Origin of the sequence: Thalassospira sp., assembly GCF_040218635.1 — a bacterium.
GTDB lineage: Bacteria > Pseudomonadota > Alphaproteobacteria > Rhodospirillales > Thalassospiraceae > Thalassospira.
Window position 1 is genome coordinate 459583 of record NZ_JAVJRB010000009.1, and the last position, 57671, is coordinate 517253.

56 protein-coding genes and 2 pseudogenes (2 of these 58 only partly in view) are annotated in these 57671 nt (G+C 51.6%); 21 read left to right on the plus strand and 37 right to left on the minus strand.

What is annotated here, in order from left to right:
* The 4 genes from RIC05_RS09875 to RIC05_RS09890 all read right to left on the minus strand — a co-directional run.
* On the minus strand, positions 1-1779 hold the 5' portion of the coding sequence (locus RIC05_RS09875; RefSeq protein ID WP_350046932.1) for an ATP-dependent nuclease. Its footprint begins 273 nt before the window's first position; only the first 1779 of its 2052 coding nucleotides appear in the window; it begins with the start codon at positions 1777-1779; the stop codon falls past the left edge of the window.
* A gap of 440 nt (positions 1780-2219) precedes the next feature.
* Positions 2220-3413, minus strand: coding sequence for an NnrS family protein (locus RIC05_RS09880; RefSeq protein WP_350046933.1), 1194 nt, complete (start codon positions 3411-3413; stop codon positions 2220-2222).
* 123 nt (positions 3414-3536) lie between these two features.
* Positions 3537-3842, minus strand: a complete 306-nt coding sequence (locus RIC05_RS09885; RefSeq protein ID WP_350043990.1) for a carboxymuconolactone decarboxylase family protein — start codon at positions 3840-3842, stop codon at positions 3537-3539.
* Between the two features lie 11 nt (positions 3843-3853).
* Positions 3854-4552: a helix-turn-helix domain-containing protein gene (locus RIC05_RS09890; RefSeq protein ID WP_350043991.1), complete on the minus strand. Its 699-nt coding sequence runs from the start codon at positions 4550-4552 to the stop codon at positions 3854-3856.
* A gap of 258 nt (positions 4553-4810) precedes the next feature.
* On the opposite strand from RIC05_RS09890, the gene RIC05_RS09895 reads away from it, so the two are divergent.
* The 9 genes from RIC05_RS09895 (at position 4811) to RIC05_RS09935 (ending at position 16480) form a co-directional block, all read left to right on the plus strand.
* Entirely contained in the window at positions 4811-6172 is a 1362-nt protein-coding gene (locus RIC05_RS09895) for an MFS transporter (protein ID WP_350043992.1), read from the plus strand.
* 61 nt (positions 6173-6233) lie between these two features.
* Positions 6234-7628, plus strand: coding sequence for a NarK family nitrate/nitrite MFS transporter (locus RIC05_RS09900; protein ID WP_350043993.1), 1395 nt, complete (start codon positions 6234-6236; stop codon positions 7626-7628).
* Between the two features lie 70 nt (positions 7629-7698).
* The gene (locus tag RIC05_RS09905) at positions 7699-11439 is read left to right on the plus strand and encodes a nitrate reductase subunit alpha (protein ID WP_350046934.1); all 3741 of its coding nucleotides are present in this window, start codon (positions 7699-7701) and stop codon (positions 11437-11439) included.
* Positions 11436-12959 (plus strand): nitrate reductase subunit beta, encoded by a 1524-nt coding sequence (gene narH / locus RIC05_RS09910; protein WP_350043995.1) that lies wholly within the window; start codon positions 11436-11438, stop codon positions 12957-12959. The genes RIC05_RS09905 and narH overlap by 4 nt, the downstream gene beginning before the upstream one ends.
* Positions 12959-13663: a nitrate reductase molybdenum cofactor assembly chaperone gene (gene narJ / locus RIC05_RS09915; protein WP_350043996.1), complete on the plus strand. Its 705-nt coding sequence runs from the start codon at positions 12959-12961 to the stop codon at positions 13661-13663. Before narH ends, narJ begins: the two co-directional genes overlap by 1 nt.
* Before the next feature lie 11 nt (positions 13664-13674).
* Positions 13675-14370 (plus strand): respiratory nitrate reductase subunit gamma, encoded by a 696-nt coding sequence (gene narI, locus RIC05_RS09920; RefSeq protein ID WP_350043997.1) that lies wholly within the window; start codon positions 13675-13677, stop codon positions 14368-14370.
* A 57-nt stretch (positions 14371-14427) separates the two neighbouring features.
* Positions 14428-15246, plus strand: coding sequence for a peptidylprolyl isomerase (locus RIC05_RS09925; protein WP_350043998.1), 819 nt, complete (start codon positions 14428-14430; stop codon positions 15244-15246).
* A gap of 45 nt (positions 15247-15291) precedes the next feature.
* The gene (locus RIC05_RS09930; protein ID WP_350046935.1) at positions 15292-15915 is read left to right on the plus strand and encodes a carbonic anhydrase; all 624 of its coding nucleotides are present in this window, start codon (positions 15292-15294) and stop codon (positions 15913-15915) included.
* A 46-nt stretch (positions 15916-15961) separates the two neighbouring features.
* Positions 15962-16480 (plus strand): DUF2478 domain-containing protein, encoded by a 519-nt coding sequence (locus RIC05_RS09935; protein ID WP_350043999.1) that lies wholly within the window; start codon positions 15962-15964, stop codon positions 16478-16480.
* A 68-nt stretch (positions 16481-16548) separates the two neighbouring features.
* Here RIC05_RS09935 and ubiV read toward each other — a convergent pair whose 3' ends face one another.
* Genes ubiV through ubiT form a run of 3 tightly spaced genes read right to left on the minus strand, consistent with a single transcriptional unit; the run spans position 16549 to position 19175 of the window.
* On the minus strand, positions 16549-17466 hold the full coding sequence (gene ubiV, locus RIC05_RS09940; RefSeq protein ID WP_350044000.1) for a ubiquinone anaerobic biosynthesis protein UbiV: 918 nt from the start codon (positions 17464-17466) through the stop codon (positions 16549-16551).
* Positions 17463-18440, minus strand: coding sequence for a ubiquinone anaerobic biosynthesis protein UbiU (gene ubiU / locus RIC05_RS09945; protein WP_350046936.1), 978 nt, complete (start codon positions 18438-18440; stop codon positions 17463-17465). Before ubiU ends, ubiV begins: the two co-directional genes overlap by 4 nt.
* Before the next feature lie 24 nt (positions 18441-18464).
* Positions 18465-19175, minus strand: coding sequence for a ubiquinone anaerobic biosynthesis accessory factor UbiT (gene ubiT, locus RIC05_RS09950; RefSeq protein WP_350044002.1), 711 nt, complete (start codon positions 19173-19175; stop codon positions 18465-18467).
* A gap of 261 nt (positions 19176-19436) precedes the next feature.
* On the opposite strand from ubiT, the gene RIC05_RS09955 reads away from it, so the two are divergent.
* The 3 genes from RIC05_RS09955 (at position 19437) to RIC05_RS09965 (ending at position 21850) form a co-directional block, all read left to right on the plus strand.
* Positions 19437-20144, plus strand: coding sequence for a DUF542 domain-containing protein (locus RIC05_RS09955; protein ID WP_350044003.1), 708 nt, complete (start codon positions 19437-19439; stop codon positions 20142-20144).
* 295 nt (positions 20145-20439) lie between these two features.
* Entirely contained in the window at positions 20440-21177 is a 738-nt protein-coding gene (locus tag RIC05_RS09960) for a Crp/Fnr family transcriptional regulator (RefSeq protein WP_350046937.1), read from the plus strand.
* Positions 21155-21850 carry a Crp/Fnr family transcriptional regulator gene (locus RIC05_RS09965; protein ID WP_350044005.1) on the plus strand — a complete coding sequence of 232 codons (696 nt, stop codon included), beginning with the start codon at positions 21155-21157 and terminating at the stop codon, positions 21848-21850. Before RIC05_RS09960 ends, RIC05_RS09965 begins: the two co-directional genes overlap by 23 nt.
* Positions 21851-21905: 55 nt before the next feature.
* Here RIC05_RS09965 and RIC05_RS09970 read toward each other — a convergent pair.
* The 9 genes and pseudogenes from RIC05_RS09970 to RIC05_RS10010 form a co-directional block, all read right to left on the minus strand.
* Positions 21906-23054, minus strand: a pseudogene (locus tag RIC05_RS09970) (NnrS family protein).
* A gap of 79 nt (positions 23055-23133) precedes the next feature.
* The gene (locus RIC05_RS09975; RefSeq protein WP_350046938.1) at positions 23134-24060 is read right to left on the minus strand and encodes an FAD:protein FMN transferase; all 927 of its coding nucleotides are present in this window, start codon (positions 24058-24060) and stop codon (positions 23134-23136) included.
* 8 nt (positions 24061-24068) lie between these two features.
* Positions 24069-24671, minus strand: coding sequence for a nitrous oxide reductase accessory protein NosL (locus RIC05_RS09980; protein WP_350046939.1), 603 nt, complete (start codon positions 24669-24671; stop codon positions 24069-24071).
* Positions 24668-25489: an ABC transporter permease gene (locus tag RIC05_RS09985; protein ID WP_350044009.1), complete on the minus strand. Its 822-nt coding sequence runs from the start codon at positions 25487-25489 to the stop codon at positions 24668-24670. Before RIC05_RS09985 ends, RIC05_RS09980 begins: the two co-directional genes overlap by 4 nt.
* Positions 25486-26376: an ABC transporter ATP-binding protein gene (locus RIC05_RS09990; RefSeq protein ID WP_350046940.1), complete on the minus strand. Its 891-nt coding sequence runs from the start codon at positions 26374-26376 to the stop codon at positions 25486-25488. Before RIC05_RS09990 ends, RIC05_RS09985 begins: the two co-directional genes overlap by 4 nt.
* Positions 26348-27685 (minus strand): nitrous oxide reductase family maturation protein NosD, encoded by a 1338-nt coding sequence (locus RIC05_RS09995; protein ID WP_350046941.1) that lies wholly within the window; start codon positions 27683-27685, stop codon positions 26348-26350. Before RIC05_RS09995 ends, RIC05_RS09990 begins: the two co-directional genes overlap by 29 nt.
* A 6-nt stretch (positions 27686-27691) precedes the next feature.
* Positions 27692-29638, minus strand: a complete 1947-nt coding sequence (gene nosZ / locus RIC05_RS10000) for a TAT-dependent nitrous-oxide reductase (protein ID WP_350059755.1) — start codon at positions 29636-29638, stop codon at positions 27692-27694.
* On the minus strand, positions 29638-31905 hold the full coding sequence (locus RIC05_RS10005) for a 4Fe-4S binding protein (RefSeq protein ID WP_350046943.1): 2268 nt from the start codon (positions 31903-31905) through the stop codon (positions 29638-29640). Before RIC05_RS10005 ends, nosZ begins: the two co-directional genes overlap by 1 nt.
* Before the next feature lie 3 nt (positions 31906-31908).
* The gene (locus tag RIC05_RS10010) at positions 31909-32289 is read right to left on the minus strand and encodes a hypothetical protein (RefSeq protein ID WP_350044014.1); all 381 of its coding nucleotides are present in this window, start codon (positions 32287-32289) and stop codon (positions 31909-31911) included.
* A gap of 182 nt (positions 32290-32471) precedes the next feature.
* Between RIC05_RS10010 and RIC05_RS10015 the strand changes: the two genes are divergently transcribed.
* Positions 32472-32936 carry a hypothetical protein gene (locus RIC05_RS10015; protein ID WP_350046944.1) on the plus strand — a complete coding sequence of 155 codons (465 nt, stop codon included), beginning with the start codon at positions 32472-32474 and terminating at the stop codon, positions 32934-32936.
* 497 nt (positions 32937-33433) lie between these two features.
* Here the strand turns inward: RIC05_RS10015 and RIC05_RS10020 are convergent, their stop codons facing one another.
* From RIC05_RS10020 to RIC05_RS10040, 5 genes are all read right to left on the minus strand, one after another.
* The gene (locus RIC05_RS10020; protein WP_350046945.1) at positions 33434-33805 is read right to left on the minus strand and encodes a hypothetical protein; all 372 of its coding nucleotides are present in this window, start codon (positions 33803-33805) and stop codon (positions 33434-33436) included.
* A 10-nt stretch (positions 33806-33815) separates the two neighbouring features.
* Positions 33816-34400: a hypothetical protein gene (locus RIC05_RS10025; RefSeq protein WP_350046946.1), complete on the minus strand. Its 585-nt coding sequence runs from the start codon at positions 34398-34400 to the stop codon at positions 33816-33818.
* Between the two features lie 76 nt (positions 34401-34476).
* A complete protein-coding gene (locus RIC05_RS10030; protein ID WP_350046947.1) occupies positions 34477-35073 on the minus strand; it encodes a tyrosine phosphatase family protein in 597 nt (198 codons plus the stop codon).
* A 29-nt stretch (positions 35074-35102) separates the two neighbouring features.
* Positions 35103-36059 (minus strand): carbohydrate kinase family protein, encoded by a 957-nt coding sequence (locus RIC05_RS10035; protein ID WP_350046948.1) that lies wholly within the window; start codon positions 36057-36059, stop codon positions 35103-35105.
* The gene (locus RIC05_RS10040) at positions 36056-36949 is read right to left on the minus strand and encodes an ROK family protein (protein WP_350046949.1); all 894 of its coding nucleotides are present in this window, start codon (positions 36947-36949) and stop codon (positions 36056-36058) included. The genes RIC05_RS10035 and RIC05_RS10040 overlap by 4 nt, the downstream gene beginning before the upstream one ends.
* A gap of 29 nt (positions 36950-36978) precedes the next feature.
* Between RIC05_RS10040 and RIC05_RS10045 the strand changes: the two genes are divergently transcribed.
* On the plus strand, positions 36979-37983 hold the full coding sequence (locus RIC05_RS10045) for a LysR substrate-binding domain-containing protein (protein ID WP_350046950.1): 1005 nt from the start codon (positions 36979-36981) through the stop codon (positions 37981-37983).
* Positions 37984-38331: 348 nt separating this feature from the next.
* On the opposite strand, the pseudogene RIC05_RS10050 reads toward RIC05_RS10045, so the two are convergent.
* The 4 genes and pseudogenes from RIC05_RS10050 to RIC05_RS10065 form a co-directional block, all read right to left on the minus strand.
* Positions 38332-38748, minus strand: a pseudogene (locus RIC05_RS10050) (EamA family transporter); the annotation flags it as partial.
* Between the two features lie 14 nt (positions 38749-38762).
* Positions 38763-39515, minus strand: coding sequence for an SDR family NAD(P)-dependent oxidoreductase (locus RIC05_RS10055; protein ID WP_350046951.1), 753 nt, complete (start codon positions 39513-39515; stop codon positions 38763-38765).
* Positions 39516-39530: 15 nt separating this feature from the next.
* Positions 39531-39932 carry a GlcG/HbpS family heme-binding protein gene (locus tag RIC05_RS10060; protein ID WP_350046952.1) on the minus strand — a complete coding sequence of 134 codons (402 nt, stop codon included), beginning with the start codon at positions 39930-39932 and terminating at the stop codon, positions 39531-39533.
* Positions 39925-41115 carry a sedoheptulose 7-phosphate cyclase gene (locus RIC05_RS10065; RefSeq protein ID WP_350046953.1) on the minus strand — a complete coding sequence of 397 codons (1191 nt, stop codon included), beginning with the start codon at positions 41113-41115 and terminating at the stop codon, positions 39925-39927. Before RIC05_RS10065 ends, RIC05_RS10060 begins: the two co-directional genes overlap by 8 nt.
* Before the next feature lie 319 nt (positions 41116-41434).
* On the opposite strand from RIC05_RS10065, the gene RIC05_RS10070 reads away from it, so the two are divergent.
* The gene (locus RIC05_RS10070) at positions 41435-41578 is read left to right on the plus strand and encodes a hypothetical protein (protein ID WP_350046954.1); all 144 of its coding nucleotides are present in this window, start codon (positions 41435-41437) and stop codon (positions 41576-41578) included.
* 157 nt (positions 41579-41735) lie between these two features.
* Here RIC05_RS10070 and RIC05_RS10075 read toward each other — a convergent pair whose 3' ends face one another.
* Both RIC05_RS10075 and RIC05_RS10080 read right to left on the minus strand, forming a co-directional pair.
* Positions 41736-42431: an SOS response-associated peptidase gene (locus RIC05_RS10075; protein WP_350046955.1), complete on the minus strand. Its 696-nt coding sequence runs from the start codon at positions 42429-42431 to the stop codon at positions 41736-41738.
* 2 nt (positions 42432-42433) lie between these two features.
* Positions 42434-42802 (minus strand): helix-turn-helix domain-containing protein, encoded by a 369-nt coding sequence (locus RIC05_RS10080; protein WP_350046956.1) that lies wholly within the window; start codon positions 42800-42802, stop codon positions 42434-42436.
* A gap of 417 nt (positions 42803-43219) precedes the next feature.
* On the opposite strand from RIC05_RS10080, the gene RIC05_RS10085 reads away from it, so the two are divergent.
* Positions 43220-43687: an Lrp/AsnC family transcriptional regulator gene (locus RIC05_RS10085; RefSeq protein WP_350046957.1), complete on the plus strand. Its 468-nt coding sequence runs from the start codon at positions 43220-43222 to the stop codon at positions 43685-43687.
* A gap of 31 nt (positions 43688-43718) precedes the next feature.
* Here the strand turns inward: RIC05_RS10085 and RIC05_RS10090 are convergent, their stop codons facing one another.
* Genes RIC05_RS10090 through uraD form a run of 4 tightly spaced genes read right to left on the minus strand, consistent with a single transcriptional unit; the run spans position 43719 to position 47043 of the window.
* Positions 43719-44999, minus strand: a complete 1281-nt coding sequence (locus RIC05_RS10090; RefSeq protein ID WP_350046958.1) for a TRAP transporter large permease — start codon at positions 44997-44999, stop codon at positions 43719-43721.
* Positions 44996-45475, minus strand: a complete 480-nt coding sequence (locus RIC05_RS10095; protein ID WP_350046959.1) for a TRAP transporter small permease — start codon at positions 45473-45475, stop codon at positions 44996-44998. Before RIC05_RS10095 ends, RIC05_RS10090 begins: the two co-directional genes overlap by 4 nt.
* 22 nt (positions 45476-45497) lie before the next feature.
* Positions 45498-46481, minus strand: a complete 984-nt coding sequence (locus RIC05_RS10100) for a TRAP transporter substrate-binding protein (RefSeq protein WP_350046960.1) — start codon at positions 46479-46481, stop codon at positions 45498-45500.
* A 4-nt stretch (positions 46482-46485) separates the two neighbouring features.
* Positions 46486-47043 (minus strand): 2-oxo-4-hydroxy-4-carboxy-5-ureidoimidazoline decarboxylase, encoded by a 558-nt coding sequence (gene uraD / locus RIC05_RS10105; protein ID WP_350046961.1) that lies wholly within the window; start codon positions 47041-47043, stop codon positions 46486-46488.
* Positions 47044-47152: 109 nt separating this feature from the next.
* Here uraD and RIC05_RS10110 point away from each other — a divergent pair, with 109 nt between their 5' ends.
* The 3 genes from RIC05_RS10110 to phbB all read left to right on the plus strand — a co-directional run bounded on the left by RIC05_RS10110 (position 47153) and on the right by phbB (position 50570).
* A complete protein-coding gene (locus RIC05_RS10110; RefSeq protein WP_350046962.1) occupies positions 47153-48082 on the plus strand; it encodes a LysR family transcriptional regulator in 930 nt (309 codons plus the stop codon).
* A 343-nt stretch (positions 48083-48425) separates the two neighbouring features.
* Positions 48426-49598, plus strand: a complete 1173-nt coding sequence (locus RIC05_RS10115) for an acetyl-CoA C-acetyltransferase (RefSeq protein ID WP_350046963.1) — start codon at positions 48426-48428, stop codon at positions 49596-49598.
* 249 nt (positions 49599-49847) lie between these two features.
* A complete protein-coding gene (gene phbB / locus RIC05_RS10120) occupies positions 49848-50570 on the plus strand; it encodes an acetoacetyl-CoA reductase (protein ID WP_350042260.1) in 723 nt (240 codons plus the stop codon).
* A 76-nt stretch (positions 50571-50646) separates the two neighbouring features.
* Here the strand turns inward: phbB and RIC05_RS10125 are convergent, their stop codons facing one another.
* On the minus strand, positions 50647-51243 hold the full coding sequence (locus RIC05_RS10125; RefSeq protein ID WP_350046964.1) for a cysteine hydrolase family protein: 597 nt from the start codon (positions 51241-51243) through the stop codon (positions 50647-50649).
* A 117-nt stretch (positions 51244-51360) separates the two neighbouring features.
* Between RIC05_RS10125 and RIC05_RS10130 the strand changes: the two genes are divergently transcribed.
* Complete coding sequence (locus RIC05_RS10130; RefSeq protein ID WP_350046965.1) at positions 51361-52245, plus strand: LysR family transcriptional regulator; 885 nt, start codon at positions 51361-51363, stop codon at positions 52243-52245.
* Here RIC05_RS10130 and RIC05_RS10135 read toward each other — a convergent pair.
* The 4 genes from RIC05_RS10135 to RIC05_RS10150 all read right to left on the minus strand — a co-directional run bounded on the left by RIC05_RS10135 (position 52232) and on the right by RIC05_RS10150 (position 55984).
* Complete coding sequence (locus RIC05_RS10135) at positions 52232-52861, minus strand: nucleoside/nucleotide kinase family protein (protein ID WP_350046966.1); 630 nt, start codon at positions 52859-52861, stop codon at positions 52232-52234. The two genes, RIC05_RS10130 and RIC05_RS10135, sit on opposite strands and share 14 nt — an antisense overlap.
* 49 nt (positions 52862-52910) lie before the next feature.
* A complete protein-coding gene (locus RIC05_RS10140; protein ID WP_350042264.1) occupies positions 52911-53699 on the minus strand; it encodes an ATP-binding cassette domain-containing protein in 789 nt (262 codons plus the stop codon).
* Complete coding sequence (locus RIC05_RS10145) at positions 53696-54778, minus strand: ABC transporter permease (RefSeq protein WP_350046967.1); 1083 nt, start codon at positions 54776-54778, stop codon at positions 53696-53698. Before RIC05_RS10145 ends, RIC05_RS10140 begins: the two co-directional genes overlap by 4 nt.
* Before the next feature lie 177 nt (positions 54779-54955).
* A complete protein-coding gene (locus RIC05_RS10150) occupies positions 54956-55984 on the minus strand; it encodes a sugar ABC transporter substrate-binding protein (RefSeq protein ID WP_350042266.1) in 1029 nt (342 codons plus the stop codon).
* Between the two features lie 226 nt (positions 55985-56210).
* Between RIC05_RS10150 and RIC05_RS10155 the strand changes: the two genes are divergently transcribed.
* The gene (locus RIC05_RS10155) at positions 56211-57458 is read left to right on the plus strand and encodes an ROK family transcriptional regulator (RefSeq protein ID WP_350042267.1); all 1248 of its coding nucleotides are present in this window, start codon (positions 56211-56213) and stop codon (positions 57456-57458) included.
* Between the two features lie 21 nt (positions 57459-57479).
* Here the strand turns inward: RIC05_RS10155 and gloB are convergent, their stop codons facing one another.
* On the minus strand, positions 57480-57671 hold the 3' portion of the coding sequence (gene gloB, locus RIC05_RS10160) for a hydroxyacylglutathione hydrolase (protein WP_350046968.1). It continues 579 nt past the right edge of the window; 192 of the gene's 771 nt are visible here — the last part of the coding sequence; its start codon lies beyond the right edge, outside the window — the gene reads right to left on this strand; it ends in the stop codon at positions 57480-57482.

Genomic DNA, 57671 nt, shown 5'->3' on the forward strand with positions numbered 1-57671 from the left:
TTCCTCAGTTTGATAGCTAAGCTTGATTTGCCCTTCATCGGATGCAGCTTCGCCACTCAGCAGCCTCTTATGCCAATCTTTATACGCGTCGACGTCGTCAATTGCTGGGGCCCCAAGGAAGTGCTTGAGGGTTTCATTTGATGTGTGCGACGAGCCTTCTACGGGCCATTTTTTGTAGCTCGTCTTGCCGGTCTTTTCATTGAGCTCGGGCTTGGTCGTATCGATATCTGTAAGGATAAGAGTACGGACGCCGATGAACTCAAGGAATGGCGCGAACGCCCGCGCGTTCGCGCCTACCTCCAACACCGAGATATTCTGAGAGGACAGACCACCTGTTGGATCGGCCTCTTTATTCTCTTTATCGTGTATCTCAATAAACAAAGGGAGGAGGATGCGTTCGGTTGTGCCTTCGATAAAAATTGCCTTATTGGCAAAAAATAGCTCTGCCGAGTTGATGGTGAGATAGTGCTTCAGGAATTTGAATAGCGCTTTGCCGTCTTCGCCAAGCTTATCGTATTCCTTGCTGAGATCGGTGTGGAAATTCTTGATAGAAACCGGCCCTGAGGCGGTTGGTCTGGATAGATAACGAATATCCTCGAAGTCAGATTTCGATACGATATGAGAAGAGTGCGTGGTTACGAGAGCCTGTAGGCTGGGAATGGCTGATACGAGGCCATGAATTTTGTCTGCAAACACATATTGCATCTGTGGGTGAGTATGCGCCTCGGGTTCCTCGATTATTAGAAGGTTTAACGGCGCATTCCGACTTGAAAAATCGTCGCGGCAAAGTTCGATTTGCAGGAGCAGATAAAGGATATTCAGATACCCAAGGCCGCTGTGGTTCTCTGGAAGGAAGTTATCGGTGTCACCGTAGATGACTTGCGACGAGTTCTCGATAAGAGACTGAGACTGGATATTGGAAACCACTTTCAAGTCGCCGAGGTCGAGAAAATCGCGTGAATTTTTTAAGAAATTCCCAAAGACCTCAACATATTGGTCACCCAGTTGCGTGTCGATCTCACCCAAGAGCGTTCTCAGCTTTTCTATATTCCCAGCACCGGGCTCATCTGCGCTGGCGTCCTCTTCGTCCTCAACCTCAGCATCTGCCTCAATATCTCGTTTTCGAAAGAACTTGGTTGATAGGGCAGAGAGCGGCTTTGAGCCGCGCCCGGCATCCTCTGAGCTTGCAACGTTTCTGCGGGCATGGATGACTTGAAAGTTTAAAAGGGCACGAAGGCTGTTGCGTTCCTTCTCCTCAAGCTGATTGCGATGAGCCATATAGTACGGCTGATCGCCGGTGTGGCCGAAATCATCAAAGGCATAAACTCTTACTTCGAGGAATTTTCCTGAAAGGTTGTTTTCGATAAACTTCTTTCGTTCTTTTTCGTTCACGGGGAGAAAACGGAGAAGTTTAATCTTATCAATAGTGCATTCGAGGAGGATATTCGTGTGTCGCCTCGCTGGATCGAGGTCCAGCATAAATTCGGAGAGAATTCCTAAATCATCTGCCTCGGTATAAGCGATGCGAAGAGCAATTCTTATGGCAAGTTCCTCGACGTTCGTTTCCTCGTCTATTGTAAAAATGTCTTCGCGCAAGCTAAGCGGGAAATCAGTGAATGAAAACGTGTCCGGTCGTTCGAGGAATTTTTCCAACAACACTGCGAATGATGTCTTGCCTGTATTGTTCTTCCCTACGAGCAAAGTCGTTTTTTCTCGCATATCAATGCAGCAATCCTGCAATAGCCGAAAATTCTCAACTTTAATCTGCTCAATATGCATTTCTTTATCGCAATGTTTTTAGTTGCTGAGGTGCTTGATTATATGTAATTCAACTAATGTTATCATCCTGGTGTCATCGGAACAAAGAGATTTGCATCTTTGAGTTGTGCGAGTGCGAATAGTTAAGTCCATATCTGAGTGACTTCTCAGATAAGTTCATTTTTTAGTCACAGCGTAGACACCGAATTAAGGGGCATTCTCCAAGTCGTGGTCTTGTTTCCAGTCGCTGCGAAACACCTTTGATTTAAGCTGATATCAGACGGAAAATCACCTCAACTCAATTTGAGGGAGCCCTTGTTGTTATCCATGCCGAATTGTCATAATTCGGGGTATGGACCACACCCCCCCGAATTCTTTGATAAGCCACTCCTCCTGCGCAGCAGGACATTCATGCTTTGCTCGACATGTCATTAACTGGACAAGTCTTTAGCTTCCGTCTGTCATGTTCTTTTTTTGACCAATAGCGGTCCATACAGAAGGGCGAAACCAGCGAAACTCGCTGTCCACAAAACAGCAGAAATTTCATAAAAAGACATCGAAAATGTGGGCAGAAAACCAGCAGCAACCCTCGTTAGCGTCGCTAAAATGATGCATGCATATAAAGCAGTTGTTCCTGCGCCGCCGACCAAATCGTTACCGGTGTGCCCCAAGGTTGCACGTGTCATTACTGCAAGCGTCATAACACCGATCGTTCCCCCCATCCAAAGATGCTGCGCCGAAGCGCTGTCAATCAGTGATGGAATGAGTATTGCCACCCCGAGCGCAATAGCACCCAAGGGGACAAACGCGTATCCAGCGTGCAGAATCCATACAAGTGGCTCTTTCCCGGTTTGATGTCCTTTCCAGCGTGATAGGCGCACAAAATGAAGACTGCCTGCGAGAACAAGAGCAAGGGCAGTAAAGTCCTCGAAAGGGAAAGCGACCCAAAGCAGTACCGCAACAAACAGCATGACCAGACAGGCCATATCAAACTTTCCAACCTGTGCAGGAAGTGTAGTTACTTTTTGTTTGGCGAGCCAGTTTCGGGTGAAAGATGGAACGATGCGTCCACCAATCAATGCTACAAGCATGATGCTCGCAGCCAGACCCAGACGCAAACCTACGCCTTGTGCTGCGTATTCTCCCTGCAAGATTTCCCAATGAAAAACTGCATTGCCGAGGACCACAATCCCGAGCAGCCCGAGGACGATAAAATTGCGTTTGCTTTTTCCTGCGATGACTTCTCGGGCAATCATCAAGGCGAAGACGATCAAAAATGACAAATCGACGGAAATAACAACGCCAGGAGGAAAATGTGCGGCGAGCAAAATTACAATACGCCCTGCCATCCAAAGCAACACAAGCATTCCCAAACGTCGATTGCGAATAGGAAGCCGTCCTGTCCAGTTGGGAACAGCGGTTAGCATGAAGCCTGCAATGACGGCGCCAAGATATCCGAACAGGAACTCATGTGCGTGCCAGGAGACGATATCAAACGTCAGAGGTAATGCGATCACATTCATGAGCAAAAGTACCCAGATGACCATCGCAGCAGCAGCCCAAATCGAACTGAGCAAAAAGAACGGTCGAAAGCCGTGGCTGAGGAAGCCTGTATTCCGTTGCTGCGGTTCCTGTATCCTGATTTTGGTTGCCATTTCTGCACCTTAATGTTTCTAGGCAAATTGGCGATTCCAGACAAAAGCCGCCTGACGCCGAGACGCAACTCAAACAGTTGGTTGTGTGGGCCTGTTCAATTCCTAAGGTGCTCAAAGAACCTGCTAGATGTCTTCGATCCAGGTTTTGGCAGCAACTGCACGCGGCAAGCCCGCCGGGCCAATCGACAGCATTGCGACCTGCAGCAAGTCATCAAGCCCAATGCCTTCTGCCTTCGCACGCCGGGTATGGGAATGCACAGCGCCCTCTGAACCAAGACCAATTGCCAACGCAAGTTTTACAAGACGACGTTCACGGTCTGTCAGTGGGCCTGCTTCTGCTGTCACCTTACCAAGATCAGCATAAGCCTTCCAAATATCTGGATACTGTTCTGCCAATGTTCCTGCAGCACCAGGCATAGATTTAACCATAACTTCGCTCCTTACGTTTGATTGTCGTCAATAAGAGTTGTCGGTTTGGCGAACTTTTCGAGCTCGGTAGGATCACTTAACTCAACGTTCTCCCCGCTCACGGCTACCCCGTATGCTTGCAAGGCTTTGAAAGCGCGGCTCAGGTTTTCAGGTGTCATCCCCAAAACAGAGGCAAGCTGACGCTTTTCAATGTCTAAGGCAAAGCTTCGAGCGTCACTTTGGTCTTTGGAACGACTGAGCAGGTAGTTTGCAAGCCGTTCAAGTGCTGTGCGCAGTTTCAGATTTTTTGTGGTCTTGATTACGGAACGATAGCAAGCAGCCAGTTCAACGACAACTGCACGTGCAAAGCCTGCGTCAAGATCGAAAACTGCGCGGACATCTTGACTTGGTATCATAACGATGCGGCTTTTTTCCATTGTTCTGGCTGACATTAGGTAGCGAGCATCACGGATTGTTGCCGCTAAAATAAAAGTGGAAACAGGTTTTACAATTGAAACACTGGTTTCGCGGTTGTTCCAGCTCGCGAAAAGATCTACCGCACCTAAAATCAATACATGGAGGAAGTCTGCCTCTTCACCTTCTGTGATCAAATCAACATGTGGCGGAAACGTTTGCAAATAGGCTCCACGCATCAGCTTTGCGTAACTCTCGTCGCTCATTTCAGCGAAAAGATCCAGACTACGTACCTCCGGGAAGGTCGAATCGGACATTTGTTCCTCACTTCTAACCCAACGCAGAAACATCTCAGCTGTTCACTTGATATTTATCAAGTGAACAGCTGTTTTTTTTCTCGCCATAGCCTTGATGTTCGGCAAGTGCTCAAACCAAATAGTTGACGTCACGGCTTATTTCACTGAAGCGTTCCACGTTTTCTGATCTAGATCAAGCCTGACGAGCGCCCCTCAAACAATGATCAAGCCATTCACACACGCTCCAATGTAACGGCAGATGCTCGAGGGGGAATGGCCATGCATACGTTAAAAGGGGTTTCTCAAACCGATCAATATCGTGCTTTAGGGCTAAGCACATTCGCCTTCACGGTTTGCTTTGCTGTCTGGACGATATTTTCCATTATCGGGGTGAAGATCAAACAGGAACTCGGACTGAGTGATACGCAATTCGGGCTGCTGGTTGCAACGCCGGTTCTGACCGGGTCGGTCAGCCGCATCTTCCTTGGCGTATGGACGGAGCAATTTGGCGGTCGGGTCATGTTCCCGCTGCAGATGCTGATCACAGCCGTCTGTGTCTGGCTTCTGACGTCCGTCCACAGCTATGAAATCTTTCTTGTTGCCGCCCTTGGCCTAGGCCTTGCCGGTGGTTCCTTTATCATTGGTGTCTCTTATACGTCACGCTGGTTCGAAAAGGAACGTCAGGGCACTGCACTGGGCATTTTTGGTGCTGGTAACGTTGGTGCGGCGGTTACGAACTTTGCCGCCCCATTTCTGGTGGTCGCCCTCGGTTGGGAGGAAACAGCCCGTATTTACGCGGTTGTGCTTGTCATCACAGCGGTACTGTTCTTCCTGCTGGCAAAAACCGACCCGGTCCAGCAAGCGCGCAAGGAAACGGGCGAAGGCCCGGTATCGGCCAGTTCGCAGCTTGAGCCGCTTAAAAACATTCAGGTATGGCGGTTTGCGACCTATTACTTTTTTGTCTTTGGTGCCTTTGTTGCGCTGGCAAGCTTTTTGCCACGCTACTATGTCGGCGCCTATGGGCTGGAACTGACGACGGCAGGTGTGTTTGCGGGACTTTATTCCCTGCCAGGCTCGGTCTTTCGGGCGCTTGGTGGCTGGATGTCGGACAAATGGGGTGCACGTGCGGTCATGTATCTGACCTTCATTGTATCGCTCATCGTTCTGTTCATCATGAGCTATCCACAGACGACCTATCTGGTTTCGGGCATCAATGGGCCGATCGAGTTTGATTTCGGTGTCTCGGTTGGCATGTTTGTCGCCCTGACGGTCATCCTTGGGTTCGTCATGAGCCTCGGCAAAGCAGCAGTCTACAAACACATCCCGGTTTATTACCCGCATCACGTGGGATCGGTGGGTGGTCTGGTTGGCATGATTGGTGGCCTTGGGGGTTTCTTCCTTCCAATCGCCTTCGGAATGCTTCTTGACCTGACCAATGTCTGGACCGCGCCTTTCATGCTGCTGTTTGTTCTGGTCGCTGTTTCCACGATCTGGATGCATGTCGTGATCCGACGCATGGAACGTGCACGTCATCCGGCACTTGCCGACGAAAAATACCTTTCGGATGTGCCCGAGAAACCACTGGAGAAGCCAGCGCCAGAAGTCGGAAAAACGTCCGGCGTTACCAAACCTGCTCAGTAAGACAAATTGACAGAGCGCAGATTGCGCTCTGTCTCTCCAACAGTTTCATCGGGAGGATCCCTTGGAAATCACGCATGCAGACAACGGTCAAAAAGGCCATGTATTGACCGATTGGCGACCAGAAGACACAGAATTCTGGTCCAGAAAAGGCAGCACAATCGCAACCCGCAATCTCTGGATATCCATTCCTTGCCTCTTGTTGGCATTTTCGGTCTGGATGGTTTGGTCGGTTGTTGTCGCAAAGCTGCCAGGCATCGGCTTCACATATTCCACCGGCCAACTTTTCTGGCTTGCCGCACTTCCCGGCTTGTCGGGCGCAACTTTACGCATTTTCTATAGCTTTATGGTGCCAATCTTTGGCGGGCGCGTCTGGACAACGCTCAGCACGGCATCCCTGTTGCTGCCAGCGCTTGGTATCGGTTTTGCAGTACAGGACCCGACTACGTCCTATAGCTGGTTCCTTGTTCTCGCGCTGCTGTGCGGGTTCGGAGGCGGCAACTTTGCGTCCTCAATGGCAAATATCGCCTACTTCTATCCGAAAAGAAAAAAAGGCAATGCGCTGGCCCTTAATGCCGGACTTGGCAACCTTGGCGTTTCGGTCATGCAGTTCGCGGTCCCGCTTGTGATTACGGCCGGTGTATTCGGCGCCTTTGGTGGCGAAGCACAAAGCAACTCAAGTGGTGGCGAGATCTTCTTGCAAAACGCCGGTTTCATCTGGGTGCCGTTCATCGTGGTTTCCACCATTGCGGCCTGGTTTGGTATGAACAGCATCGCAGATGCCAAAGCCAGCTTCAAAAAGCAGTCGATCATCTTTAGCCGCAAACACAACTGGATCATGTGCATTCTCTATACCGGTACCTTTGGCAGCTTTATTGGCTATTCCGCTGGCTTCCCGTTGCTGATGAAAACCCAGTTCCCGGAAGTCGATGCGCTGCAATACGCGTTTCTTGGCCCGCTGGTCGGTGCCCTGAGCCGTGCTGGTACGGGATGGATTTCAGACAGGCTTGGTGGCGGGCGAGTTACGTTCTGGACCTTCATTGGCATGATTGCTGCGGTTATCGGTGTACTGCAATTCCTTCCGCTTGGCGGAACCAGCGGTCACTTCTGGGGCTTTTTCGCTTGCTTCATGGCGCTGTTTTTCCTGACCGGTGTCGGCAACGCGTCGACCTTCCAGATGATCCCGTCGATCATGCGTCAAGAAATCCCGCGCCTGATGCCCGATGCTGATCAAGCGGCCCTGCTAAAACAGTCGGAACTCGAAAGTTCAGCCATCATCGCCTTTACCAGCGCGATTGCTGCCTATGGCGCCTTCTTCATTCCAAAAGCCTATGGCACATCCATTGCGCTGACCGGTGGTCCGGCAGGGGCGCTTTGGTGCTTTGCAATCTTCTACGCCGTCTGTGTTGCCATCACCTGGTTCTACTACAGCCGCAAGAACGCATCGGTCCCTTGCTGATTACCCGAAATTCTCCCTGCCCGAACCCGCCGGGTTGGGCAGGGCCCCCGCAGCCTTCAGGAGAAACGCCATGAGTCACTTGTTAGACAGACTGAACTTTTTTCAGAATAAAGAACTGGAAAAGTTTTCAAACAATCACGGTCACGTCACCCGCGAAAACCGCGACTGGGAAGACACCTATCGTAATCGCTGGCGCCATGACAAAATCGTTCGTTCGACACACGGTGTGAACTGTACTGGTTCATGCAGTTGGAAAATCTATGTCAAATCCGGGATCGTCACCTGGGAAACTCAGCAAACCGATTACCCACGCACCCGTGCCGGATTGCCAAACCATGAACCGCGTGGTTGCGCCCGCGGTGCGAGCTATAGCTGGTATCTTTATTCCGCAAACCGGGTGAAAAACCCATTGATCCGCGGCAAGTTGTTGAAGCTGTGGCGCCGGATGCGTTCAACAATGAACCCGATCCAGGCGTGGACAGCCATTCAAAATGACCCTGTCCTGCGTGCAAGCTATGTTGCAAGCCGCGGCAAAGGCGGGTTTGTGCGTGCCAACTGGGACGAAGCCACCGAACTGGTCGCAGCAGCAAACGCCTTTACAGCAAAAACCTACGGCCCTGATCGGGTGTTTGGTTTCTCGCCAATTCCGGCAATGTCGATGATCAGTTATGCGGCAGGTTCACGGTATCTTAGCCTTCTGGGTGGCGTATGCATGTCATTCTATGACTGGTATTGCGATTTACCACCAGCATCACCAATGACCTGGGGGGAACAAACCGACGTTCCGGAGTCCGCAGACTGGTACAATGCCGGGTATCTGATCTTGTGGGGATCAAACGTTCCGCAAACCCGTACGCCGGATGCGCATTTTTATACCGAAGCTCGCTATCGCGGGACCAAATCGGCGGTTATTTGCCCGGATTATTCCGAAGCGGCAAAATTCGGCGATGTCTGGCTGAATGTCAAACAGGGTACGGATGCGGCATTGGCCATGGCGTTTGGCCACGTGATCCTGCGTGAATTCCATCTCGACCGTCAGACAGACTATTTCGAAGAGTATTGTCGGAAATATTCGGATTTCCCGATGTTGGTGAAACTCGATGAAAAGAACGGTTCTCTTCTTCCGGGACGGTTCCTGCGTGCTGCAGACCTAAGCGACAAACTCGGTGAAGAAAACAATCCGGAATGGAAAACCATCGCGATCGACGAAAAGTCAGGCAGCATGGTCGCACCAAATGGCTCCATTGGGTATCGCTGGGGCGAAGCTGGTGAATGGAACCTTGAAGAACGCGCTGCTGGTGCAGACACCAATCTGAAAATGTCGCTGGTCCTTGAAGAGGATCATGATGAGGTTGCCGGGGTCGATTTTCCTTATTTCGGCGGTGATGCCTCGGAACATTTTGCGACGGACGCGCAACATCCAGATGTTCTAACCCGTAACATTCCGGTTAAACGCATCCAGACTGCCGATGGCGAGATCAGGGTAGCGACTGTATTTGATCTATTTTGCGCCAACTACGGTCTTGATCGTGGACTGGGTGGTGACTGGGTCACCAGTGACTACGCCGACGGTATGCCCGGCACCCCTGCATGGGCTGAAAAGATTACCGGAGTTCCCGCTGACAAGATTATTCATGTCGCCCGTGAATTTGCCGGAAATGCCGAAAAGACCAAAGGCAAATCGATGGTCATCATCGGTGCGGCGATGAACCACTGGTACCACATGGATATGAACTATCGTGGTGTTATCAACATGCTGGTGATGTGCGGCTGTGTCGGACAATCGGGTGGAGGTTGGGCTCACTATGTTGGACAGGAAAAACTCCGTCCGCAAACAGGCTGGCAACCACTGGCGTTTGCCCTTGATTGGGGACGCCCACCCCGACACATGAATTCCACCAGTGCCTGGTACGCTCATACTGATCAGTGGCGCTATGAGACCCTTACGGCCGATGAGATACTGTCTCCGACCGCACCGGATGGGGACTGGGACGTTTCAATGATCGACTACAACATCCGTGCTGAACGGATGGGGTGGCTGCCATCGGCCCCGCAACTAAAGACCAATCCGTTCGAGGTTGCAAAGGCTGCGAAGGCCGCAGGCAAGGAAATTCCGGCCTATGTTGCCGAGAAATTGAAATCCGGCGATCTGGAAATGTCCTGTGAAGATCCGGATAATCCACAAAACTGGCCGCGTAACCTATTTGTCTGGCGCTCCAACCTGCTTGGATCCTCGGGCAAGGGGCACGAATACTTCCTAAAACACCTGCTTGGCACCGATCACGGTGTTATGGGCAAGGATCTTGGCGAAGAAGGTCGGCAACTGCCCAAGGAAGCCAAATGGCACGAAGAAGGTCCGCGCGGAAAGCTTGATCTTTTGGTCTGCATTGATTTCCGTATGAGCACCACGGCGGTCTATTCCGATGTCGTTCTGCCAACCGCGAGTTGGTATGAAAAGAACGACCTCAATACATCGGACATGCATCCGTTCATCCATCCGCTTCAGGCGGCTGTTAACCCGGCCTATGAAAGCAAGTCGGATTGGGAAATTTTCAAGGCGATTGCCAAGAAATTTCAGGAAATCGTACCGGGTTATCTGGGCAAGGAAACAGATATCGTTTCCTTGCCGATCCTGCACGACACGCCAGGTGAAGTTGCTCAGGATCAGGTTAAGGACTGGAAGAAAGGTGAATGTGACCTTATTCCTGGAAAAACCGCGCCAAATTATATCCCGGTAGAACGCGATTACACCGCAATCTATGACCGCTTTACGGCACTTGGTCCGTTGCTCGACAAGTTGGGTAATGGCGGCAAGGGCATCAATTGGAAAACCGAGGTAGAGGTTCAGCATCTTCGAGACCTGAACGGTGTATGGCAGGAAGGTTCTGCCAAGGGGTGTGCGAAGATCGATACTGATATCGATGCCACGGAAGTGGTTCTGATGCTGGCGCCGGAAACCAACGGTGAGGTTGCGGTGAAGGCATGGGATGCGCTTGGCAAGATTACTGGACGAGATCACACCCATCTTGCCTTACCCAAGGAAGATGAGAAAATTCGCTTCCGCGACATTGCTGCACAACCACGCAAGATCATCTCTTCACCGACTTGGTCGGGACTTGAGTCCGAGCATGTCTGCTATAACGCGGGCTATACCAACGTTCACGAGCTGATCCCCTGGCGAACTCTGACAGGTCGCCAGCAGCTTTATCAGGACCACCTGTGGATGCGGGCCTTTGGCGAAGGGTTTGTTTCTTATCGTCCGCCGGTCGATCTCAAAACCGTGACCGAGGAAATCAACGACGAGGCCCGCGAAGGTGTGCCGCATGTGGTGCTGAATTTTATCACCCCCCACCAGAAATGGGGCATCCATTCGACCTATACTGACAACCTGTTGATGCTGACACTCAACCGTGGTGGTCCGGTTATCTGGATCAGCGAAAACGACGCAAAACGCGCCGGGATCGTCGATAATGACTGGGTGGAACTTTACAACATCAACGGTGCCTTGACTGCCCGCGCGGTTGTGTCGCAGCGCATAAAGGATGGTTCGACCTTTATGTACCATGCTCAGGAGAAAATCGTGAATACCCCCGGTTCCGAAAAAACCGGTAACCGTGGTGGTATCCATAATTCTGTCACCCGCACGACACTTAAACCCACGCACATGATTGGTGGATATGCCCAGCAGTCTTACGGTTTCAACTATTACGGAACCGTTGGGGCCAACCGCGATGAGTTCGTCATTGTCCGCAAAATGCAGAAAGTCGACTGGCTCGACGAAGAAGCAAACGACAAGGAGATCGGGAAATGAGAGTCCGCGCACAAATCGGCATGGTGCTGAACCTCGACAAATGCATAGGATGTCATACCTGCTCGGTAACCTGCAAGAACGTTTGGACCAGCCGTGATGGTGTCGAATACGCCTGGTTTAACAACGTCGAAACCAAACCGGGTACTGGCTATCCGACCGACTGGGAAAACCAGAACCGCTGGAATGGTGGTTGGGAACGCACGAAGTCGGGCAAACTTCAGCCCAAACAGGGGTCAAAATGGCGCATCCTGGCAAACATTTTTGCCAACCCGGATTTGCCGGAAATCGATGACTATTACGAGCCATTTGATTTCGATTACGATCACCTGAAATCCGCGCCGGAAATGAAGGCCTTTCCGACCGCCCGCCCGCGTTCACGCATTTCCGGCGAACGGATGGAAAAAATCGAGAAAGGTCCGAACTGGGAAGAAATCCTGGGCGGGGAGTTCTCGAAGCGTTCGGAAGACTACAATTTTGAAGGCATCCAGAAGGAAATCTACGGCGAATACGAAAATACATTTATGATGTATTTGCCGCGCCTGTGTGAACACTGTCTGAACCCAGCATGTGCTGCCAGTTGCCCGTCAGGTGCGATCTACAAGCGTGAAGAAGACGGCATTGTCCTGATTGATCAGGAAAAATGCCGTGGTTGGCGCATGTGCGTTTCGGGCTGCCCTTACAAGAAGGTCTATTACAACTGGTCTACGGGCAAGTCGGAAAAATGCACGATGTGCTATCCGCGTATTGAATCAGGCAACCCGACCGTTTGTTCGGAAACCTGCGTTGGGCGCATCCGCTATATCGGTGTGATGCTGTACGATGCAGACAAGATCGAAGCAGCTGCCAACGCCGAAGAAACCACCGATCTTTATGATGCGCAGCTTGGTGTGTTCCTTGATCCGAAAGATCCGGAAGTCATCGCCGCTGCACGCGCCGATGGTGTTCCTGAAGACTGGATCAAGGCCGCACAGGAAAGTCCGATCTGGAAAATGGCCATGGAGTGGAAAGTTGCCTTCCCGCTGCATCCGGAATACCGCACCCTTCCGATGGTATGGTACATCCCGCCGCTTTCCCCGATTCAGAATGCAGCAGAAGCAGGTGCGATCGGTATGGACGGGGCAATGCCTGACGTCCGCAACCTTCGTATTCCGTTGAAGTATCTCGCCAACATGCTGACGGCTGGTGACGAAGAACCGATTGCCAATGCGCTGGAGCGGATGCTGGCAATGCGTGCCTATATGCGTTCGAAAACTGTAGAAGGGGTCATTGATGAGGCGGTCGCCAAGCGTGTCGGCCTTGATGGCGCAACTATCGAGGACATGTACAAAATCATGGCTCTTGCCGATTACGAAGACCGGTTCGTCATTCCGACCACCCACCGAGAACAGGTTGAGGAAGCCTATGACCTCCGGGGGGGCGAAGGGTTTACGAATTGTAATGGTTGCTCTTCGGGTATCAGTCAGGGGTCCCTGTTTGGTGGCAGCAAGAAACCTCTGAAAATGCCGCAGGAGGTAAGCTGATGGACCGCACACTCAAATCTCTCTCGCTTCTGCTGAGCTATCCGACAGAAGAACTGCAAGATGCCATGCCCGAAATCGGCGGTGTTCTGGCATCCGACACTCGTCTGACGGCGGCAGCGCGTCGCGGTCTGCGACCGCTGGTCGAAGCTTTGTCAAACGATGACATTTACGATCTGCAGGAACGTTTCGTCATGTTGTTTGATCGTTCGCGCAGCCTGTCACTTAATCTGTTCGAGCATGTTCACGGTGAAAGCCGGGACCGTGGTGGTGCAATGGTCAGTCTGCTTGAAACATATCGGGCGGGTGGTTTTGAACCGGCTACAACGGAACTGCCGGACCATCTTCCTGTGTTGCTGGAGTTTCTGGCGACCCAGCCACTTAAAGAGGCACAGGACACACTTGCTGATGCCGCTCACATCTTTGAGGCTATTCGCGCTCGTCTGGAACGTCGCGAAAGCCCCTATCAGGCGGCATTCGAAGCCTTGCAACAACTGGCGAATGTCGCGGCAGATGCGAATGCGGTTGCCGAACTCCTCGAACAGCCGGAAGACGATCCCAATGATCTCGAAGCACTTGATGAGGTATGGGAAGAAAGCGAGGTCACGTTTGGACCGGACCCGAATGCCGGTTGCCCGCAGGTGCGGGACATTCTGTCGCGTATTGATCAACCCGCTGGACCGGTGCCGCCGGAAGCAGCAGAGTAAAGGAGGCTCACATGCATAACTTCCTTTTCGGGATCTATCCCTATATCGCGCTATCGGTCCTGATTATTGGCTCGATCACCCGATATGAACGGGATCCGTTCACCTGGAAAACATCATCAAGCCAGCTTCTGCGTCGCAAGCAACTGATGGTGGGATCGATTCTGTTCCATGTTGGTGTTCTGGTGATCTTCTTTGGTCATCTGGTTGGGCTACTGACACCGATCTGGATTTTTGATGCCTTGGGGATCAGTCACGGGGCCAAGCAGACGCTGGCCGTTGTTGCTGGCGGTATCGCCGGTGTCATGGCGCTTATTGGCGGTCTGATGCTGTTTCATCGCCGGATGACTGATCCGCGTATCCGCAAAACGTCAAGCTTTGCCGATATCGGCATTCTTGCGCTGTTGCTGGCACAGCTTGTTCTTGGGATCGGCACCATCTTTGTGTCGCTCGAGCATCTCGACGGGCATGAAATGACTAAATTCATGTCTTGGGCACAGGGAATTTTCACTTTTCAGTCTGATGCAGCCAGCCACATTGCCGATGTGGCATGGATCTTCAAACTGCATCTTGTTCTGGGATTGACGATATTCCTCCTGTTCCCGTTCACGCGCCTTGTGCACATGCTCTCGGTTCCTCTGCGATACTTCATGCGTCCGGGCTATCAAATTGTCCGGTCACGTCGCACGAGACCTTTGTCAGATCGATAATGGACGGTCGGCGCATTGATGCGCCGACTACCCTCTGTACACAAAGGACAAAGCACTATGAATACACAAATGTTTCCCGATCTCGTCATTAATGGCGAAACGGTTCCGCAAACAGCAGTGGCAGCGGAATTGCAGAACCATACTGCGTCAAAGGACAATTTTGCCGATGCATTGTGTAACGCGGCAAATGCATTGGTGATCCGTACCCTGTTGCTTCAGGAAGCACGCAGAAAAGGCATTGAATCCGTCTCGCAGGAAGTCTCGCCAAACCGGTTCGAAACCGATGATGAGGCAAAGATCCGTGCCCTGCTGGAAGCAGAAATCGAGATCACCCGCCCCAGCGAAGAAGATATTCGCACAGAGTGGCAGAAGGACCCCGAACGGTTTCGCACCATGCCCCTGTGGGAAGTTTCCCATATTCTTTGCAAATGCGATCCGAATGACGCCGTGGAGAGAGAACTGGCCCTTAGACGGGCAAACGATATCCTCAGTGACCTTTGTAAAGACGGCAATACATTCGAAAAGATCGCACGCACGCAAAGCGACTGTGGGTCTCGGTCTGCGGGCGGGTCGCTTGGTCAGTTGCGCCCCGGCGATACGGTGCCAGAATTTGAAACCGCTCTTCGCCAGCTTTCTGAGGGTGAAGTTGCGCCAGAGCCTGTGTTGAGCAGATATGGCTATCACGTCCTCCGGCTAGATGCATTGGCTGAGGGGCAGCCACTGCCGTTCGAGGCCGTGAAACCAAAAATCTCCGAAGCGATGGAAAAAGCCCAGTGGGCGCGTAAAGCAAAGCTGTTTGTCGATGGACTCATTGCATCAGCCTCAATTAGCGGGGCCGATCTTGGGCGCAGGACCAGCAACGCGAAGCGGAACTAAGGGCACTTTTGACTGCGCAGTACCTCCAACCGGTTTGAGGTTCCCATGCTTGAAAACCTACTGGAACGCAACAAGGTCTGGTCGCGTTCTCGCCAAAAAGAAGAACCTGGATACTTCTCCAGATTGGCAAGTCATCAGGCACCTGAGTTTTTCTGGATAGGCTGTTCGGATAGTCGGGTTCCTGCGAACGTAGTCGCCGGACTTGATCCCGGGGAAGTCTTTGTTCACCGCAATGTTGCTAATGTGGTGCATTCATCGGATTTGAATCTGCTGTCCGCTCTTGAGTTTGCGGTCGAGAGCCTGAAGGTCCGTGAGATTATTGTCTGTGGTCACTACGGCTGTGGTGGGGTGAAAGCCGCAACCGAAGACTTTCCCCATGGTCTTGCCGATCACTGGCTTGAACCCATCCGACGCCAAACCCGTTTCCATGCCCGAGAACTAGCGCAGCACGGTGATATCGAGATGCGGCGCGACAGGTTGGCAGAGTTCAATGTTATCGAAGGTGTTGGTCGGGTCGCAGAAACTCCGATTATGCGTCGCGCTTGGCGCGCCGGCGCAGACATCAAGATTCACGGTCTGATCTATAGCCTGAAAGACGGTCTTTTACGTGATCTCGATTGCACGATCCGAGCATCTGACGTTCAGACATCTGATGAAGTCACGTTCTGACGGAGAACGAAGCAGTACTATCAGCGGAATATAAAGGAACACTAAGATGAAAATCGCTTACACAATGGCTCCTGGCAGGGGAGATACCGATTTGCTTCTTTCGCGCGTGACGCAGCGTATTACAGAAATGGGGTGGCGCGTTTGTGGAACCGTGCAAATCAATTCCGAGCGCGAGACTGATGGGCCATGCGATATGGATGTTAAGGTGCTGCCGGATGGTCCGGTCATTCGCATTTCCCAGACATTGGGTGAACATTCCCGCGGTTGCAGACTGGATACCAATGCGCTTGAAGATGCTGTTGGTCACGTGACCCAAGAAATTCATAAAGGTGCGGATGTTCTGGTCATTAACAAATTTGGTAAACACGAGGCTGAAGGACATGGCTTTCGTGATGTCATCGCTTATGCGCTAGTGAATAACATCCCGGTTCTGGTGGGGCTTAACCAGTTAAACCTTGACGCCTTTAAGGAGTTTGCCGGTGGGCTTGAGATTGTTTTGAAACCAGAAGAGAATGTGTTGTTCGAATGGTTGGAAGACAACTGTTCTTGCAGCGCTTTGGTATAGCGATAGTCGATTTATAGATCTCCAAACCAATGTGCCAAATGCGTTCGGGAAGCTGCGGTTTTCTCTGTCTACTCTGCTCGTTGACCAAGTGTCTGACGGAACTCTGCGCCGGGAACACCGTGCAAGAAACCATCGGCGAAGGTCATCGGGAAGTGCATCTCGTTTAGGTGATGTCTGAGTTCTTCCGGACTGGTTTCGTGTGCCAGTACCTGACGATAGAGGTCTGAAACCTTGGTCATATTCAGGCTGTGTGGGGACAGGCGGAATGCAGAAACACCAGTATCCTGCATCTGTGCGATATTGTCGGAGAGTTCTGTATAGTGGCTGGACAGGGTCTGTAACCCGTTCACCGCCAGAAATGGCGTTTCATCCAGGGTTTCAACATCCATACCGTCCTGATGTTCACCGCAAACGTAACGGCATCCGTCCTTGTGTAGGCCGTGTGCCCTTGCTGAATAGCAGCGGGCCGAAATGGCCAACGGGATGCGACCAAACACTTGAACCTCTATCTCGACCGCCTTGCGCAGGGTACATAATTTGGCAATCGAAGACATCGGCAATTCCCAAGGAAGGGCAATCCGTTTTGCACCTTTATCGGCAAAATAGGAAAACGTCCCTTCATTGTAGGTATTGATATAAGGGCCAATCATGTGCGTTTGGCCTGCAAGCAAGCGCACAACGGAAATATCATTGGCCTCGATCAGGATGCCGGGCATGTGTGCGATGTCACGTAGCTGGTTAACTTCGCGCTCATTCATCACCAGTGCCAGGGTTGAAAGAACCACTTCCTTTCCGGCGCGCTGAAGTCGTTCGATAACGTCAGGCAGGTGCTTGTCAAAGAATGGCATCCGCTTTGCACAGACGACCTCGCCGACATGGACGGTATCGACGTCGCTTTCATCTGCGATACGGTTGTAAAAGTCTATTTTACGGCTCTCATCCCAATGAAAAAGAATAGGGCCCATCACCAATCGCGATCTTGTCATTGCCAATTTCTCCGGTATGCGCCTGTCGTATCGTTTTGACCTTCACTTAGAGCGCTGAGGTTTGATCGCGCTTCGAACTGTCCCTTGGCGATCCTGTCAAGTGATGCACGAAATGTGCTGACGACCTTCGATATGTATGCCTTTCCGCGTTGCCGTCCTTCGATTTTCAGGGCCGAGACGCCTGCACCAGCCAATTCCGGTAACATCGCGGTGACATCAAGGCTGGTGGGTTCTTCAAACAGGTAGCCTGATTTGTTCATCGCGCGAAACCGGCCCTTGCACAGGGTCGGGTATCCGACCTTCTCGTCAATGTCATAGATGTTGATTGTGTAATCGCCCAACCGGGAGACAGTTGTGTCCCCGCGTTCTTCATAATGAACGTGTGCCGCCGGCGAGCAAACGCCGTTCATGTTCGGGCTTTCGCCCGTCGCATATGAAGACAATGAGCAACGACCTTCGGCCATGACACACATGCCGCCAAATGCGAAGACCTCTGTTTCAACTTGAACACGTTGGTTAAGCATACGTATTTCATCAAGTGAAAGAACACGAGGCAGGACAACGCGACGCACACCGAATTCCTGATGATAAAACCGAATTGCTTCTTCGTTCGATGCAGATGCCTGCACAGACAAATGCAAACGTGCTTCGGGGTGACGATCACGCGCATATCGCAGCAATCCGATATCTGCAAGAATGATGGCATCAACACCGATTGCCACAGCATCATCAACCGCCTTGTGCCAGATATCCTCCGCGCCGGCTTGTGGATAGGTATTGCAGGCAAGATAGACATGGACACCATATTTGTGCGCATGTCGGACCGCATCACGTAATTCCGAGCGCGAAAAATTCAAGCCCGGGAAGTTTCGCGCATTGGTCGCATCCCGAAAGCCGCAATATACAACATCAGCGCCCGCATCGATGGCGGCATAAAGACTGGCAGGCGTTCCTGCAGGACAAACGAGTTCCATATCGAACCTGTGATTATGTGTGGATCAGGAAACAGCGGGCATTGCGAAGTCATCCTTGGCCGCGCTGGAGGGTGCGCGGGACGTATGGCGGCTTCGTTTTTGTATTGTTTTTGCAATTCCGGACAGTGTCGTAGCCTGTTCAGCCGAGCGTTTTTCGAGGCCGAGCAAACGTTTTGTAACCGGTGACGTCAACGCATCTGCGGAACGGTTCATATCGTGTTGAAGTTGCTGATAAATCTTTTCGGTTATTCCAAGGGCAACTTTGACCACAGGCCCCATCACGCCAAAGCTTTCTGCGAGTGCCAAACGTAGATCTACTGCCTCTCCGTCCAGGGCATTGCGTAAGGCAACAACAAGTTCTGTGCGCCCCTCGATCTGCAATGTGCGTGAAAAGAACAGTGCGTCCCCGTCCGAGGTTCCCTGAAGAAGGGCAAGCAATGCCGGTAGTGGCCCGGATATCCGGGCTTCAACAGGTTCTTCTGCCATGTGGGTTGCGGGACGCAGTTCAGGATGATCTGCATCTACTTTCAGATAGAATTGCAAATCCAGATCGGTTGGAGAAACCAACAGGGCGAATGGTCCGTGCTCAGCAACCCGTTCAAAAATTGGCCTGTAGCGACGATGCATTGTTACCATAGCATGACGGCATATCCGCTCGACAATAAGGGTCGGCGTATTGCGCACCAACGGGCTTGCCAGCAAAAATGGCGTGAATGAAGGGTAGATTCCTGCCACTTGATTCTCCGACGTTTTGATATGTCGAAGTATCTCAGGGGTAGGCGTGCTCGTGTTTGATGTTTGTCAAGTCACCGCAAGATTTGAATTACGCTAAATTGGAGTAACCTGACATGTTGTTGCATTGACGCAATAAGCAACAAAGACAGGGAACACGTTTTTTTACAATAAACCAACTTGACCATCGTCAATCTGCCAAATCATGGGTGGTCTTAAACTCCTTTCGGTTCGCTGGATGCGGATTTTTGGAAGGAAACCTTTATGCAAAATGCGTTGAACGAGGCGAAAAAAGGCGTTGTGCCTACCGCACTTCTTGACCAGCCGCTGGGGAGCTTGATTGCTTGTTTCCCGGGCGCAACTCTGGTTTTCCGCCAGCATCGTGTCGGGTTCTGTTGCCACGCTGACCAAACACTTTCAGATGTTGCAAAAAGAAAGCAGCTAGATCCGCATGTGATTGCTGCGGAGCTCTGCCAACTTCCCAAAGGGCCGTTGAACTTGCCCGATGTGTCCGACGTCGCCGGATTCATCAACTTCATTCTTTCGCGCTATCATGATGTTCACCGCGATGAACTGGTGGAATTGATCGCCCTCGCGCGTGAGATTGAAATTGTACATGGTGATCATCCAGATGCGCCGGTGGGGCTCGCGGATGCATTTATAGAAATGGCCGATCAACTTGATATGCATATGATGAAGGAAGAAAATGTTCTGTTCCCAGCCATGCGTGAAATGAGCATGAACATGCCGATCTCAAATGCGTTGGCCATGCCCATTCATTGTATGCGCGAAGAGCATGACGATCACAGTCAAGCGATTCACCGACTGCAGAAATTGACAAACAATTGTACTGTCCCCGACGGAGCCTGTAGTTCTTGGCATAGGTTGTACAGTAGCACCAGTAAGCTGATCGAAGATCTGGTTGCGCATATGTATTTGGAAAATTCGGTTCTGTTTCCCAGATTTGAATAACCCCGATCAAGATTTGATTGAAGAAGTTATTTTCCCTGCCAATTAGCAGATCCAATTTGTGGATGAACCCCGTCTTTTAAATGGGACGGGGTTTTACTTTTTGGCGTGGACGTTTTTGCAAGTCTTGCTGGAAAGATGCTGGTTTTTCTGTCCCGGGTTGCATCTGGGCCACAAAAACGCGTTGTTTTGTGTGCCTGACGGATCAGATTGATATGGAACAATCCCAGCCACCCGGTTGAATGTTAGATTTGTTCCAATGCTTAACAACAAGTCCATTTGCAATCGAGAGTTTACGATGAGAGATATTGATCGAATCTCGGGTGTTCTCCAGTCTGTGCGCTACTTTAAAAACTGGCAGCAAGATGAAATCCGTGAGCTGGCATCGTTATGTACGTGGGTTCGGTTTGAGCCGGATACTGTAATGATTCGTGCCCAAGATCCGGCTTCGGCCCTGTTTCTGATTGTGAATGGACATGTTGAACTGTCCTATACAGATGAGGACGGCAAGGTTGGCGTTATTGATTTGCTGGGGGACGGGCAGCTTGTGGGGGAGTGTGCGCTGGCGCCGCAGGCCTGTTACGCTGTTTCGGTCAAAACGCTTGACGCGACGACGGCCATTCGAATTGACGGAGCCGCCTTTTCTACTTTTCTCTCGGCGCATTTTGATCGTGCATTGACGATGATGTCGGTCGTCGCAGAAAGGCTGTGTCAGATGTTGCGTCAGACCGAAGAGCTTAAGTGCCGATCTGCGGCTCAACGCTTGGGCATCTACTTGCTTGCCGATGCGGTTCCTGTGGGTGATGCCCATGAAACGCCTCTTACCATCGAAAAGTCCGCGTTGGCCCGCAAGATTGGCATGACCAGCGAGACATTCTCGAGGGCACTGAAAAAACTTTCCGAGCACGGTGTCTCCCAGCATTCCAATGGGTGCATTATTCGAATATCCGATACCGAGATGTTGGCTGAGTGGTGCGGTTTATCGAACAATGAAAACAGGGAGGAACAGTCGGATGGTTTCAAGACCGCTGTCTAATGCCGATCATGAAGTGATATCTCAGGTTCCCCTATTGGCAGCTCTTGGCGAAGAACGGTTAAAAGAGCTGATGAGGACATGCAGGGTCGATCGCCATTCCCGGGGCGATCATCTTTTCCGTGCCGGTGACGTTGCGGAATATTTCTACATTTTGTTGTCTGGTCATTTGCGGCTTGTGAAAACGTCGTCACAAGGTGATCAAACAGTGATGCATTTCCTGACCCAGGCCGGGTCCTTTGCCGAAGCTGTTTCATTTGCTGGTCGCACCTACCCGGTAGAATGTCAGGTCGCTGAGGATTGCGAAATCATTGCAGTTCCGCGTAAGGCCTATTTGGGGATTCTGAAAAGTGCACCTGATGTCGTCGGGGATGTTCTGGCAAGCTTGTTGCGCTGGGAACGGTTCTTTCTGGAGGAAATCTACAAGTTGCGCCACACGCGTCCGATCCAGCGGATTGCCGCCTTTCTTGTTGATTTTGAAGACCGCAATGGCGCACTGATTGATGGTACAAGTGGCAAGAGTTTTCCCGAAAAACGTCAGATTGCCAGCCGGATTGGTATTACTCCGGAAACGTTTTCGCGATCTTTGCGCAAACTCGAAGCAGCAGGCGCTATTTCTGCGGGGCCAAAACTGCAAATCCTAGATCGAGCCGCACTTATGGAACTGGCACGTTAGGTCAGAACTGACCCGAGGAGAGATGCATCTGGATTAGGTGACCACCTTTGCGTAGCTACCATGTTTCAAGGGGATGCTGAAACCGCCAAACAATGAAGATCAGCGCGCCAACGAAACACAAGAAAGCGATTTCCCACAGAACGGCTGAGACCATGAGCATTTCTGACATCGCTCCGTCATGCATTGCGCCCATACGGGTAAAGGAAGATGCCAAAAGACATATTGTGGAGATACGCATTGCAACCGGAAGAGAAAGGTTGAAACGTAGGCGCTGTAATACCGTTCGGCACATTACCGATGTTGAAAGAATGGCAAACCCGCCAATCAGTACTTCATGAAAGCCAATCAGGCCGGAGTATTCCTGGGTAATTAAAAATACTGCGTTGAGAATCAGGCCAATTGCCAACATCGCATACCCAAGGTGAAGCGATGTAAGATTAAGGGCGTCCGCAACGATCCAGATGCGCCACTTCCATAGCCGAAAGAAAATCACAGACCCGGCCAGGATGCTTGAGAGGGCGGATAGAACTGAAGATAATCCGCTCAGATCACAAATCGCTGCTGCCATCAGCAAGGTAAGACCATAGCTTTCTAGCCGACCTTGCGCCATGTAAGGCTGATACATTCCCCGTTTTTGCAGTGCGCCTGATGTCGCTGCGGCAATAATGCGCCCGCCCATCAAAAACAGCAAAACAATCAGAAGCCATATGATTGCGCGCAGTGCTGTTTCCTGAAGCGCGGGCAAATGAACAATCTCGCCAATTTGAAACGCAATTTCTGCAAGCATAAGCAAAAGTATGATTATTCCCGGAATTGCTGATTTCAGACGCTTTGCCGCCTAGAAAAATGCGAGGCCGCCATAAAAGAACAGCATTGCGAACACGGCAATGTTGGTTGCAAAGCCAAGGTAGGTACCGGTTTGACCCGGAATAAAGATCGTGCCGCGTGCGACAATCCATAGCAGAATAAAAAGTCTGATGATTTCATTCCGCGGCCGCGTCAGCAAATATCCCCCCAGAACGACCTGACTGTATCCGACCAGCATCTCATGCCCGTGCCAGAACGGCCGTTGGGGGAGCGGTATTAACGCAAGGATTTGTTGGTCATGAGGAACCGACGAAAGAACTTGAAGTGGCACGGCCAACAGTGATACGCAGCCGGCGAGTAGAAACAAAGCAACAAATTCTGTTCGGATGGGGCGCATGTCACACCTTCGCACTTACAGAGGACGCATAATCCTGTCAGTAATCGCTATAAAAACGTATCGGGTTCGCTTGCCAAAGTCAGACCATTTTTGCGCCTTGGAACTGTTCAAGCAGTTTTTCAGCTTTGGTCTTGTTCATCAGGCATATGGCGGTGCTTAACCCGTCTGCAACTGCAGCCTTTGGTGCGGTAACACTAACGGTCTCACGGCGTGCGGGTGCAGGGCGTCCTGTGCGCGGGTCCAGAATGTGTCCGACAAGGCCCGCCTGATCAAAGAATGTGCCGTTTGGCGATGATGTGGCCAAAGCATCGTCACGCAAAAAGACCTTTTCTTTTCGGATACCTAAACCGGTATCAATCGAAATATGCCAGTCCTGGCCATCGGGATGACCGCCGATTGCTGCGAATTCCCCGGTATTGATCAGGACGTTGTTCAATCCGTTATGTCGAAGCATCATGGCTATGCGGTCAGCAACGTAGCCTTGGGCTATCCCATTAAGGGTCATTGCCATGTTCGGTTTTTTATAGCTTACCCTGCTCTGGTTGATGACAACTTTGTCCCAGCCTGTCCGTGAGAGTGTTTCGCGGATCAATGCATCCTTGGGGGGCCGCCCTTGTGAATAATTTTGCGCATATAGGTCCCAAAGCGATTGAACCGTTGGATCAAAAAGTCCTCCACTTGCCCGATTTATGGTGCCGCACACTCCCAGACATTCCAGAAATTCGAAAGGTGGCGCGTCAATCACACCATTTCGGTTCAACTGTGCGAGAGTGGAATCTTTCCGATAGAGACTAAAGATATTTTCCAGTCGTTCCAGTTCACGGGTTGCACGTGAAAGTACTTCGTCCGCATTGGGGTGCGACAGGCTGATCGAGGCGGCTGAGCCCATTGCAATGCCTTTCCATGTGCGGACCGGATGCTGAGCTTGTGATGCAAAGGGTACAGTTGAAAATGTACCTGCCGCAGCAAAGATCGTCAGAAAGCGGCGGCGTGAAAATTCGGGCATGGTGGACCTCAATCTTTGCGAAGTTTTTCCAGACGCGCACGATAATCGTCACTATCTGGGGCCGCAGCGGTTTCGCGCGTTTTGGCAGATGGCGCAATAGGGGCGCTGTTTAAAACCAGTGCGTCAGAAATGTCATCAAGGCGCATTACCTGACCGCCATGGCGGGTGGCAAATTTCTTGGCATCGTCCTGATCGGAGAAGGGGACAAGTTCCGATGCCCCCATGCCCCCGGTCTTGTCGGAGGCGACGACATAATATGCGGTGGCTGCCGGTATCCAGTTTTCATAACCGACATCATCCCAGCTAATGGCCGTAGACATGTCGCTGACGTAGATTGCGCTGATATTATAGTTTTGTTCGGGCAGGCGTTCATAGGCGATGCCGTCGCGAACCTGACTGAAAAACAGGGGATATGGCAAACCTTCCAGATGAATTTGTGCCTTGGGACCAGGGTGCTCCAGTATGTTCATTTGGCAGAAATGCCCGACAGCTTCCTCGGTCATGGCGACCGGTGACGGCATGTTCTTCTCTACCTGTTTCTGACAACCAGCAAGGACCATCAGACAGCCCGCAGCGAATAGGATTGATAACGGGTTCAAACCAGCTTTCATGGCGTCACCCTCCTGAAAGTCAGCCAGGCAATTGTCGAGGCAACAACCGGCCAAACCAGAATGGATATCAGGGCATGTACGGCCGGAATGCTGTTGGCAGCGCCTGTCAAACCGGCTGCCGCGGCGGTGGCATCCGATACCGCAAGGTTATAAATACGAAAGGCATCAGCCGGATTACCCAGCAACAGCCAGGGGAAATATTGCGTTGTAAAGTTTCCGCCATCATCCGCAACAATGGCCGCCAGCAAACCAAGGTCATACAGAACGATCAGAACAAGCCATAGCCCAATCACCAATCCCGCTGCTGCACCGGGCCTTCGTGCCATAGCCGATATGCCATAACCAATCCCAAGGAAAGTCGCCCCGAGAAGCAGAGACGACCAGAACAAACGGATCAGTGCCGGAAAGCCCACCGATGCATTCGGGTCGGTTACAATGGCAGCGATGGCGGCAACACCGTAACCGGCGGCAACGGCAATGGCCAATATCGTAAGATGAGCGACAAATTTGCCAAGAACCAGTTCACCACGGGCCACGGGATAGGTCAGAACAAGCGACAAGGTGCCCCGTTCGACCTCGCCCGCGATGGCATCAAAAGACATCAAAAGCGCGACCAATGGGACAAGATACACCGCAAGCGACGTCAGACTGGCGACTGTAACCGACAACCTATCAGCACCAAGGACGCCGGTCGGGGCGCTACCCGCCGCAGATAACACAAGCGAGAACAGCACCATCATAACAACCGAAATCGTGACCCACCGGTTTCGAAGGGCAATGATGAATTCGGTTCGTGCCGACGCCAAAATCCGATTCATACGTTCCCCCTTTTACTGAAATGGCTGTAAATGTCTTCCAGACTTGGCTGAATGACATCAACATCATCAACCAATGGCCCAAGAGCTGAAATATCACCAAGACGCGCGAGTTTTTCTTCGGAATTACAAACCAGATCGACCATCACGCCGTTGCTGCGTTCCCCTGAAAGTTTCCGGGCGACCTCGTCGGCCTTGCCGTCTTGTGTGGAAACCTGAAGCCGGATGGGCAGTGAAGCCCGTCGACGCAGATTTGCCAAAGTATCGTTTGCCACCATTACGCCGGATGACAAAATGACAATCCGATCGGTTCTGGCTTCAACTTCTGTAAGAGCATGAGAAGACAGAAGAATTGCTGTTCCCTTTGCAGCAAGTTCATCAAGAATGATATAGAATTCCCGTCGGGAAACCGGATCGAGCCCGCTGGTGGGTTCATCAAGGATCAGGAGCTTCGGCTTGCCAATCAATGCCTGCGCCAATCCGACACGTTGGCGCATCCCTTTGGAATATGTTCCAATCCGACGGTTTGCCGCCGGGCCCAGCCCGACCCGATCAAGAAGCACTGCTGCCTGTTTGGCATCCTCCCCCCGCAGTCGAAGATAGTAGCCAAGCTGTTCACTCCCGGTCAGTGAAGGATGGAAGGATGCATTCTCTGGCAGATAGGCTGTTTGGGTGCGTGCCGCATGACTGCCGGGTTCGGCACCAAGCACCGAGATATTTCCCGCATCCGCCGGAATGAGACCAAGGATGATTTTCATTAATGTTGACTTGCCTGCACCGTTGTGGCCCAGCAATGCAACACGTTCACCTGCAGCAACATTAAAGCTGACCGCATCAAGAACAGTATGATCATCATAGTGTTTAGTGACTTGCGAGAGGGTCAGACACATTTTCAGTCCTTTCACGCAGCCAGACAGGATTGGCGCGAGCAGCCTTTTCAAGAGGGATGATTTTTTCAGGAATCGGAATGTCGATTGGTTTCATCAACGGAAAGCTGTCGATAACCCCGCCCGGTAACGTGGCGGGAAAATGGGCCTGGCTCCAACGGATCAGTTGAACCGCAGGGGACCCTAAAAGCATTCCAGCCGCAGGTTGTGACCATAAAATATGATCCACAAGATCATTTGGCCGGAAACGGCTGTCGGCAATGCCATTGCCATCAAGATCGAATACCGGATGATCTGACCAGAAATTCCCGCGGCCATCGAAACTCCATTCCACATCACGGGTTCCGACATATTTGACCTGAGTCTGATTGGCGATGAAGGCATTGCCAACCATGGCATTTCTTTCGGAACCGGCGGTAAAATGAATGCCGATCCCGCATCCCTCAAAACGGTTGTCACCAATCAGATTGCGATGGGCGTTATAAATGAACAGGCATTTCCCGCCGGTTCCGCTTACCAGATTTCCGACCAGATCGGATTTGTTGGTATAGTTCAACATCAACCCCTGATCGCGATCGGCAAGTGACATGTTGTCGCGCACCGTGATGCGGTTTGAATACATCAACGCAAAACCAAGATGATTGCCGATGGATACATTTTCCGAGATTTCGGAATCATGTGCGTACATGTAATGCACGGCAAATCTCAGATCGCGGATCAGATTGCCGCGAAACACCCCGCGATTGGATGTATTGACGAAAATACCATCGCGGCCAAACCGGATATTGTTGTTTTCAACCAGTGTTCCCGGAGCGTTCCAGACATATATGCCATTGCCACGCGAATTTATGCGATGGTCAAGTCGGCCAATGATTGTATTGGCCCGAACAGTGACATTTCTGGCACCGTGAATATCGACCCCGTAAAGATTGCCGAGGATATGATTGTCCTCGATCAGAATACGGGCCGCCGTGCGATGCAGTTGAATGCCAGAATCGATTGTTTCATGTGACGAACCTGACCTGGCAATTTCAAGGCCGCGAATGGTGATATCCTTGCCGGTTACCGAAATAACACTTCCGGTTTTGTCTCCGTGAAGTTTTGCCTTGCCCTGACCATCAATCGTGATGGATTTGTCGAGGGTTACCGGTCCCTGATGGGGGCCGGGGTCAAGCAACAACACATCCCCCGGGCGTGCATCGACGATGGCCGATGTTAGCGCTCCTTCGGTTGACGGCACAGATCGAACCGCCGCAAAAACCTGTAGCGGCAGGACAATAAGCACCAAACACATCACGAAGGAGCGCAACATCACAGGTTAGCTCCTTGGTTCAACAAACATGCGTCCGCGCATTTCCATGTGCAGCGCATGACAGAACCACTGGCAGTAGTACCAGTAAACACCCGGCTTGGACGCGACAAAGGTTGCCGACGCAGTTGCCTGTGGGCCGACTTCGAATGCCACACCATGATCGCCCATGGTAAAGCCGTGGGTCAGATCATCAATATCGTCCATGTTGGTGATGATGACGGTTACTTCGTCACCTTCCTGGACCGTGAAGGATTCAAGGGTGAATGTCGGGGCCGACGAACTCATATAGACACGGACTTTGTTGCCATCACGGATGACAGTTTCAGTCCAGTCATCAATATCGACACCATCGGCTTCGGCCTGTTCACGGGTTTTGGCCCACATCGGGTCCTGACGGTCCCAGACGCTTAGCGGATTGACCACGGAACGGTGAACAATGATCGAGTCATGAGGCTCGGCAAATGTCGGGCCATCATGCATCAGGACAAGGTCGTCGCCCTGCATCGAAAACAGCTGTTCGTTCTCGGGCTTGAGCGGCCCGACATTCAGGAAGCGGTCCTTGGAGAACTTGTTCATCGAAATGAACCATTTTCCATCTGCTTCGAGTGTCTCGCCCATGGAGGTGGAGTTGTGACCCGGTTGATAGTGGACATCGACCTTTTTGATGATCGGATCAACCTGTTCACCGGCATAGGCGCGCACAGCTTTCTCAATGTTCCATTTGACCACCTGGCTGTCGAGGAACAAGGTCGTCAAAGCATTGCCCTTGCCATCAAAGGCGGTATGTAGCGGACCAAGACCCAGTTCCGGCTCCGCGACAACGACAGAACGCGGTTCTGCCCCATCATAGAACACGGCATCAAGCTTGGTAACATCAATCACCGAAACGGTCGGGGATAGTTTGCCCGCAATGCAAAGATGTTTCTTGTCCGGTGCCATGTTACAGCCATGTGGACTGTTGGGAACTGGAATATAACGGGTATAGTTTTTGTTCTTGCCTTTGCGGCCGTCGATGACTTTGACGCCGTTCAGTTCGATAAAATCACCAGCAGCGATGCCTTTCTCGATCTCCTTGATGTTGAACACCACCACATGATCAAGTTCGGATGCGGTCATTTCCGCAAGGTTCATACCCATTTCCGAGTTGTAGCTGGTCGAAAAGGCATATTTTCCTTCGTAATCGGCATCGGTGTTATCAAGATTTCCCGATACCATAACCTGCCAGGCAACCTGCATTTCATCAGCGTCGATTGCCGTATAGAAGTTCACATATTGTGACGGATCATCAAGCACCTTGCCGTCATTGACCATCGGCGTTTCGTCTTCGCCATTGGCAAAGACATAATTGGTGCGTGGCCATTTTTGCGGGCGCAGGCCGTGAATGGCCTTGGCGTTCGGGATTTCCAGAATTTTGTCGGTTTTCATGACATCACAACGCACACGCGCAACACGTGTATTTGCCTTGTCATTCATGAACAGGAAGCGCCCGTCATATTTGCCCTCGGTGAAGGACATATGGACATGGTGCAAGTCGCCGTTATCATGAATTTTCTTGCCGTTTGCGGCGAGAAAATCCTTGGTTTTGGGCAGCATGTTCTCGGTTAGAATGTTCAGGCTTTCATTCGTTTGCCCCCAACCGGTTGCAGAGCAGCGATTGAAAACAGGTACCCGCATCAGCTCACGCATGGAGGGGATGCCCAGAATGCGCATTTCACCGGTTTGTCCTGAAGACCAGAAGCCGTAATATTCATCAAGCTGCCCTGGTGCGAGGCTTGCTTCGGATCCGGCTGAAGCATGGGCACTTCCTACCGAGAGGGCTGTTGCCGCACCAGTGGCTCCGCCGACCATTGCCAGTCGTGCAGCACCTGCCGCACCGGCAAAAGCAGCACCACCTGCGGCAACGCCGAAAAGATCACGCCGGGAAATTCCGGATTTGGGTGTGTTGTCAGACATCATGATTTCTCCTTGGGATTTTGCTTTGTCGTCTGGGCCCGGTTCAGCGCTTTTTGTGCGCCTTCCATGCTCGCCAAGAGGCTTTCCTGCCGCTTGAGTTTCTTGATCACGACCGGACATATTTTTTCGCTTTGATACAGCACCTGACAGTGAAGGCAGTTGTGACACTCGTTCGGGTTGATTTCTCCTGTTGGGTGAATGGCCTGAACCATGCATTCATGTGCGCAGTTCTGGCAGGGACTGCCGCATTCCTTGTAGCGTTTGAGCCAGTCAAACATTCGGATGCGTGCCGGGATTGCCAGTGCCGCACCCAGCGGGCACAGATAGCGGCAATAGAAACGCTCGACGAAAAGTCCGGCACCAAGAAGCACAAGGACATAAAGAACAAACGGCCATGCCCTATCAAATTTAAGGATGATGGCGGTCTTGAAAGGTTCGACCTCGGCAAGTTTTTCTGCCTGATCAAGGGACGCCAGCATGGTGCCGAAAAGGCCAAGGAAAATGATGTATTTCAACGCCCATAGCCGTTCATGCAGGCCCCAAGGCACGGTCCATTGCGGAACATGGAAGAACTTGGCAATCCGGTTGGTCAGTTCCTGAAGCGCACCGAATGGGCACAACCAGCCGCAATACGCCCCGCGTCCCCAGAAAATCAGGGATGCCGCAACCGAGAACCACAAAATAAAGGTCAGCGGATCCAGCAGGAAGGCTTCCCATGTGAAGTCGGTGACCAGCGAATTTGTGAGCGCCATCAGGTTGACGACCGAAAGCTGCGCGTTGGCATACCAACCCAGAAACACAAGTGTTACTGTCAGGAAGCAGATCCGGAACCAGAAAGTAAACTTGGCCGAGCGTGTCAGCAGCCCCTGGAAGAAGAACGCAGCGGTCAGGACAACCAGCATGATGCTGAGCACAATAATCTCGACAGCTTTGTCGCCCCAGATCCTGCGCCAAAGGGCGGTTTTGGCAGCCTGTTCGTCATTTGCGAATTCAGCACCCGTTGATGCATCTGCCACAGGCGCAGGCGGAGCTATCTTGCTAAGGTAGTTGGCGGGCGGCTGCCAGCCGATATCAAAAGTGGTGTAGAGACGTTCAATCGCACCGATATCACGATGAACAAGGAGCTCGATACGCCACGGCAGGGTCGGATCAAAGCTGCTTTCTGCGGGGATCTTGAACAGATCCATCTCGGTGAGTGCAGGCGCGCCCTCAGCCATGATGTCACCGACACGGCGATGATTACGGTCACGGAAACGGACCGACATATCGTTTTGGATAAGCTGGATGCGATCAAACAATCCTCCACGGACATATCCCGATCCCTTGAATGAATATTGTCCTCGGGCGGTTACAAGAATCGCTTCTTCACCATCCTTGAGCCAAGCTTTCAGATTGTTGTAACCTCGCTCGCCGAGTGTTGCCTTGCCAATTGCTGGAATGCTGACAAGTGTTACATACATGTCGATGAAGGTTTCTTTGGTCAGATCTTCAATCGGTCGCTCAAGTGCTCTTGGGTCGTCCATCGCAGCAAAGGCGTCGTTAATCTGACCAACATCAAGCGACATACGACGCAGCGTGCCGTTACCAACCAGGGTGAACCAGTCTTTTGGGGCCGTTGCGTCTGTTTTGATTTCAAACTGTGGTACGTTTGAAGTTTCCGGGACGCTCAACCCACCCAGTCCGAGCGAGCGTGCAACCTTGATGCCCGAGCGCAGGATCGAGTCATCTATGACCATAATGGTAACGGTTGCACCGGAAATAATATTCAGGTCATGGTCAGCATCTTTTGTTGCTGCAACCAGATCAAAACCGACATATCCCTCGGTCAATGCAGCGATACGCGCTTCTGGGATGCCGATCAGAACAATTGGTTCGGAATGCTTGACCAGTTTGACACCGATGATCCTTGCATCTTGGTCGACAGCGACCATCACATGGATCGGTTTCCCGGAATACCCGGTGGTGCCGACAAAATCAGAAGTGATAAAAGCCCAACCGATCTGGCCACCGTTCTTAAGAACTGGGGCGACGGGGGCGTCTTTTTGAATGGGGCCATATCCATCCGCACCCTCAACCAATGATGCGGCGGGGACCTTGTCAATGAACTGTGCCAGTACAGGTTTGGTTTGTGCATTTGCGGGGGAAACGCACAGCATCGCAGAAAGAATAAAAACAACTACCAGAACCAGAAGCCACAACAGGTTGGAGATCGGTCGGCGCAGGTGGGGGGCCGTCTGAGGATGAAGTGGGAGAGGTGGCGTATTCATGATTCAAACCTTGTGCGGAGGCGCGCGCGCCGTCGCAGGTGCAACGCGGGATGCACCTGTGCGGTCGAATGACAGGGGAATGATCTTCAGGATGACTGTGCGGTCGAGTTCGGTTGCGCAAAGAGTGTCGGGAAGTTTGAATACAGACCCGGTCAGGCAATGCGCGCAATTCGGGCAATCGCATTCGACAGGTTCGGGAACTTTGTTTCCGTTCTGGTCGATCAAAATTGTTTTGGAGGTCTGATCACCGCTACAGATTGTAATAGCAATAAGGTCAGAGCCTACAAAGTGCTTCGCCGCCTGAGCAAAAGACTGACCAGCGGCTGTTCCCGTCAGAGACAGTGCTATAAGAAGAGACAGAAATGTGCGAAGCATTTTTTCCATAATGCTTCTCATATTCCCTTGTGGGTTCTTGATTCTTGATAGTGGTCAAGTGTGAAGGAGCCGGCCCGTAAATCGATTGCAGAGAACCTGTGGATATTGAGATTGGTTCAAGTCGTTGCTGAACCAAGCGTGACAAGTAATGAACTCGTTTCATTGAGGGACGATCAACCAGCAAGCGAAATGTGAATGAGAGCAGGTTCAAGGCCCAGCCTGCAAACGTATCTGCTGTACTAAATCCACAAATCTCTTCTGTGGAAAAGCACTTTGAGAAAAATGACATCTTCTCTGTCAATCCTGCAGATTTTTGTCAGCTTATGTGGCAATCCATGCCAACTTATCTGGCAACCGGTAATTCTAAGTCATTGATTTCGAACGAAGTCGAATGTCACCTTTTGTGGCACCTGACACATAAACTGCTCACCACCTTGTTCCCAGAACCAGGCGCGGCGGTGACTTGGTTGACAGGGCCGCATGAGGGCTTCGTGTTCACAGGACAATCTCCACTGATGCTCATGCTGAACGGAACTCAGGGCGACCTTTTTACTGTGAAGCGCTTTCTGGAGGTGTGGCCACATAGCGGCCAAAGCCATGTATCAAGCTCGTCAGCGTTGATCCCCGTGACACCACTAGACATTAACTTTCTCTGAAAACACGCCTGTTTAATCGGCCTGTTAGTCAAAAAATGATGGTCTCGAAACTCCACAAGCACATTGTCAGCCAAAATGTTCGAGGTAATGAAACGACCCGAAACTTTCCGCTATTACTTCACGGGTAGGCTTGGCATGAACCGGTAGCGGATCGCGAGAAAGTACCATCCTACCGGCACGTGAAACGTCCCTTGATAGTACACCGGACCGCACCACTATCAACACTCTGGGCTGTCGGTAACATTTGGCTATAAGCCTCCCCGCAAACATCGACCGAAGTCCGCCAATTATCGGCGAACTTCGGCTCTTTCATAGGGTCAGATTTATCTTTGAAGACTGTGCCAAACCCAGGCCATGTTAAGCCTAATAACCCTATCAGGCATGCTTCGACTTTTGGAAATAGCAGGCGCTACCAATACACACTTATCTGAACAGGGATTGCAGTCAGAAGCATTGATTATACCATCAACATGGTCGGCTCTTCTTCGGTTTATCCCTTATTCGGTCTCAAGCTGTTTCTGATCGCGATGATCAAGATAGAGAAGCCCTGCAACAGCCCAGTCTCTGGGGCTAGGGTCGTACGTATCAACCCACGGCCATGATATCTCTTCGCGCTTTTCCCATAACTGACCATAAAGGTCTCTCTTTTGTTTAAGAGCCGCATTATTCCCCAAAGCCTTCGTGACCTCTTCGATCGCTTCACGGTCAGTTGGCATCTTATACCATGCACATTGAATGCCGTCGGATGTGTGACGCGCAATTGGAATGCAACCTTCTTGCTGATAGCTCAAACGAATCCGATCAGGGCAAAACTTCGCTCGAATTCTTTCCAACTCGGCATTAACAATCCTACCTGTTTCTGCAGCCAAGTTTGAAATATTACAGGGGGGTTAGTCCATCCAAAAAGCGGTTCAAGCCAATGCTGTTCCCGTTTGCTCTCTGGTCGAGCTCTCGACCACTCAGCACATAAAAATCCAGGTTACCAAAGTCAACTGAGGTTAAATTTTTCTTCACCCCATCGCCATCGAGTTTTGCAAGAACATAATATTGAGCCTGAAATCCTTTGCTCACGTCCTTGAGGTTTTCATCGATCCAGATATCCCAGCTGGAAGTTTTCGCGATGGACCAGTCCGTACTCGAAGTAGTTTTAATTTCGACCGTGATGCCCCAATGCAACTGAACATCAAACACATCACCATGGGGTTGTGTTGCGTAATATTTGCGTAAGCTTTTCTCAAGAGACTTTTGAGATTGTACTGGAAATCCTGTGTGAAAAGACATTCGATCCCCAGCTATCAAGGCCGCATTTTTGATCAGATAGTCGACCAAAAGGAATTCAAGAACGGTGCCACGTAAAACGGGTGTATCAATGCAGTCATAGAACCAATTTACGAAGTCTGCAAATCTGCGTCCAGTTGGCTCCCCGTTGATTTCCAGTTCTGCGGTTGAAATTTCTAGAGTCACACTTTCGTTCCTTATTATTTAGATGGTTCCAGACAAAATATTTACCTCTTGTCCTGTTCACTGGACTTCGAATTCTTCAGTTTCGTATTCCATGTTGCTGACTTGCCAAATGAACTTCTCGCTGACGACCTAAATCAACCATCCACGGACCAAGCTCCGGATATTTTTCCAGTTGCAAATGATAATGCCGCCTAAGAGCCGTGTTTAGTGTCCCTTGGCGCTCAAGAAGTTCATCGGCATAAGCAATAATCAATGAGTTCGGCCAAGCTCGTGGGCGCATGGTACGCAACTCAGCAAAAAGCTCATCCGCCGACCATTCAGGATGAGATTGCGCCATAAGAGTGATCATTGCAGCAGTTGATCTTGATACCCCCATGAAGCAATGCACCAAGACATGGTTTCCCAAATCATCATTCGCACTGTCCAAAGGAGTCTGACCGAATGTCAAAATCTCAGAGATGTGCTCTGGTTGCGGTAAAACGTAATCCGGGCAAGCTTCAATGATGTCATGAAAGTGGATCACCTTGTGCTCAGTTAAGGCAAATTTAGACAGTGAATTTCCGACGTCACGTCCGGGATCCAAAAGCGAAAGAACATGGGTTACTGAGCTCTCCCTATAGGATTCAAGCTCTTCCAATCCGCACACAGATCGTCTGACAGGTTTCAAAGGCATGTGCAAAACTCCTAACTCATCCAATACACTTACGACGCCACTCGATTGGCCAATGTCTTCTCTGACAGTGACTGAGATACAGCGTCATATCCGGCCAAACTTGCATGCGCATTATGGACAGCCCAGCGGGCCGCCTGTCGCGGTTCGACGCCATTGGTAATGAAATGAGCAAAGGTAGCGCCGAATGTATCGCCAGCTCCAACAGCACTTGCGACACGGCCTGAGAACGCGGATTGATGAAAGATCTCACCATTCTTTCCAATCCAGACTCCATTGGCACCATCTGTAATGCAAACATGCGCCTTTGATCCTCGCATGAGCTCTAAACATGATTCTTTCGCCGACGAGGTTACCATTTGACCTCTTTGCAGATTCAGCACTGTTGCTGCTTCTTCAGCATTCATCAGCAAGATATCGGTGCATTCGAGAAGTTTGGTAAACACTGAGCCACCACTACGAATTTGACCAGAGCCCGGGTTCCAGGCCACAGACATATCTTCGGGCGCTATATGACAAATAAAGTCGAAGATACTCTCCAACGCTAAATCGGGTACTGAGCTGATATAGAGAAGGTCTGTATGAACTTGTTTTGTCAGAGCTTTTCCATCAAGCGACAGGTTTGCTCCTCGATCAGCAAAAATTGCCACATCGCCATCTTTCTGGACAGAAATCACTGCGCGTCCTGTCTTTGCGTTCTCGATAATTTCGACCTTATCGAGCGAGATGCCTACTTGCGTAAGTCTCGCACAGAGCAGTTCACCCTCTGGGTCATCTCCAATTGCGCAGTACGCAGAAACATTTCGACCAAGCTTGTTGAGAACCGTTGCAGCATTGACCGCGCCGCCGCCAGCGGCAAAGTTTATGAACGGCACATCATGCTTTCCTGCAAGGGCGATGTTGCTGTCGACAACGGGCAAAATAACATCAATCGTCGCGCCACCGATCGTTAGAGCTGACGCTGGTTTACATAACGAGTTCAACCTCATTTCGTGTCCGCTCCCAGCATAGCAGCCCCGATCACGCCGGCCTCCGCGCCCAGCACATTGGAAACAATTTTCGTTCGAACGGATGCATTCATGATGCAACTTGCAACCCTCGGAATTGCCTGCTCGTAAACGGTGGAGATTTTCGATAATCCCCCGCCCAAGACAATCACATCAGGGTCCAGGACGGAGATCAGGTTTGCCGTGGCACGCGCGAAAACATCTACGAACCGGGACATGACCCCACGTGCTATCTCGTCACCACTGCCAGAAGCCGTGACGATATCAGCAAGAGATAGGTGGTGACCTTTTATCTCCTGATACTGCCCTTCCAGGGCATTTCCACTCAGGTAACGCTCAACACACCCTTGACGTCCGCAATAGCAAGTCGGTCCCGCAGGATCAAAAACGGAATGTCCCCATTCGCCGGCAATCCCATTGGCTCCTTGAATCAACTGATTGTTGATCACGAGACCGCCACCACATCCGGTGCCCAGAACCATTCCGAAAACTGACTTGTGCGCTTCTCCGGCACCTAGACGAGCCTCGGCCAGTGTGAAGCAGTTTGCATCGTTTTCTATGACTACTGGGCGGTTGAGCAAGGTGCTGATATCGCGATCCAAACGTTCGCCATTCACACATTGAATGTTGGAGTAGCGCACCACACCACTATCTCTGGCGATTGATCCTGGTGTTCCAATTCCAATTGAGTACTGCCCCAGTGTCCTGCCAGATGTCAGCTGCTCGCATACCCCAGCAATTCTCTGCAATATAGCGCGGTACCCGTCCTGTTGGCGCGTTTCAAAACGCACGCGATCTAGTTCGCGGAAGCTTTGGTCGAACAGAACCGCTTCAATTTTTGTTCCGCCTAGATCAATTCCAATCATATACATCGCTGGGTTCTCAGGTTTATAAGACCAAAATGTCACAAAAATTTAATAGAATTCCGCCAATACAATTCTTGGTCGCATTCGAAGCGGTTGCGCGGCACCAGCGCTTTGGCGCTGCTGCCGAAGAATTGTGTGTGTCGCAGAGTGCCATCAGTCATCGCATCCGCGAGCTTGAGAAATTTCTGGGCGTTGTGCTCTTTGAGCGACACACGCGATCGGTGGAATTGACTCTGGAGGGAGTTCGCTTCCTCGATCAGATCACTGACGGGCTGTCCTGTATTGACAGTGCGGTCCGCGCTATCCGGACACACAGGGAGAAGGTCAAGTTGAGTATCCTCCCATCCTTTGCGCGCTTTTGGTTGCTGCCACGGCTTGTCAAATTTCAGAAAGCGCGGCCGGACATTTTGCTGGAAATCAACTCTACAACCCGACTTGCCAATATCGAGAAGGGAGAGGCGGACATCTCGGTGCGGTTCGGGAGGATGCCCAATGACGACTTCGTTTACGAAAAACTGATGGACGACGAATGGTTTCCGGTCGCGAACCGCACCTATCTTGACTCGCTCAATGTCAGCAACCTCGCAGACGTCATCAGGACGGCCACGCTGATTGAGCACAAGCGTCAACCTTGGACGCCCTGGCTGGATCTTCACGGCTTTGCCATACCTGACAAGTCGCACAGACTGACATTTACCGACACCGCTTTGATGATTGACGCCGCTATGTGTTGCGAAGGCATCGCTTTGGTACGTGGATCGCTTGTCCGCGACCTGATTTCGAATGGAAGTTTGGTGAGACTTTCTCTCACCAGCCTTCCTTCTGAATCCGCCTATTGGATCATCAGCTCGAAGTCGAACTTGCAAAGAACTCATTTGAGAGCTGTGTTTGATTGGCTGCATGGATTAACGCAAAATCACGAGAATGATGCCGACCAGCACACCAGCGATGGCAAGAATCTTACGTTCGATGAAATTCTCTCGCAGAAATACGGCACTCAATCCAAAAACCATGATCAGGTTGGTACGCCGCAGAATTGAGATCACGGAGATCATCGCGCCCTCTGAGTTGACCGACCACAAGTAAATGAACTCAGCCAAAACATATGTGACAGCAATTGCCGGAATGGCCCAATTACGTGCAATGAGGCTACGGACTTCCAGCCCGCGGAAAATCCAAGGAAGTAATGCAAGCGCGATCAATGCACGCTGTACCGCCGAGTAAGCTTGGACCGATGCCAGATCCAGTCCCATATTGACAATTATGTGTTTATCGTAGAGGGCATTTGCCGACGACATAACTGTCGCAGCCAACATGCATAGCACCCAAACGTTGCCGTGAAAGGAGATGCCCTCCTTCTTGCCGATCAAAGAAAAGTAGTAGTAAGCACAAGTCGCAACGAAGATACCCAGCCACTGGGTTGCAGTGAGCACCTCTCCAAGAAGTAAGACCGCACCGAAAGCTGTCCAAATCGGCCCAGAAGCACGCACACCCGCCGAAATAGACAACGGCAATGACTTCACGGAGTAGTAGGACAGTATCCAGGTTCCTACCATTAGAAGTGATTTCGGAAGAACGGCCAGCTGTTCAAGCCAGCTGAAATGCTTCGGGTACAGACCTATCGGGTCCAATACCGCTACGAGCCCATCCGGAACAAAAAAGAAGGGTATCCAGAGGATCGACCCAATTATCGATGACAGAAAAACCACTTCCAGAACGCTTTTTTCACGTAATGCGAACTTCGTGAAGAAGTCATAGGTGCCCAGCAGCAACCCGGCGAATAGCCCAAGGCCAATCCAAATCATAACTCGTTTTTTCCTTACGCAGCGAGGAAGCCGCCATCGACATTCAAAATTGCGCCATTGACGAAAGAAGCCGCGTCACTGGCCAGCCACTGCACTGCAGCAGCGATTTCTTCGGGTTGACCTACACGTCCTTGCGGAATGCGGCTGGCCCATCCTTCAACACCGCCGACCGTGTCAGCTGATTGCACAAGCATCTCAGTCATAATGGGTCCAGGAGCGACCCCGTTTACGCGAACGCCGTAAGCTGCAGATTCAAGGGCGGCAGACTTTGTGAGCGCAAGAGCTGCATGCTTTGACGCAGTGTATGCTGCAGTTCCCTCGAAAATTGTCCGCATTGAATGCACAGAGAGGTTATTGACAATGACGCCAGAACCCTGTTGTTCCATTCGTTTGAGACAGTGCTTCATGCAGAGCCATAACCCGATGCAATTCACTTTGAAGACTGTTTGAAAGTCCCCAAGCTCCTGCTCAGAGATTCGTCCAGCAGCACCAATCCCAGCATTAAAAAATGCGATGTCCAAAGCGCCAAACTGGGCATCTAGTCGTGAAAAAAGATGACTGACGTCTTCTTCCCGACTGACGTCACATGCAACGACGAGAGGGTGTTTACCGGTTGCTTCCCTGATCAGATCGGCAGTTTCCTCACAGGTCGCCTCTCGACGACCTGTGAGGATCGTATCCGCCCCTGCTTGGGCAAATGAGAGTGCAACAGCCCGGCCAATGCCTGATCCTGCACCCGTTATCAGAACAGATTTATTCGTGAACATTCCTGCCTACCAAGCTCAATTGGAAACCACTGTGGAGAGGGCGGTTATCGCTATTTCCTGATCAACTGCAGATGGGGCTCCGCAGATTCCCAATCCGCCGATGCATCGGGAGTTGACCACGATAGGCATGCCACCTGCCAACGGCACTGCAGATGGCAAACTCAAATATGAAAACTTGCCTTCTTCGAGAGTTTGTTGCATCTCAGCAGTTGATCGCTGAAACGCATGAGCCGTCTTTGCTTTCGCGATTGAGACGTCCGTTGCTGCGAGAAACGCATTTTCGTGACGCTGAAAGGCCATGAGATTGCCACCGTCATCAACGATCGCCACAGCAACTGAATGGTCCTGATTCCGAGCTATTCTCAGGCATTCAGTAAGCAGTCTATGCGCAAACACTGCCTTCATTCCCTCAGACATTCTGCGCTCCTGCCTGCTTCATTGCAGTGAGTGCTCGCTTCAGTTCTGCCTGCGTAACATCATTGACGAAGCAATAGTCACCAAGACCCGAGGGCAACGGTAACCTTTGTTTTCCGTCTCTGTGACGTGTCGCATCTTGAAGTGACTCCCAAACGGTTTCGAAGTCATCAAAACCTGTATGCCACAGTGCTAAACCGAGATTCTGGGCTGTATTCCGGACCCGGTTGAGTTCATCAACAGAAATCAAACCCCGATGAGCTGCTAGGTAGCAGCTAAGAACGACGTCCAGTGCGACGGCTTCACCGTGCAAAAGCTCAGGTAGGGCGCGCATTTCAACCAAAGGACTGAAGCTGTGCCCAAAATCGACACACCGCTCTAGCTCGGTTTCCCATAGGTTCGGAGCCAGTTCCTCAAGCATCCCATGCACTGAGCGGTAGATGACCTCTTGTGCGCAGACGTCATCTTGAAGCTTGGTTTCACACAACGTTTGACCGTGGTTCTCAAGAAGATTGAACAGGTGTGCATCTTTGATCACAGCCAATTTCAAGACTTCCCCGAGGCCATTGGAGATATCTCGGTCATCAACCGTGGTGAGGAAGCTCCTATCAAGAATCGCTTCGGCCGGTGGATGATAGGTCCCCAGTCGATTGCGACGTCCTGCGTAATTGACGGCCGTCTTTACGCCCAAGCTTGCGTCAATTAACGCCATCAGATTGGTTGGAATTCGAATATAAGGAACACCACGGCGATAGAGGCTTGCTGCGAAACCTGCAATGTCGAGCAGTACACCTCCGCCAATTGCGATGAAAGGATTACTGCGACGCAAGACGCCGTTACTTTCCAGTTGATCGACGATTTGTAGAGCACCATCCAGAAGCTTCAAATCCTCTGAGACCTTCATGCAGAAAACCTTGAACGGGATGTTGGCTTTTTCAAAAGCCAATCGGATGCGTTCTCCGTGTAATTGATCAACGTTTTCGTCAATTACTATAAACTGAGTAACTTCAGAGGATTTTTCTTTATTTAGAAGAAACTCGAGGTCACTTGATTCAAAAAAATTGTCATGAATCTTTACGTTGTATGTCACGTCAAGAGTTGATGAAATACGCCAACTATCTTCGGTCTCAGTTAATTGCGGTATAACGACCTTATTTTCTGTTGCGATTCCAATGAACTTTTCCACTTTAGCTCCTCCCTGAAATGAATGTTTCACATGGAATAGAGAGGAATAGCGAAAGTGTCGCGCGAATAGATTTCACGAATTATGCAGTTTTGTTTCTAAATCTGAAATTTCTTTATCGACCACTGCCTTGGAATAAAAAGCTGAAAAATATAGGCATTCAGAACTTTTTATAATTGGAAAGAAACCGATCATCTCTCTCAAACAGCGCAGGTTCGAGCGACATCGACAAAGAATTGTCAAAGCGCAAACCCGAGTTTTCCCGCAACTCATGCTTTCCTAAATTGGGCAACCAGCCCAATCACTCCAAGGAGGAAAGTCGATGAAACACAAATCCGAACTTGAATTGCTCTTGGAAGCCGCACTCCAAAAAGCACTCTCAGAGCGGTGCTTCTATGTTTCCTGCTATCTCAAACCGGCTCTTGAAACACTGCAAGAGCAGAAAGAAGCGAAAAAGGCGTCCTGATACAAGGTTGTGACATCGAGCAAACAAAGACTGCCTGGCGCTTTGCCGGGCAGTCGTTTTTTAGTCAATCCTCTCCAAACATTAACGGATCAATTTTGATCCTTTAAGTGGATTTTCGAAGTTTAACGAATCAATTTCGCTATGTTAAATTACCTACTCAATCGCAGAGGGGGCGCCACAGGTCAGGGTCATTGTTCGACACTTTCCCAACCCGTTTTTCAATCGGAAAATAATGCCGCAATTGAGATGGCAACGGTTGCAGGATTTGCGGCAAAATTTGATCCAAAGGCACTTTCAACCATGCCTCAATCTCTTCCTTGAGTAAAATCGCCGGTTCACGCGGATGTATCAACGCCATCTCGTCACCAGCAGCCCTTGTTAGTATTGAAAAGCTATAGGCCTCAAAGGGGGCCGCGTTCAAATGACCGGCCCAATGGGTCCATATGCCCGCCATGAAGAAAGGTGAAAACCCAGACGCGCCCTCTCCCCTGATGCCAATTGCGAAAGGCTGCTTGTCACTTTTACGCCATTCATAAAAACAGTTGGCCGGAACCAGTGCACGATGCCGACGCACCGGAACTTTGTAAGTCGACTTTTGGGTGATTTCCTCGGCTTTGGCATTGAAGGTGGTGAACTTCTTTTCACTCAGGTCCTTGGACCACCAGAAAGGTATAAGCCCCCAAGTTGCCCGTTCACCCCAAATATGGCTCCCGTCACTGACAACAATTGGACAAAACTGGGTTGGGGCAACGTTGTAATTTCGCGTCGGCTCTTCCTCGGGCGTTGGAAAGAGCAGGCCGGAGAGGGTATGAATTTCTGACCAAGTCAGGATATGGCTATAGCGTCCGCACATGATCAATCATCATCGAATACTGGGCCCGTATCATCAAAGCCCTTCCAAACCGGCACTTTGCTTTTAGCCCGGACACGCTGACGGTCCGCAATCGGCTTGGCCCGTCGTGGCGCCAAGGGACTGTTGCGGGGTTCCGGGATGTAAGCAGCCATGGCCTCCGTCAACCTCATGGCCCGGAGGACACGCAGAAATGTGTCAAGCGTTGCACCTTTGCCATTGAGGAGGCGACTGAGCGTCGGCACTGAAATACCGGCCTCATCAGCAAGCTTCTGCTGGGTGAACTCCAGATGAATTCGATATTGATTCAAGCGTTCAGCAATATCTTGATGAATCTGATGGGTAGAAGCGATCTGGTAGTCCAGTTCAGACATGGTCTGACTTCCTGCGTTAACGTGTGCCAACATAAGCCTTCTGCATTATGTTTTACACGCACCTTGATCTCATTCAAATGACTAAGACCAATCAACATTTAGAGCCAGAGAATAGCGTAAGCGAGATAAACAAAGAATCTTCAATACGTAAGCGACAGGGCAGACATTTTCCCACTCCACGACACAACGTTTGGGCAGACATGGTCTTGAAGAGCGATCAATTGCGGACGTTTCTTGTCAGTGGCCTAGGCTGTACTGACTAGATTGGGCGAGAAGCATTTGTGAAATTGCATCAGGATTGACTAGGGTAAAGAAATAAAAATAACGTATACAATATCCAATAAGCTGATTCTCAATAACTTTGAAACATTCTCACTCATTTTGAGCTCTTCGCATGAATTGTGAAATTTTATCTAATTGAAATTAAACAAAACTCTTTCGCATCAATTATGGTTCCCGACAGAATTGCAGGGAAATGCCGATATCGCCAATGCGGATCTGGCTGCGAAAATTGGCCTGTCCCCCTCGGCCTGTTTGCGCCGGGTGGCAAAGCTTCGCGATACCGGCGTCATTCGCAAAACCGTCGCCGTGATCGACCCGGCCCAGATCGGGCGACCGTTGGGGGCTGTGATCAATCTTGAATTCCATCGTCACGGCAATCAGTACCGTCAGGATTTTATCCGCAAGGCACGCGAACTTGATGCCGTGCGCCAGTGTTATGTCGTGACCGGCGAAGTCACCGGCGTCATGGTCCTGCAAATGCGCGATATGGCAGAATACACCGCATTGTGCGAGGCACTTTTTGATACCGATGACAACATCATCTGGTATCGAACCTATATTGTGACAGAAGTCCTAAAAAGCGAACCAGGGGTTGCGATCTGATCTGGGGGAGGCTCAGACCTAATCGGTCGCCTCAATAGCCAAGCCGCGTGGGCAGCCAGGTTACGACTTCCGGAAACAGAATGCACAGGATCAACACGGCATACATTGCGGCGATGAAAGGCCAGCTTTCGCGTACCAACTCGCCCATTTTGACGCCCGTAATGCCCGTGACAACGAATAACACGACACCAACCGGTGGCGTTAGCATCCCGATCACAAGATTAAGAACGAAAACAAAACCGAAATGCAGGGGGTCAATGCCATACTGCAAGGCGATTGGATGGAAAAGAGGTACGAGCATGATATAGGCCGCGTTGGATTCAAGAAACATCCCAACAACAAGCAACATCAAAGAAATCAGGCACAGAAAGATAAAGGGACTTTCTGTAAGTCCTTGCATCATGGATGCGATATGCATCGGCAGCAAATCAATGGTGAACAAGAATGTCACGGTTGAGGCAAACGCGATCATTGCACCGACAAGTGCCGATGTTTTGGCCGCCGTGAGCAAGACTTCAGGAAGGTCGGCAAGGCGCAGTTTCCGGGTGACAAAAAAGCCAAGAAACAAGGCATAGCAAACCCCAACCGCCGCCCCTTCTGTCGGCGTAAAGGCGCCGATGACAATGCCGCCAATGACCACAACAGGCATCATGAAGACAATCAGTGAACGTCGAAGTTGCCTTAGGATATTGCCAAGTGAAATCGGATTTCCGGTCAGCGGGTAATCCCGGTACCAGGCAATAAACCAGCACAGGATCATGAGTGCAAAAAACAGGATCAGTCCGGGCACGACACCGGCCATAAACATCCCGCCCACAGATACACTTGATCCGGCCATAAACGCATAGACGATCATGGCACCTGATGGCGGAATGATCGGGCCAAGGTTTGCTGCGGCAGCGACAATGCCGGTTGAAAACCCAAGGCCGTATTGCTTCTTCAACGATGGAACCAACGTCGAAGACAAGGCCGAAGCATCTGCGACGGCAGCACCCGACACGGATGCCAATCCGGCACCTGATATGATCGCGACTTGTGCCAACCCACCTCTGATCCGTCCGATAAACGCATTCGCGAAATCGACGATGCGATCCATAATGCCGCCCTTGAGCATCAATTCGCCTGCAACCATGAAAAGCGGGATCGACATCAGTGGAAATGAATTCACCGAATTCATTACGCGCGGGGCAATCACCAGAATGTCAAAGCCTGAAAACCAAAGCCCGACAAGTGCGGAGACGCCCAGAGCAAAAGCAAGAGGCATCCCCAGAAGCGCAAAGGCAAGGAAACTTCCGATGACAAAAAGGCTCATTTCGCTGGCTCCGGTGCCCAGATCGACATTTTCAGAAGGTGAAGAGCCGAATGAGCGGCCCCTATGGCGACAGGAAGGAAGAAGACGCTCGATGTAAGGTCTAATGACCCAAGACGTTCTGACCATGTGACCGATGCAACGACGATTGATGTGTAGCAGACCACCATCATCATGCCCGCAGCAAGAAGGCTCATAATGCGAAGGGTAAAAGCGTGAATTCTTTCGGGAAAACGCGATACCAGCATTTCAATGCCGACATGTGTTCCATCGGGAATGCCCAAAGGTATCGCAAGAAAAATCGTCGTAACAAACGCAAGACGTGAAACTTCATCCGCCCAATCGAGTGATTCATTAAAAACATACCGCATGACCACCTGGACCGAGACAATCACGATCATTAACGCCGCACCGGCGATCACGGCAATGCGCGCGCCCTGATCGGCGCGCGCAAGAGTTATGGTAATGAAATGCTTCATTGGGTGTTGAACATCATCAATGTTATTTGGCAGTTTCAGCGTCGAGAAGAGTGACCAGTTCGGCATCCAGTCGGGATTTGGTTTCCACTGCAACCGAAGACGTCAATTCGCGAAGCTTGGCAGCCAGTTCAGGAGATACCGCTGTGTAAGTCATACCAGCAGCCGTCAGCTTGTCGAGCGCTTCTGCGTCCTGCTTGGCAGCAAGTTCACGCTGGAAAGAAACCGCGGTGTGCATCGCGTCTGTGATCATATTCTGTTTTGCAGCATCAAGGCCCGAGAACCATTTCTCGTTTGCAACAACAGAGATGAAGTCAAAGAAATGCCCGGTGTTTGAGACATATTTCTGCACTTCCGGGTATCCGGCAACATTGATGATCGCGAACGGGTTTTCCTGACCGTCGATCACACCCTGTTCCATGGCGGAATAAAGTTCCTTCACATCCATGGCGACAGGATTGGCGCCCAGTTTGCGGAAAGTCGCCAAATGGGTCTCGTTTGGCTGAAGACGAATTTTCAGACCCGCGATATCTTCGATCTCTTTGATCGGCTTAACATTGTTTGTAAGCTGTCGGAAGCCAAGCTCCATATAGCCCATTGATGTCATGCCTTCGGCTGCCATTTTGCCATCAAGTGCCGCACCGACCGGGCCATCAACAATCGAAAAAGCTTCTTCGCGTGTTTCAAACTGGAAGGGCAATCCGATCACTTCAAGTTCCGGAACTGTACGGGTGAGGTAAGCCGTTCCGACCCACATGAGCTCGATCGCACCCAGCTTCACGGCCTGAACGTTTTCTGCTGCACCACCCAATTGTTGCGCAGGGAATATATTGACCTCGATTTCACCGTTTGAAAGCTTTTCAAGTTCGGTCTTGAAAACGCCCATCGCAAGTGAGGATGAATGCTCAATTGCGAAATTTCCTGCCACGCGTATCAGATCTTTGGCATCTGCGGTCGCGGCCGAAAAGGCCAATATCGTGGAGGTTAGAATAGGAAGAAAAGCTTTCATGATCTTACTCCGGATTTTTCAATGTGTTCGGGACTTGGGATGGCAACGGGTCTCCAAATGCGTGTCTGCAGCGGGCGCTGATGACCGAGGCGATCTCGGACAGCGTTGCCGTATGTTCCTCGATTTCACTCATTTTGAGACGGCGTTCGAAAATTTCGAACAGAGCTTCACGGTCTGGCACCCTGTGCAATGCAAGAATGAAGGGATGACCAAACTTTGACTTGTAGGCGGCATTCAGATGGGCAAGTTGCTGTGCTTCTTGGCTGGAAAGGTGCATGAGACCCAGCCGATCTTGTTCGCTTGTGGATTCTTTGGTCATGACGCCTGCCTTGGCTTCCGCGCCGGCAAGTTCGGGATGTGCGTTAAACAGGGCAACCTGACTGGGCATGTCTTCGCTCAAAATCACTTTCACCAACGCTTTGGCAACGTGCTTGTCTGATGAAAATGGCCTCTCGGTGAGTGCTGCTGCAGCGACCCAGGGCGATTTCTCCACAAGTGGCTCAATCATCGCGAGGGCATCTTTTTTCGAGACCGTGTTCAAAGTCGAAAGGCTAAATGTCATCAGTAGGTATTCCTTGGTGGGCGATGAATTGAACCCTAGGGTATTTGCCAAGTTTCAATCCATAGTATAATTAGCAACGTATCATTCGAAAAATTAGAATGGATTACAGATGGCGCTTCACCTGATTCCCCGCTCCTTGATTTATGTCGAGGCCGTCTCCGAACATGGTTCGATTCAGGCGGCATCACGTGCAATCGGTGTTTCCGCATCCGCAATTGACCGTCAGATTGTCCTGCTTGAAGAACGCGCAGGCGTACAGCTGTTCGAACGCCGAACGACGGGTATGGCTTTGTCTGCCGCGGGGGAGGTGTTTGTTGTGCTTGCACGTCGGTGGCGAAGTGATGAAAGCCGGGTGTGGTCAGATGTGAAACATCTCCAGGGCGTCGATACCGGTCATATTCGCATTGTGACCATGGACAGTCTGGTCAATGGCCCGATCCCGCGTTTTCTTGCCCGGATTGGCGAACGCTATCCAAGGGTGCGCATTGATGTTGAAATTGCGTCGCCAGATCAGGCATTTACCGACCTCGATACCGGGGTCGCTGACATTGCCTTGGCGTTCAACCTTCGACCACATCGCGATATTCATGTTATCTGGAGCGAAGAATTGCCGCTATTCTGTGTCGTTTCACCAAGTCATGACCTTGCCGGGGCGAAGAATACCAAGCTACAGGAAGCAATCGCCTATCCTTTGGTGCTGCAAAGTCGGTCCCTGGCAATCCGCAGAATTCTCGAAGCACGCTATGCATGGCTGTTTTCAGACAATCGTCCACCTGTCGTGACCAACTCACTGCAACTGCTTAAGCACCTGGTCGCATCTGGGGGGCATGTCGCACTGACGTCTGAATTTGACGCCGCACAGGAATTACTCGACGGGAAGCTCAAGGCAATTCCGCTGGTTGATCTTGGGCTTTCTGTCCAAAACATTTGTGTTGCCATAAGTTCGCGTAGAACCCTTCCACGTATCTGCCGCATCGTGATGGAAGAATTGGCCGCAGAAATGAGTACGGTCCTTACTGAAGTTCGCGCTACCTCATAGCGATATTTTGCACTAATCAGCCACACTTTTTGATGCCGATGACAACATCGTCTGGTATCGAACTTATATTGTGACAGAAGTCCTAAAAAACGAACCAGGGGTTGCGATCTGATCGTGTTAGGCACACACTCTAGAGATGGCCTTTAAATGGCCCTGTTATGGTTGTAACGTTGCGGTTGTGATTGTCGATATGCGCCGCGCAGTCTGTCCGAAAGTGGTATGTATCTATGCTTGGATTATTGCTGCGGTGCGATAAGATCGTCTATGGACCATCTCAAGGCACAGTGAAAAACATCGTTGCCCGGTCCGGGGAAAACGTAATCAAGATTAATCGGAGGGTTTCATGACCGACGTCGTAATTGTAGGTGCAGCACGTACACCAATCGGCGCATTCAGCGGCACATTGGCGGGTACGGTCGCAAGTGATCTGGGTGCAACTGCCATCAAGGCGGCATTGGAGCGCGCAGGCGTAGAAGGGGACGCGGTTGATGAAGTGATCCTCGGTCAGGTTCTGACAGGTGGTCAGGGGCAAAACCCCGCCCGTCAGGCCGCCATTGGTGCGGGCATTTCGGATCGCGCAACCGCGTTTCTGATCAATCAGGTTTGTGGTTCAGGCTTGCGCACCGTCGCCCTGGCGGCTCAGCAGATCATGACCGGCGATGCCAACATCGTGGTTGCCGGTGGTCAGGAAAACATGTCGCTTTCGACCCATGTCGCACACCTGCGCAACGGTCATAAAATGGGCGATGTCAAATTCATCGACAGCATGATCAAGGATGGTTTGTGGTGTGCCTTTAACGGTTATCACATGGGCAATACGGCTGAAAATATCGCCAATAAATGGGGTATTTCGCGCGAAGAGCAGGATGCATTCGCTGTTGCCTCCCAAAACAAAGCCGAAGCCGCACAGAAATCCGGCCGGTTCAATGATGAAATTGCCGCGGTGACCATTCCAAATCGCAAAGGCGATATCGTCTTTGATGCCGATGAATATCCACGCCACGGCGCATCTGTCGAAGGTATGGCCAAACTCCGCCCGGCTTTCGACAAAGAAGGCACGGTTACCGCCGGGAACGCATCGGGCATCAATGATGGCGCAGCTGCCCTTGTTGTCATGTCCGCGGCCGAAGCCGCCAAACGCGGTCTGACCCCGCTTGCAACGATCAAAAGCTGGGCAACGGTTGGTGTTGATCCGGCCATCATGGGATCGGGTCCGATCCCGGCCTCGAAAAAGGCGCTTGAAAAAGCCGGTTGGTCGGCATCCGACCTTGACCTGATCGAAGCCAATGAAGCCTTTGCCGCACAGGCGATTGCGGTGAACCGCGATATGGGCTGGGATACCGACAAGGTCAATGTCAATGGTGGTGCAATTGCACTGGGCCATCCGATTGGCGCATCGGGCGCACGTGTCTTCACGACCTTGCTTTATGAAATGCAGAAACGCGACGCGAAAAAAGGCCTCGCGACGCTTTGCATTGGTGGTGGAATGGGTGTCGCGCTGTGCGTTGAGCGCTGATCAGCGACATTTAGCTGAATTTCTAGTCATGCGGGGCGTCCTCAATCGGGGATGCCCCGTTTGCTTTGGTGCGATTTATTTTGCACTGCGACGAAAGACTAAACCGCTTGGCTGACATAGATCATGGAGAAGTAATAAAATTACGTTTATAACTCAGTTTATGGATTAAAGTTACGTATGTCGTAGAAGGGCAAACGGCGTAGATCACTAAGACAACATGCTTGATGAACGAAGTTTAGGGAGGCGACCATGAAAAAAACAGCACTGGTAACCGGTGGAACACGCGGAATCGGCAAGGCCATCAGCCTGTCGCTCAAAGATGCGGGTTACACCGTTGTTGCGAACTATGCTGGCAATGATGAGGCCGCAAAGGCCTTCACCGCAGAAACCGGCATTGCCGCTTATAAATGGAGCGTCGCGGACCCCGATGCATGTGCCTCTGGCATTGCCAAGGTCGAAACCGAAGTCGGCCCGATTGACATCCTGATCAACAATGCCGGCATCACCCGCGATGGTTTCATGCATAAAATGGAAACCGACGCATGGGCCGCAGTCATTGAAACCAATCTCAGCTCGCTCTTTTACATGACCAAGCCGGTTCTGGAAGGCATGCGGGCACGAGGCTTTGGCCGGGTGGTCAATATTTCCTCGATCAACGGGCAGGCCGGTCAGCTCGGCCAGACCAACTATTCCGCAGCCAAGGCCGGCGTGCATGGCTTTACCAAGGCACTGGCACAGGAAGTGGCCCGCAAGGGGGTTACGGTCAACACCATTGCACCGGGCTATATCAACACCGACATGGTGGCCGCCGTACCGGAAAAAGTCCTTGAAGGCATCATTTCCAAAATCCCGGTCGGACGATTGGGCGAGGCCGATGAAATCGCACAGGCGATCCTTTATCTGTGCGGGCCAAACTCCGGCTTCATCACCGGTTCCTGCCTGTCCATCAATGGCGGTCAGCATATGTTCTGATCCCGCATTTTCTGCGGCCGGAAGATACCAAAACACCCCGCATTTTCACGGGGTGTTTTGCATTTGGGCTGCCTGCTTACGATGCGCTTAGCACATCTTTCGTCGTAACAATCTTGGCGAATGTATCGCCCAGCATGGTCAGCTCGGAACGGTGCAGATCCGATGCCAAAACAACGCTGCCATCAAGGGCATCTGGCAGGTCGCGGGTTGCGGTGGCATCTGACACCACACTCACCGCATATCCCTTTTCATCGGCAACACGTGCGGTGGTCGACACACAGACATGGGTCATGAACCCGGTCAGAACGACGTGTTTAAGCTTGGCGGTTTCAAGAAATTCTTCAAGCTTCGTGCCGCCAAATGCACTGGGAACGGATTTGGTAATCACCGCCTCGCTCGCCGTCGGGGCAACTTCGGGCATGATGGCAGCGTACGGACCGCTTGGGTCAAACAGCCCTTCTGCGTGATGCTGAACATGAATGATTGTGCCGCCATTCTTGCGCCAATGGGCCAATAACGGCTCGATATTGCCAAGAGCACCCTCAAGGCCCGAAAGTTTAAGGCTGCCTGTGCGGTATTCTTCCTGCGCATCAATGATAATCAGGGCGGCATCCTTTGGGCTGCCGGTCGGAAGGATCGCACCGGCAATGTCAAAAATGGTTTTGGCGGTCATCTGGAACTTCCTTTTGCATGAATAAGTGATGAGGCATCATGGCCCTGCAAAATTGCATTATCCAGCGGCAATAATTCGGCTAGTATCTGCATTAACGCAGATACTGGATGAAATGCCATGCAGCTTGATTGGGAAGGTCTAAGGACATTTGCGCATGTGTGCCAGACCGGCAACATGAGTGCCGCCGCCCGTGAACTTGGTGTCAATCAAACCACAGTCGCAAGGCGCATCGCCCGGCTTGAAGAATGGGTTGGCTATAGCGTGCTTTATCGTGACGGGCGTTCGGTTGGACCAACCCCGCGGGCGCAAAACCTTCTTGAAACCGCGCAATCCATGCAAAGAACGGTTACGGGGTTGTTGGAAAATGAACCTGCGAGTGACCGGAATAACAAGGAAATTTCAGGGATCGTACGCGTCACAAGCGTTGATGCCATTCTTGAAAACTGTGTCGCCCCGCATCTGGCACGGCTCCAACAAGACTATCCCAAACTGTCGCTTGAACTGATCGGGGCCAACCGGAATTTAAGCCTTCCAAACCGTGAAACAGACATCGCCATTCGTCTTGCCCGGCCGGAAAGTGGCGCGTTTCATATCAAATTGCTCGGGAAACTGGAATCGGCGGTTTATTGCAATCTTATGGGGGATGACGAAAACCGGCTTGATCCCGCTTCAATGTCATGGATCGATCTTGATGATTTCTTTGCCGATAAACCGGAACAAAGATGGCTGGCACAGACGTTTCCGGGGCGTAAGACAATCGGTTATGCCAATCGTATGTCGATTATCGTGTCGATGATGGAAGGTCGGGCATGTTGTGCCTTGCTGCCGGTTTGTGTCGGCGATGCCTGTTCTGGCTTAAAGCGGATCGATGGCTATGAACCGGATGGCCGCGAGGTCTGGCTTCTAACCCATCAGGATAAAAGACATCTGCCACAGGTCCGCGCGGTTGCCGACTGGTTAACTGACATCCTGCCCGACGGCAAAGCCATTACCCGCCTGTAACCCGGATATCGGTCGGGCCGGTTAATGCGACAACGGTTCGGGCATTGGGAATGTCGTTGTGCATTGCCTTTTGCAGTGCTGTTTTGCCATCAAGCCCGAACCCTTCCCACCGTTCGATCAAACGGGTGCGCAGCGTGTCTTCAGGCACATCCAGATAGATCGATAAATCAAACAGATCATTCAACTGATCCCACGGCGATTGGGTCAGAAGAAGGTAATTGCCCTCAATCAGAATGATGCGGTGGTCCGTCGATATGGCGCGCGCCGACCCGCGCGATATTTCAAGATCGCGATCAAAAACCGGCACATAAACCGTATCGCCGTTATCCGCACGAAGGGCCCGCAATATGCGGTGTAATCCCCCGACATCAAATGTCTCGGGTGCGCCTTTGCGGGGTAAAAGACCGCGGTCTTTCAGGATCGCGTCATCAAAGTGAAACCCGTCCATCGGCACGACAGCAGCACCAGCTTTATCACCCCCCAGATGGTGATAAAGCTGGTCGGACAAGGTTGACTTGCCCGATGCTGGTGCCCCGACAATCGCGACAAGAATGCGCTGATTGCCTGATTGCGTGTCATGTATCCGGTGTGCCAATGCGTTCAGGTCGGGTGTCATCGTGCTTTGGCGACCTGTCGTTTGCGCAGGTGTCCGGGGCAATGGCGTGTCATGCGGCGTCACTCACTTCGGTTGGTTCTTTGGCGCCGGTCATGAAGGCGACGGCATCGGACATGCTGTAATCATCGGGTTTGATCGTGCAAAGCCGTTTGCCAAGGCGGTGAATGTGAATGCGGTCGGCGACTTCAAACACATGCGGCATATTGTGTGAAATCAGGACAATCGGCATGCCGCGTGCTTTGACATCGGCAATCAGATCAAGCACACGTCGGCTTTCTTTGACGCCAAGGGCAGCAGTCGGTTCGTCCATAATGACAACGCGCGATCCAAAAGCAGCGGCACGGGCAACTGCAACGCCCTGGCGTTGACCGCCCGACAGGGTTTCAACCGCCTGATTGATGTTCTGAATGGTCATCAGGCCAAGTTCGGTAAGCTTTTCACGGGCAAGACGCTGCATTTCCTTGTGATCAAGGGCGCCGAAATATTTACCCATAAAGTTCTTTTTGCGAATCTCGCGGCCCATGAACATATTGTCGGCAATCGACAGGGCAGGCGACAGGGCAAGGTTCTGATAAACCGTCTCGATCCCGGCTTCGCGTGCTGCCATCGGGGATGAAAATCCGATGGGTTTGCCATCAAGCTCGATGGTGCCTTCATCGACCGAAATCGCCCCGGACAAGGCTTTGATCAGCGATGATTTTCCAGCGCCATTGTCGCCGATGACGGCCAGAACCTCGCCGGGATAAAGGTCAAAATCTGCATGATCAAGGGCCGTCACCCGACCGTATCGTTTGACGATGCCGCGCGCTTTGAGAACAGGTGTCTGATCGTTGCTCATGCTGAAACCTTTCTGATCCACTGATCGATTGCAACCGCAATGATGGTCAGCCAGCCAATGGCAAAGACCTGCCACAGCACATCAACCCCCGCCAGTCGCAAGCCCGAATTAAACACCCCGACAATCAACGCCCCGATCAACGGACCAATGATCGACCCACGCCCGCCAAACAGCGATATGCCGCCTATCACCACGGCTGTAATCGATTGCAGGTTGGCTTCCTGGAAACTTTGCGGCGATACCGATCCAACCCGCCCGATCGATGCCCAGGCCCCGATGGCACAGACAAGTCCGGCAAGGCCATAAACCATGATCAGGGTGCGGTTGGTGCGGATACCCGAAAGCTCGGCGGCTTCCTTGTCATCGCCAATGGCATACACATGGCGGCCCCAACTGGTGTGATTAAGGATGTACCAAAGCACCGCAAAAACCACGAGCATCAGGATCGACCCATAGGTAATCCGCGCGCCGCCAATCGCGATGCTTTCGCCAAAGAATTTCAAAAGCGGTGCGATTTCATCCAAAGTCTGGCTGCGGATCGATTGTGCGCCCGAAAGCCAAAGGTTCAGCGCAAAGAAAATGTTCCACGTCCCGAGTGTTACGATAAACGGCGGCAACTTGATCCGGGTCACCAGAAATCCGTTCAGCGCCCCAGCGGCAATGCCGCCAATAAACCCGATGAAAATCGCAAGCGGGGCGGGCACGCCAAGCGTGATCGCAAGTTGGCCCATGATCACCGACATCAAAACCATGATGGCCCCGACCGAAAGATCAATGCCCGCCGTCAGGATCACAAGGCTTTGGGCGGCGGCCAGAATGCCTATGACCGAAACCTGTTGAATGATCAGAGACAGGTTGAACGGCGAAAAGAATTTCGATCCGGCGACAAAGCCGAAAATGATGATTGAAAAGACCAGAACAATCACCGGTACCATCGTCGGGTTGCCATGCAGGAAATGCTGCACGGAATCAAACAGGCTACGGTGTTTGTGGTCAAACTGCGCGACAGAGCTGTCGCTGGAATCAAGCGTTTGCTCGTATTCCTGTTTCTTGCGTGACGTTTGAGCGGTATCGCTCATCGCTTCCTCCCGACTTGGTCGTGTACCGGGTCTGATATCTCATCTGACCCGGACCCAAACCCGGACATCCATCCGGTTCTAAGGGCCGGTTTGGATGCGGATGTTAAACCAAGTGTAACCTGATGTGGGACAAGAGGGCGGAGTTAAATCCGCCCTCTCTCGAAATGAACGGGGGAATTAACCCCAGCAGCGATCCATGCCTTCGGCAACGTCAATCGACGGGACACCGTCAACCGGCTGATCAGTGACAAGGTTAACCCCGGTGTCAAAGAAGTTCAGCCCTTCGGTGTTCTGCGGTTTTTCGCCGTTATCGGCCCATGCCTTGATGGCCTCAATCCCTTTGGCCGCCATCAAAAGCGGATATTGCTGTGATGTTGCACCAATCACACCGTCCTTGACGTTGGCAACACCCGGGCAGCCACCATCAACCGACACGATCAAAACACCTTCTTCCATGCCAAACGCCTTAAGGGCTTCATAGGCACCCGCGGCAGCCGGTTCATTGATGGTGTAAACAACATTGATCTCGGGATCACGCTGCATCAGGTTTTCCATGGCTTCGCGACCGCCTTCCTCATTGCCGTTGGTCACGTCATGGCCGACGATCCGGGCGTCATCCTCGTCCCCGATCTTGTTGGGATCCTTGATGTCGATTCCGAACCCTTTCATAAAGCCCTGATCACGCAAAACGTCGACCGATGGCGCGCTTGGTGTCAGATCCAGCAAGGCGATCTTGGCATCTGCTGCCTTGTCGCCAAGCTGTGCTGCCGCCCATTGACCAATCAGTTCACCGGCCTTGAAGTTGTCGGTGGCAAAGGTCGCATCGGCGGCATCAATCGGCTCAAGCGGCGTATCAAGGGCGATGACCAGAAGCCCGGCATCGCGGGCCTTTTTAACCACCGATACAATTGCCTTGGTGTCCGATGCCGTGATCAGAATGCCTTTGGCACCCGATGCGATGCATGACTCGATCGCCTGAACCTGTGTCTCATGATCACCATCGACCTTGCCGGCAAATGTCGACAGATCAATGCCAAGTTCCTTGGCCTTGGCCGATGCCCCTTCTTTCATTTTGACAAAGAACGGGTTGATATCTGTTTTGGTCACCAGACAGGCGCCGATATCGGCCGCTTTTGCCTGATTTGGCAAGATGCTAAGGCTAAGGGCAAGCGCACCAAGGGTTGCGCCAAGAAGTGCTTTTTTCATCATTTTCCTCCCAGGATTTGACCTGAATTACCGCCTTTAAAGGGCGGCGATGTTTGTTTTCCAGACAGATCATGGCGCGCATTATGTGGTGGGCCTTCAACCTGTCGAGCTCATAAAACACACCAAATGCATATCGCTGTCAATTAATAAATCCGATTGATTTATTAATTATTCCTGTCACTCTTGTGATCAATCGGGCATTAAAGATCCCGAGTGGGAGGACGAAATGACGGACACTTTAACGACCAACCCCGATCAAGCAGGGGACGACCAACAGGGTGTGCGTCCGCTTCATCAGGGGGGCGGGGCAAATCAACTGCGCGTGCGTGCCTATAACGAACGCCTTGTTCTGTCATTGGTGCGCCGAAATGCCGGTCTTTCAAAAGCCGATATCGCAAGGATTTCAGGACTTTCTGCGCAAACTGTGTCCGTCATCATGCGGGCATTGGAAAAGGATGGTCTGTTAAAACGCGGCATCCCGGTGCGTGGAAAAGTCGGCAAGCCAAAGGTGCCTATGGCGCTTGATCCCGACGGCGTTTATTCATTCGGTTTGAAAATCGGGCGGCGCAGTGCGGAACTGATCCTGATGGATTTTGTCGGCACAGTGCGCGCATCGCTTAAAGAAGCTTACAAATACCCGACACCGAACAGTATTCGGGCGTTTGTTCGGGACTCGGTGGGCAAAATCACCTCGGAACTTACGTCAAACCAGCAATCGCGCATCGCCGGGATCGGGATTGCTGCGCCGTATGAATTGTGGAACTGGGTCGAAGAAGTCGGTGCCCCGGTTCAGGACATGAATGCATGGCGGGAAGTTGATCTGATTGACACGATTGGTTCAATCGTGCCCTTCCCGGTGTTTCAACAAAATGACGCAACCGCTGCTTGCGGGGCGGAACTTGTGTTTGGGGGCGGGCCGAACTATTCCGATTTTGCTTATTTCTTTATCGGATCGTTTATCGGCGGTGGTGTGGTGCTTAATCAGGCACTTTATGCCGGTCGCACGGGGAATGCCGGGGCATTTGGTTCGATGCCGGTGTCATCGCGCTCCGGGCATCCAAGCCAGTTGATCGATCAGGCATCCATATTCGTTCTCGAAGAAATGCTTGCCCGTGAAGGCCGAGACCCCGGGATGCTGTGGCGGGATCCGAACTATTGGAACGATCTGGGGAAAACGCTTGATATCTGGATCAGCCATACCGCACGAAGCCTTGCAATTGCGATTACATCTGTTTGCTCGGTCATTGATTTCGAAGCAGTCATTGTCGATGGCGGTTTCCCGTCAGACGTTTGTGCGCGCATCGTAAGCGCGACACGTGCGGCAATGACGGAACTGGATTTACAGGGCATTGCCCGCCCCCATGTCGAACAGGGGCAGGTCGGCAGTGCCGCCCGCGCCATCGGGGCGGCCAGCCTCCCGCTGTTCTCGCGCTATCTGCTCGATCAGTCCGTCCTGTTCAAACAGATGCAGTAGACGATCGCGCCCCGGAACGTTCTAGAAATTATCTTTGCGCTTGCGGATTTCGGTGAAAATCTCGGTCGGGGTGGCCCCGATCATGCCGATTGCCTTGGCAACGGCCGGGTCATCGGCGCGCAGGAACGGATTGGTCGCCAATTCAACATCGATGCGTGACGGAATGGTCGGGATGTTGCGCGCCCGCATGCCATCAATATCCTGACAACGCGC

Excerpts from the sequence above, each read along its gene's own strand:
- RIC05_RS09880 (WP_350046933.1), bottom strand. The coding sequence starts at position 3,413 with ATGGCAACCAAAATCAGGATACAGGAACCGCAGCAACGGAATACAGGC.
- RIC05_RS09885 (WP_350043990.1), bottom strand. The coding sequence starts at position 3,842 with ATGGTTAAATCTATGCCTGGTGCTGCAGGAACATTGGCAGAACAGTAT.
- RIC05_RS09890 (WP_350043991.1), bottom strand. The coding sequence starts at position 4,552 with ATGTCCGATTCGACCTTCCCGGAGGTACGTAGTCTGGATCTTTTCGCT.
- RIC05_RS09895 (WP_350043992.1), top strand. The coding sequence starts at position 4,811 with ATGCATACGTTAAAAGGGGTTTCTCAAACCGATCAATATCGTGCTTTA.
- RIC05_RS09905 (WP_350046934.1), top strand. The coding sequence starts at position 7,699 with ATGAGTCACTTGTTAGACAGACTGAACTTTTTTCAGAATAAAGAACTG.
- narH (WP_350043995.1), top strand. The coding sequence starts at position 11,436 with ATGAGAGTCCGCGCACAAATCGGCATGGTGCTGAACCTCGACAAATGC.
- narJ (WP_350043996.1), top strand. The coding sequence starts at position 12,959 with ATGGACCGCACACTCAAATCTCTCTCGCTTCTGCTGAGCTATCCGACA.
- narI (WP_350043997.1), top strand. The coding sequence starts at position 13,675 with ATGCATAACTTCCTTTTCGGGATCTATCCCTATATCGCGCTATCGGTC.
- RIC05_RS09925 (WP_350043998.1), top strand. The coding sequence starts at position 14,428 with ATGAATACACAAATGTTTCCCGATCTCGTCATTAATGGCGAAACGGTT.
- RIC05_RS09930 (WP_350046935.1), top strand. The coding sequence starts at position 15,292 with ATGCTTGAAAACCTACTGGAACGCAACAAGGTCTGGTCGCGTTCTCGC.
- RIC05_RS09935 (WP_350043999.1), top strand. The coding sequence starts at position 15,962 with ATGAAAATCGCTTACACAATGGCTCCTGGCAGGGGAGATACCGATTTG.
- ubiV (WP_350044000.1), bottom strand. The coding sequence starts at position 17,466 with ATGACAAGATCGCGATTGGTGATGGGCCCTATTCTTTTTCATTGGGAT.
- ubiU (WP_350046936.1), bottom strand. The coding sequence starts at position 18,440 with ATGGAACTCGTTTGTCCTGCAGGAACGCCTGCCAGTCTTTATGCCGCC.
- RIC05_RS09955 (WP_350044003.1), top strand. The coding sequence starts at position 19,437 with ATGCAAAATGCGTTGAACGAGGCGAAAAAAGGCGTTGTGCCTACCGCA.
- RIC05_RS09960 (WP_350046937.1), top strand. The coding sequence starts at position 20,440 with ATGAGAGATATTGATCGAATCTCGGGTGTTCTCCAGTCTGTGCGCTAC.
- RIC05_RS09965 (WP_350044005.1), top strand. The coding sequence starts at position 21,155 with ATGGTTTCAAGACCGCTGTCTAATGCCGATCATGAAGTGATATCTCAG.
- RIC05_RS09975 (WP_350046938.1), bottom strand. The coding sequence starts at position 24,060 with ATGCCCGAATTTTCACGCCGCCGCTTTCTGACGATCTTTGCTGCGGCA.
- RIC05_RS09980 (WP_350046939.1), bottom strand. The coding sequence starts at position 24,671 with ATGAAAGCTGGTTTGAACCCGTTATCAATCCTATTCGCTGCGGGCTGT.
- RIC05_RS09985 (WP_350044009.1), bottom strand. The coding sequence starts at position 25,489 with ATGAATCGGATTTTGGCGTCGGCACGAACCGAATTCATCATTGCCCTT.
- RIC05_RS09990 (WP_350046940.1), bottom strand. The coding sequence starts at position 26,376 with ATGTGTCTGACCCTCTCGCAAGTCACTAAACACTATGATGATCATACT.
- RIC05_RS09995 (WP_350046941.1), bottom strand. The coding sequence starts at position 27,685 with ATGTTGCGCTCCTTCGTGATGTGTTTGGTGCTTATTGTCCTGCCGCTA.
- nosZ (WP_350059755.1), bottom strand. The coding sequence starts at position 29,638 with ATGTCTGACAACACACCCAAATCCGGAATTTCCCGGCGTGATCTTTTC.
- RIC05_RS10005 (WP_350046943.1), bottom strand. The coding sequence starts at position 31,905 with ATGAATACGCCACCTCTCCCACTTCATCCTCAGACGGCCCCCCACCTG.
- RIC05_RS10010 (WP_350044014.1), bottom strand. The coding sequence starts at position 32,289 with ATGGAAAAAATGCTTCGCACATTTCTGTCTCTTCTTATAGCACTGTCT.
- RIC05_RS10030 (WP_350046947.1), bottom strand. The coding sequence starts at position 35,073 with ATGCCTTTGAAACCTGTCAGACGATCTGTGTGCGGATTGGAAGAGCTT.
- RIC05_RS10035 (WP_350046948.1), bottom strand. The coding sequence starts at position 36,059 with ATGAGGTTGAACTCGTTATGTAAACCAGCGTCAGCTCTAACGATCGGT.
- RIC05_RS10040 (WP_350046949.1), bottom strand. The coding sequence starts at position 36,949 with ATGTATATGATTGGAATTGATCTAGGCGGAACAAAAATTGAAGCGGTT.
- RIC05_RS10045 (WP_350046950.1), top strand. The coding sequence starts at position 36,979 with ATGTCACAAAAATTTAATAGAATTCCGCCAATACAATTCTTGGTCGCA.
- RIC05_RS10055 (WP_350046951.1), bottom strand. The coding sequence starts at position 39,515 with ATGTTCACGAATAAATCTGTTCTGATAACGGGTGCAGGATCAGGCATT.
- RIC05_RS10060 (WP_350046952.1), bottom strand. The coding sequence starts at position 39,932 with ATGTCTGAGGGAATGAAGGCAGTGTTTGCGCATAGACTGCTTACTGAA.
- RIC05_RS10070 (WP_350046954.1), top strand. The coding sequence starts at position 41,435 with ATGAAACACAAATCCGAACTTGAATTGCTCTTGGAAGCCGCACTCCAA.
- RIC05_RS10075 (WP_350046955.1), bottom strand. The coding sequence starts at position 42,431 with ATGTGCGGACGCTATAGCCATATCCTGACTTGGTCAGAAATTCATACC.
- RIC05_RS10080 (WP_350046956.1), bottom strand. The coding sequence starts at position 42,802 with ATGTCTGAACTGGACTACCAGATCGCTTCTACCCATCAGATTCATCAA.
- RIC05_RS10090 (WP_350046958.1), bottom strand. The coding sequence starts at position 44,999 with ATGAGCCTTTTTGTCATCGGAAGTTTCCTTGCCTTTGCGCTTCTGGGG.
- RIC05_RS10095 (WP_350046959.1), bottom strand. The coding sequence starts at position 45,475 with ATGAAGCATTTCATTACCATAACTCTTGCGCGCGCCGATCAGGGCGCG.
- RIC05_RS10100 (WP_350046960.1), bottom strand. The coding sequence starts at position 46,481 with ATGAAAGCTTTTCTTCCTATTCTAACCTCCACGATATTGGCCTTTTCG.
- uraD (WP_350046961.1), bottom strand. The coding sequence starts at position 47,043 with ATGACATTTAGCCTTTCGACTTTGAACACGGTCTCGAAAAAAGATGCC.
- RIC05_RS10110 (WP_350046962.1), top strand. The coding sequence starts at position 47,153 with ATGGCGCTTCACCTGATTCCCCGCTCCTTGATTTATGTCGAGGCCGTC.
- RIC05_RS10115 (WP_350046963.1), top strand. The coding sequence starts at position 48,426 with ATGACCGACGTCGTAATTGTAGGTGCAGCACGTACACCAATCGGCGCA.
- phbB (WP_350042260.1), top strand. The coding sequence starts at position 49,848 with ATGAAAAAAACAGCACTGGTAACCGGTGGAACACGCGGAATCGGCAAG.
- RIC05_RS10125 (WP_350046964.1), bottom strand. The coding sequence starts at position 51,243 with ATGACCGCCAAAACCATTTTTGACATTGCCGGTGCGATCCTTCCGACC.
- RIC05_RS10130 (WP_350046965.1), top strand. The coding sequence starts at position 51,361 with ATGCAGCTTGATTGGGAAGGTCTAAGGACATTTGCGCATGTGTGCCAG.
- RIC05_RS10135 (WP_350046966.1), bottom strand. The coding sequence starts at position 52,861 with ATGACACCCGACCTGAACGCATTGGCACACCGGATACATGACACGCAA.
- RIC05_RS10140 (WP_350042264.1), bottom strand. The coding sequence starts at position 53,699 with ATGAGCAACGATCAGACACCTGTTCTCAAAGCGCGCGGCATCGTCAAA.
- RIC05_RS10145 (WP_350046967.1), bottom strand. The coding sequence starts at position 54,778 with ATGAGCGATACCGCTCAAACGTCACGCAAGAAACAGGAATACGAGCAA.
- RIC05_RS10150 (WP_350042266.1), bottom strand. The coding sequence starts at position 55,984 with ATGAAAAAAGCACTTCTTGGCGCAACCCTTGGTGCGCTTGCCCTTAGC.
- RIC05_RS10155 (WP_350042267.1), top strand. The coding sequence starts at position 56,211 with ATGACGGACACTTTAACGACCAACCCCGATCAAGCAGGGGACGACCAA.